36 protein-coding genes (2 of these 36 running past the window's edge) are annotated in these 57671 nt (G+C 62.5%); 10 read left to right on the top strand and 26 right to left on the bottom strand.

The annotated features are described in order from the left end of the window. The 4 genes from AC0J41_RS27600 to AC0J41_RS27585 all read right to left on the bottom strand — a co-directional run. Positions 1 to 1367, bottom strand: the 5' portion of a protein-coding gene (locus tag AC0J41_RS27600; RefSeq protein ID WP_473014112.1) for an FUSC family protein. It extends 697 nt beyond the left edge of the window; 1367 of the gene's 2064 nt are visible here — the first part of the coding sequence; it begins with the start codon at positions 1365 to 1367; its stop codon lies beyond the left edge, outside the window. Continuing rightward, a complete protein-coding gene (locus AC0J41_RS27595; protein WP_007961473.1) occupies positions 1364 to 1792 on the bottom strand; it encodes a MarR family winged helix-turn-helix transcriptional regulator in 429 nt (142 codons plus the stop codon). The genes AC0J41_RS27600 and AC0J41_RS27595 overlap by 4 nt, the downstream gene beginning before the upstream one ends. A gap of 130 nt (positions 1793 to 1922) precedes the next feature. Then, positions 1923 to 2168, bottom strand: a complete 246-nt coding sequence (locus AC0J41_RS27590; RefSeq protein WP_025113421.1) for a DUF2789 domain-containing protein — start codon at positions 2166 to 2168, stop codon at positions 1923 to 1925. Positions 2169 to 2292: 124 nt separating this feature from the next. Continuing rightward, positions 2293 to 2754 carry an aminoacyl-tRNA deacylase gene (locus tag AC0J41_RS27585; protein ID WP_025113422.1) on the bottom strand — a complete coding sequence of 154 codons (462 nt, stop codon included), beginning with the start codon at positions 2752 to 2754 and terminating at the stop codon, positions 2293 to 2295. Between the two features lie 174 nt (positions 2755 to 2928). Between AC0J41_RS27585 and AC0J41_RS27580 the strand changes: the two genes are divergently transcribed. Together AC0J41_RS27580 and AC0J41_RS27575 are read left to right on the top strand one after the other, a co-directional pair. Then, positions 2929 to 3459, top strand: a complete 531-nt coding sequence (locus AC0J41_RS27580; RefSeq protein ID WP_025113423.1) for an NfeD family protein — start codon at positions 2929 to 2931, stop codon at positions 3457 to 3459. 2 nt (positions 3460 to 3461) lie between these two features. Next, the gene (locus tag AC0J41_RS27575) at positions 3462 to 4220 is read left to right on the top strand and encodes a slipin family protein (protein WP_003220464.1); all 759 of its coding nucleotides are present in this window, start codon (positions 3462 to 3464) and stop codon (positions 4218 to 4220) included. On the opposite strand, the gene AC0J41_RS27570 is transcribed toward AC0J41_RS27575, so the two are convergent. The 7 genes from AC0J41_RS27570 to AC0J41_RS27540 all read right to left on the bottom strand — a co-directional run bounded on the left by AC0J41_RS27570 (position 4186) and on the right by AC0J41_RS27540 (position 18013). Continuing rightward, a complete protein-coding gene (locus AC0J41_RS27570) occupies positions 4186 to 5160 on the bottom strand; it encodes a sulfotransferase family protein (RefSeq protein WP_473014111.1) in 975 nt (324 codons plus the stop codon). The two genes, AC0J41_RS27575 and AC0J41_RS27570, sit on opposite strands and share 35 nt — an antisense overlap. Then, entirely contained in the window at positions 5148 to 5933 is a 786-nt protein-coding gene (locus AC0J41_RS27565) for an aspartyl/asparaginyl beta-hydroxylase domain-containing protein (RefSeq protein ID WP_473014110.1), read from the bottom strand. The genes AC0J41_RS27570 and AC0J41_RS27565 overlap by 13 nt, the downstream gene beginning before the upstream one ends. Continuing rightward, on the bottom strand, positions 5930 to 6535 hold the full coding sequence (gene cysC / locus AC0J41_RS27560; protein ID WP_473014109.1) for an adenylyl-sulfate kinase: 606 nt from the start codon (positions 6533 to 6535) through the stop codon (positions 5930 to 5932). Before cysC ends, AC0J41_RS27565 begins: the two co-directional genes overlap by 4 nt. Next, positions 6519 to 8036 carry a TolC family protein gene (locus tag AC0J41_RS27555; RefSeq protein ID WP_473014108.1) on the bottom strand — a complete coding sequence of 506 codons (1518 nt, stop codon included), beginning with the start codon at positions 8034 to 8036 and terminating at the stop codon, positions 6519 to 6521. The genes cysC and AC0J41_RS27555 overlap by 17 nt, the downstream gene beginning before the upstream one ends. Before the next feature lie 46 nt (positions 8037 to 8082). After that, positions 8083 to 15375 carry an Ig-like domain-containing protein gene (locus tag AC0J41_RS27550; RefSeq protein ID WP_473014107.1) on the bottom strand — a complete coding sequence of 2431 codons (7293 nt, stop codon included), beginning with the start codon at positions 15373 to 15375 and terminating at the stop codon, positions 8083 to 8085. Positions 15376 to 15430: 55 nt separating this feature from the next. Then, complete coding sequence (locus tag AC0J41_RS27545; protein ID WP_025113429.1) at positions 15431 to 16276, bottom strand: sulfotransferase family protein; 846 nt, start codon at positions 16274 to 16276, stop codon at positions 15431 to 15433. A 141-nt stretch (positions 16277 to 16417) separates the two neighbouring features. Next, positions 16418 to 18013 carry a glycosyltransferase family 39 protein gene (locus AC0J41_RS27540; RefSeq protein WP_473014106.1) on the bottom strand — a complete coding sequence of 532 codons (1596 nt, stop codon included), beginning with the start codon at positions 18011 to 18013 and terminating at the stop codon, positions 16418 to 16420. Between the two features lie 226 nt (positions 18014 to 18239). On the opposite strand from AC0J41_RS27540, the gene AC0J41_RS27535 reads away from it, so the two are divergent. The 7 genes from AC0J41_RS27535 (at position 18240) to AC0J41_RS27505 (ending at position 26100) form a co-directional block, all read left to right on the top strand. Then, the gene (locus AC0J41_RS27535; protein ID WP_025113431.1) at positions 18240 to 18827 is read left to right on the top strand and encodes a phage tail protein; all 588 of its coding nucleotides are present in this window, start codon (positions 18240 to 18242) and stop codon (positions 18825 to 18827) included. A gap of 53 nt (positions 18828 to 18880) precedes the next feature. Further along, on the top strand, positions 18881 to 19192 hold the full coding sequence (locus AC0J41_RS27530; RefSeq protein ID WP_025113432.1) for a hypothetical protein: 312 nt from the start codon (positions 18881 to 18883) through the stop codon (positions 19190 to 19192). Between the two features lie 202 nt (positions 19193 to 19394). Beyond that, positions 19395 to 21461 carry a type VI secretion system Vgr family protein gene (locus AC0J41_RS27525; RefSeq protein WP_473014105.1) on the top strand — a complete coding sequence of 689 codons (2067 nt, stop codon included), beginning with the start codon at positions 19395 to 19397 and terminating at the stop codon, positions 21459 to 21461. Continuing rightward, positions 21458 to 22309 carry a DUF4123 domain-containing protein gene (locus AC0J41_RS27520; RefSeq protein WP_473014104.1) on the top strand — a complete coding sequence of 284 codons (852 nt, stop codon included), beginning with the start codon at positions 21458 to 21460 and terminating at the stop codon, positions 22307 to 22309. Before AC0J41_RS27525 ends, AC0J41_RS27520 begins: the two co-directional genes overlap by 4 nt. A gap of 35 nt (positions 22310 to 22344) precedes the next feature. Then, the gene (locus AC0J41_RS27515; protein ID WP_473014103.1) at positions 22345 to 23079 is read left to right on the top strand and encodes a hypothetical protein; all 735 of its coding nucleotides are present in this window, start codon (positions 22345 to 22347) and stop codon (positions 23077 to 23079) included. Between the two features lie 99 nt (positions 23080 to 23178). After that, on the top strand, positions 23179 to 23904 hold the full coding sequence (locus AC0J41_RS27510) for a hypothetical protein (protein WP_473016040.1): 726 nt from the start codon (positions 23179 to 23181) through the stop codon (positions 23902 to 23904). A gap of 12 nt (positions 23905 to 23916) precedes the next feature. After that, positions 23917 to 26100: a lipase family protein gene (locus AC0J41_RS27505; RefSeq protein ID WP_473014102.1), complete on the top strand. Its 2184-nt coding sequence runs from the start codon at positions 23917 to 23919 to the stop codon at positions 26098 to 26100. Between the two features lie 140 nt (positions 26101 to 26240). Here AC0J41_RS27505 and AC0J41_RS27500 read toward each other — a convergent pair whose 3' ends face one another. From AC0J41_RS27500 to AC0J41_RS27430, 15 genes are all read right to left on the bottom strand, one after another. Further along, a complete protein-coding gene (locus AC0J41_RS27500; RefSeq protein ID WP_473014101.1) occupies positions 26241 to 26738 on the bottom strand; it encodes a GNAT family N-acetyltransferase in 498 nt (165 codons plus the stop codon). 11 nt (positions 26739 to 26749) lie between these two features. Beyond that, a complete protein-coding gene (locus tag AC0J41_RS27495) occupies positions 26750 to 28846 on the bottom strand; it encodes a site-2 protease family protein (protein ID WP_473014100.1) in 2097 nt (698 codons plus the stop codon). Beyond that, positions 28847 to 30166 (bottom strand): efflux RND transporter periplasmic adaptor subunit, encoded by a 1320-nt coding sequence (locus AC0J41_RS27490; protein ID WP_025113439.1) that lies wholly within the window; start codon positions 30164 to 30166, stop codon positions 28847 to 28849. Further along, a complete protein-coding gene (locus AC0J41_RS27485) occupies positions 30163 to 30942 on the bottom strand; it encodes an efflux RND transporter periplasmic adaptor subunit (protein ID WP_025113440.1) in 780 nt (259 codons plus the stop codon). The genes AC0J41_RS27490 and AC0J41_RS27485 overlap by 4 nt, the downstream gene beginning before the upstream one ends. 153 nt (positions 30943 to 31095) lie before the next feature. Next, positions 31096 to 32643, bottom strand: a complete 1548-nt coding sequence (locus AC0J41_RS27480) for an efflux transporter outer membrane subunit (RefSeq protein WP_473014099.1) — start codon at positions 32641 to 32643, stop codon at positions 31096 to 31098. Next, complete coding sequence (locus AC0J41_RS27475) at positions 32640 to 33710, bottom strand: HlyD family secretion protein (RefSeq protein ID WP_025113442.1); 1071 nt, start codon at positions 33708 to 33710, stop codon at positions 32640 to 32642. Before AC0J41_RS27475 ends, AC0J41_RS27480 begins: the two co-directional genes overlap by 4 nt. A gap of 26 nt (positions 33711 to 33736) precedes the next feature. Beyond that, positions 33737 to 35275, bottom strand: coding sequence for an MFS transporter (locus AC0J41_RS27470; RefSeq protein WP_473014098.1), 1539 nt, complete (start codon positions 35273 to 35275; stop codon positions 33737 to 33739). Between the two features lie 221 nt (positions 35276 to 35496). After that, positions 35497 to 36414 carry a LysR family transcriptional regulator gene (locus AC0J41_RS27465; protein ID WP_025113444.1) on the bottom strand — a complete coding sequence of 306 codons (918 nt, stop codon included), beginning with the start codon at positions 36412 to 36414 and terminating at the stop codon, positions 35497 to 35499. Between the two features lie 172 nt (positions 36415 to 36586). Beyond that, positions 36587 to 37453 (bottom strand): ABC transporter permease, encoded by an 867-nt coding sequence (locus tag AC0J41_RS27460; protein WP_473014097.1) that lies wholly within the window; start codon positions 37451 to 37453, stop codon positions 36587 to 36589. Between the two features lie 20 nt (positions 37454 to 37473). After that, on the bottom strand, positions 37474 to 38334 hold the full coding sequence (locus AC0J41_RS27455) for an ABC transporter ATP-binding protein (RefSeq protein ID WP_473014096.1): 861 nt from the start codon (positions 38332 to 38334) through the stop codon (positions 37474 to 37476). 5 nt (positions 38335 to 38339) lie between these two features. After that, a complete protein-coding gene (locus AC0J41_RS27450; protein ID WP_025113447.1) occupies positions 38340 to 39365 on the bottom strand; it encodes an ABC transporter substrate-binding protein in 1026 nt (341 codons plus the stop codon). 18 nt (positions 39366 to 39383) lie between these two features. Further along, the gene (locus tag AC0J41_RS27445) at positions 39384 to 40280 is read right to left on the bottom strand and encodes a TauD/TfdA dioxygenase family protein (protein WP_473014095.1); all 897 of its coding nucleotides are present in this window, start codon (positions 40278 to 40280) and stop codon (positions 39384 to 39386) included. Positions 40281 to 40653: 373 nt separating this feature from the next. Beyond that, positions 40654 to 42021, bottom strand: a complete 1368-nt coding sequence (locus tag AC0J41_RS27440) for an HlyD family type I secretion periplasmic adaptor subunit (RefSeq protein ID WP_207849332.1) — start codon at positions 42019 to 42021, stop codon at positions 40654 to 40656. Further along, entirely contained in the window at positions 42011 to 44167 is a 2157-nt protein-coding gene (locus AC0J41_RS27435; RefSeq protein WP_473014094.1) for a type I secretion system permease/ATPase, read from the bottom strand. The genes AC0J41_RS27440 and AC0J41_RS27435 overlap by 11 nt, the downstream gene beginning before the upstream one ends. Before the next feature lie 42 nt (positions 44168 to 44209). Beyond that, complete coding sequence (locus AC0J41_RS27430) at positions 44210 to 45562, bottom strand: TolC family outer membrane protein (protein ID WP_473014093.1); 1353 nt, start codon at positions 45560 to 45562, stop codon at positions 44210 to 44212. A 358-nt stretch (positions 45563 to 45920) separates the two neighbouring features. On the opposite strand from AC0J41_RS27430, the gene AC0J41_RS27425 reads away from it, so the two are divergent. Next, positions 45921 to 57671 carry the 5' portion of an immunoglobulin-like domain-containing protein gene (locus tag AC0J41_RS27425; RefSeq protein WP_473014092.1) on the top strand. The gene runs 2958 nt beyond the window's last position, so only the first 11751 of its 14709 coding nucleotides appear in the window; it begins with the start codon at positions 45921 to 45923; the stop codon falls past the right edge of the window.

The raw sequence follows: 57671 nt of genomic DNA, 5'->3' as shown, positions 1-57671 counted from the left end.
ATGAACGGAATCGCAAACGCCAGCACCAGCATCGGAAAGTCGTGCAGGTTCGGCAGAATCAGAAACAGATAGAGGCTGGCGAACAGCACCGACATCCCGGTCCAGAAAAAGAACCGGTAGATCTGCGGCGCCGGGTCGTCCATCGAGGCGAAGAAACTGCAGGCCACCGCCGCCAGAATCACCGCACTGCCACCGTCCGGCCAGCCGAGCAGAATCCACAACGTCGAGGCGACGATGATCGCCAGGATGGTCGAGGCCACCGAATACAGCATCATCCCGCGGTCGAGAAACGGCGTCAGCCGTCCGAGGCGCCAGTGCCGGTAGACCGCACGCCAGCTGTCCTGCCGTTCGCACAGAATTGCGTCCTGCAGGCTGCGGCAGTCCTGCCACAGATCGATGAATTCGCCGAGGCGATAAATCGAGTTGGAGAACAGCAATTGCTTGCGGTCTTCCAACGCTTCGCAGTTCGGTTGCAAGGCCTGAAGCTGATCCTTGAGGGCCTGCCAACGCGCCAGATCGGCGTCTTTATGAGCGAGCCATTCACGGGTTGCCGCCAGCAGCGGCGCGAATTTCTCCACCAGTTCCGGCGTGCGTCGTTCAAGGGCGTAGAGCGAGTCTTCAAGGGCGTCGATTACCGGTAACAGGTGAATCATCCGCCCACGCAGCTCCTTGGTGTTGCGCACGGTTTGCGGCCGGGAACCTTCGTGAGGCAACTGGCCGATCATCAATTCCAGGCTGTTGAAACTGGCGACCATGGCCATGCGCAGGGCCGTGACTTGCTCCGGCTGCACATCGCGGCTGAGAAATTTCAGGCTGTATGTCGTGGCATCGGCGAACCACTTGCTCACTGCGTCGTTGAACACCGGCGCCAGCCGGCGCGGCCAGAACATCGCGCCGATCACCGCCGCCACGGCGATGCCAAGGAAAATCTCTTCGGTCCGCGCCTCCGCCACGTCCCACACCGCCAGCGGGTTATCCACCGTCGGCAAGGCAATCAGCGGCAAGGTGTAGCCGGCCAGCATCAGCGCGTAGTTATTGGCGGTACGCAAGTGCAGCGACAGGAACAGCAAGATCCCCGTCCACAAGGCGATGACCACCACTAGCACGTAAGGGCTCTGCACGAACATCGGCACGAACAGCACCGCCGCTGCAGCCCCGAGAAAGGTGCCGATGGCGCGGTACAAAGCCTTGGAACTGGTCGGCCCGAGAAACGGACTGGAGACGATATACACCGTGGCCATCGCCCAGTACGGACGCGGCATTTGCATGAGCAAGGCGATGTACAGCGCGATCATCGACGCTGCAAAGGTACGGACCCCGTAGAACCAGTCCCGGGCCGGAGGAATGCCGGAGAAAAAACCGTTCAAGAATTGATCACCACAGGCGGATTGGCCGCCTCAAAAGCTCTCAGTACCCGAAGCGTAGCTTCCAGATCACTCTGGTCGATGCCTTCGAGCACTTCATGACGCAGACGTACCAGTTCGATTTCCACCGCTTGCACCAGCTCGCGGCCGGTGTCGGTCAGGCTCAGGCATTTGGCCCGGCGATCCTGCGCATCTTCGGTGCGACAGACATACCCGGCATGACACAACTGATCGAGCAGGCGCACCAGCGACGGACTCTCCATGCCCGCCGCCTGCGCCACCTGCACCTGCCGCACACCCTCACCCAACCGCCCGATCATCAACAACGGCACGGCGCAGGCTTCGGAGATGCCGTAGTTGACCAGCGTGGTCTGGCAGATCTTGCGCCAATGCCTGGCGGCCACCACCATGGCACTGCTGATGTTCATCTGGAGAGCGTCGAGGGAATTCGGCACGGGGAAATGCACACTGTTAGTTTGCTAACTATCAATATCGCATTGGCGGGGAATTTCAGTCAAGTTTTGAAACAAATCTTCACTCAGGCGTTTCAGCACCTCTTTACGCATCGCGCCCCTTACGCAGCAGCACATTCAACTGATCCACCACCTCCGCCCAATCTGCATCATCAAGAATCTCGCTGCGCAAAAAATCCGCCTGGCTTTGGGTCCAGAAGAACGCGTCCGCCAGGTGCAGTTCGGGTTTGAGTGGCGAGTGGGTGGCGATGAATTGCTCGATGCTGGTCGGGTCGCTGCTCAGGCCGAGTTGGTCGAACAGGGACGGCAGGCTATGGCTTGGCTGCTCCATTGGAGGACTCCTTCAAAAAATCGGTGCGAGGAAGATTCGCGAGTAAGCCCGCTCCCACAGGGGATTGCGGTGAACCTGTGGGAGCGGGCTTGCTCGCGAAGGCGTCAGTGACAACACCACACCCCTATTGACTCAACTCCCGCACCTGCGCATGCGGCACCATTCTCAGGAACTCGGGCATGCTCATGTGCAGTAGATAGTTGTGGTTGCCGGCTTCCAGATAGATGTCTTTCTGCCGTGTCAGCAGCGGGTCAATGACCATGTCCAGGCCGTAGGAATCACCCAGCGGCGGCACCGCGCCGCGTTCGCAGTCATCGAAGATGTGCGCCAGATTGCTTTCCCGGGTGACCTGCCATTCGCCGCTGTTGCGCACTTTACTCAAGTCCAGATGCCGGCTGGCCGGCAGCACGGCCATCAGGTAATGCCCGTGGTGGTCGTCGAGGATCACCGATTTGGCTACCCGTTCGGCGGGTACCCCGCTGACCCGTGCGGTTTCCAGGCTGCTGGCCGAGTGCCGGTGGGCCACGACGTCATATTCGCAGTGCGCCCGGTTCAGGCTGCTCTGTACCTTTTTTGCCATACGCATGATGCACCTCGGTGTCACGCTGAACGTTGTTGCTGTTCTGCTGAGTCTAGTTCGGCACGCCGCTGGCGACGGGAAATCCGCTCACTGGACGCATCCGCTCATTGATCAAGATTCATCCAGCGCCAGGCTCAACTAGACTTAAAGAACCACCCCAAGACTCTCCCGGAGGGTCACGTGAACAGCCGATGTTGTGCGTTTGCCTTGTTACTGCTGCTCAGCGGCTCGACCTTCGCGGCTGATGTCCCGCTGACCGCGGTCAATCCGGTCGGCCTGTGGCTGATCACGCTCGGCATTGCCTTTCTGATCGCCGAAGCCGCGCTGCCCAACTACGGGGTAATCGGCCTCGGCGGGATCATCATGTTCGTGATCGGCGCACTGATTCTGGGCAATGCCGAATTACCGGTGCCGATGATCATCGGCCTCGGCCTGATCAGCGCCTTGCTGCTGATCGCATTGATCCTGCGCGCCTTGAAGACCCGGCCACGCCATGCCGTCAGCGGCGATGCCGGGCTGGTCGGCAGCGTGACGGCAGTGACCACCGTGCAAGCGGAAAACGCCCACAACGGCTGGGTGCAATTGCAGGGTGAACACTGGCAAGTGCACAGCGCGACACCGCTGCACACCGGACAAGCAGTGCGCGTGGTCGGGCGTAATGGCTTATTGCTGAAAGTCGCCGCGACTGACGCGGTGCGACACGGAGAGTGATCATGGGTCTGCAAATCGGTTTTGTTGCACTGCTGCTGTTGGTCATCGCCCTGGCCGGGTCGACGTTCCGCATCCTGCGTGAGTACGAGCGCGGCGTGGTGTTCCAGCTCGGACGCTTCTGGCAGGTCAAGGGGCCGGGGCTGATCCTGCTGATTCCGGTGGTGCAGCAAATGGTCCGGGTCGACCTGCGCACCGTCGTCCTCGATGTGCCGCCGCAGGATGTGATCACCCGCGACAACGTCTCGGTGAAGGTCAACGCGGTGCTGTATTTCCGTGTACTCGACCCGCAGAAGGCGATCATTCAGGTCGAAGATTTTCTCTCGGCCACCAGCCAACTGGCACAGACCACCCTGCGCGCGGTGCTCGGCAAACATGAACTGGATGAACTGCTGGCCGAGCGTGAGCAGTTGAACATCGATATCCAGCAGGTGCTCGACGCCCAGACCGACGCGTGGGGCATCAAGGTCGCCAATGTCGAGATCAAGCACGTCGACCTCAACGAGTCGATGGTGCGTGCCATTGCCAAACAGGCTGAAGCCGAACGCGAGCGCCGGGCCAAGGTGATCCACGCCGAAGGCGAACTGCAGGCCTCGGAAAAACTCATGCAGGCTGCCGAAATGCTCGGCCGCCAGCCCGGTGCGATGCAACTGCGCTATATGCAGACCTTGAGTTCGATTGCCGGCGACAAGAGCTCGACCATTGTCTTTCCGCTGCCGATCGAGCTGCTTAAGGGGATGGCGGATCTGTCGGGCAAGTCTTGAGCGCGCGCCAGCGCTCCAGGGCCGCATAGGGCGCAGCCGCGCAGCTTCGCACCCGCGCCTGCAACTGCGGCGAAGCCTCGCGACGCTTGTCTTCGCCATCAGCGACAAAGCGTTGCGACGGCTGCTTGGCGTGCTGCGCAGTCGCCGCCAACACCTGCTGACGCTGCTCGACGTTCAACCGGAAAAATCCGGCCAGCCGCCCCGTCATGGCTCCGGGCAATTCGCTGTAGTTCACCGCCAGACCACCCCCCTCGCGGCAATGGATGCACCCGGCCTCAAGCAATCGTCCCAACCGTCGCGCGATGAAGTCTTCGCTGCCTGCAAACGGCAATCCATCTTCCAGCACACAATCACCGAGCATCCCCGGCACCATATGCATCCCCGGACGGCGCACGTGCGATACGGCGATTTCCAGCGGATCGCGATACACAAACAGCCATGGCGTGTCGGGAAAACATTCCCGCAACAGCGGCCATTCGCCGATGTTCCACGCATCGAGTTTGATCACCAGCCGCTGCTCGACACCACGTAGGCGTTGCCCATAGGCCGAGAGCAGACCGGCAATGGCTGCCTGGCGCTCAGCCGCCGGCAAATCACTGCGTAACAACGCATCCAGCGCCGGTGGCTCCGACACCACGATGTGATCTTCAAGTCGGGCGAGCATCTGGCTGATCAGCGTCGAACCGCAACGCGAGGCGTGCAGGATGAAGGCGCTCGGGATCAGACCGGGGCTTTGCACCTGCCACTCGGTCAACGTCGACAGCGGCGTCAGTCGCCGAAAAGCCTGATTGAAAGGCAGGCGCAGCGCCTCCTCGACCACATCGCGGAAAAACGGCTGATGCAAGGGCGTATCGCCGAACCAGCACCAATCGACCTGCCACAGCCCCGCCACCGACCAGACCCGAATCGGTAACCAGCCGTCGAAATTCAGCCGCGCCATTGCTCGTTCCATTGTCGACGACCGTGGCGCATCGCGGTGCGCAGTTCTTCGCGAGAGAACGGCAGGCCGTGCGCTGCGGCCAGCTCAAGCGTGCGGCTGATGAACACTTCAGGATCAGCCAAAGCCTTCAACGTCGCGGCCAACTCAGCATCGGTCGTCACTAGGTGCTGAAAACGCTGCAACGCCGTATCCGCCAACCCGGGTGCAGGCGTGCCCGGCAAGCCATCAGCGATCATCTGCATCAGCCAGCTGCCGGGGCGGCAATCGAGCACCAGATGCACCCGTGGCGACGTATCGAAGTTATCCACCCGATGCGCACGGGCAAGGTCGAGAAACCAGCACTCCCCCGCCGCCATCGGCATGCGCTGCCCCTCAAGCCAGAAGTCCACGGCGGGCGGACTGAGCAGCGGAATGTGCAGGCGCAGATCCGCGTCCGGGCCGTCGAGATCGTAATCACGGTGTTCATGAATCCGCCCGCCCGGCCCCAGCCGCAGCAACCGCGCGCTGACGATATCCAGCGACAGATCGCGCAACCCGCCCTGCCAGCGTGCGTCGCGCAGCCAAGGCAGACGAGGCAGCGGTTGCCCGCGCCCGGGTGACAACTCGGTCAACGCATCCGCGGCCGAAATCAGCGCCACGCCGCTCCAGTCCCCGGAAAAATACTCGCGATTGAAATGACCTTGCCAGGCGTCCTCGGCAATCGCCTCCAACGCCTGCAACAACAGCGGCAGATCGACCGTCACCGGCAGGCGCGAAGCAAGTGGCCGGCTCATGCCCTGGGCAACACCGAACACTCACCGAGCCAGGTCAGCAAGCGGTCCAGACACGCCTCGACCGATTGCCCGCCAGTGTCGAGCACCAGCGAAGCCTGCAGCGGCGGCTCGTAGGGCGCCGACACCCCGGTGAATGCAGCCAGTTCGCCACGCCGGGCGCGGGCGTAATGACCTTTCGGATCACGCTGCTCGCACACCGCCAGCGACGCGCTGCACCAGACCTCGCGATAGTCCTCGCCCAAGCGCCGGGCCAATACCTCACGCAACTCCACCAGCGGCGCGATCAGCGCCAGAATCACGATCTGCCCGTTTTCCACCAGCAACGCCGCCACCTCGCTGGCGCGGCGGATGTTCTCCAGCCGATCGGCGTCGGTAAAACCCAGGTCACGGTTGAGCCCGACCCGCAGGCCGTCACCATCAAGCACCACACTCTGCAGACCACGTGCGAACAACTCGGCGTGCAGCGCTTGCGCCAGGGTGGATTTGCCTGCCGCCGGCAGGCCGGTCAGCAAAATCGCCGCACCGCGATGGCCATTGCGGGCCTCGCGCTGCGTGCGGCTGATGCTGGCGACCGGCGCCAGCAGGTTATTTGGCAGTGGCATGCGCCACCACGGGTACCGAGATATCCCCCGAGGCCCACGCAGACTCGCGGTTGGCCAGTGCCGTGGCGATCGATTGCACCTCGGTTGACTGCACCTGATCCGGCAACGGATCGAGGCCGGCGCTGGCGAAGATCTGGCCGTAGGCGTTACGAAGATCGGCGTACGACAAGTCACGGCGCAAGTCCGCCTGGAGATTGTTCAGTTCGCCCTGAATCAATTCGAGTTCGCCAATGCCGGCGGCTTGATGCCGGTTGCGCAGCTGACCGACGATTTGCCCGTCGATGTCAGACAATTGCTGGTTGGTCTTGAACTGACGCAGCGCCTCTTGATAGTTGGCGTTGGCCACATACAGCTGCGCCAGCACCGCAATCGACATCGCCTGACGCCGCGCGGTGGCGACTTCTTCACCGGCCTTGGCGACATCGATCGCCGCCGGAGCAGAGATCACGTTGAACAGGTTCCAGGTGACTTTCACCCCGTAATCGGCCCAGCCCTGTTCGACGAGGAACGAGTTGCTGTCGTAATGCCCGCCGGCGGAAAACTCCAGGCCCGGCAGCAGGCGCAGCATGGCCTTGCGGGTTTCGGCGGCGCTGATGCGGCTCTGGTAGTCCTGCTCGCGCAGCTCCGGACGGCTGGTCAGCGCTTCCTGCTCAAGCCTGGCCATGGCGACCTTGAGCTCGGGAATCTGATAACCGTCGTCGGTTGCCAGGGTCAGGTTGGTGCCCAGCGGCAGGTTGATCAGCGTTGCCAGCTCGGTTTTCGCCAGCGACAAGGCGCGCCGCTGTTCTTCCAGTTGCCGGGTGGCTTCGATCAGCGAACGCTTGTAACCCAGCGCCTGCACCGGATCACCGATGCGCTGATCACTCAGGCTCTGACTGTCGCGCCGGGCGGTATCGACCCGCGCCATCAGGCTGTCGATCTGCTTGAGCAGCCGCTCGGCCGCCATCGCTCGCCAATAGGCCGACCGCACGTCCTGGACGATGGTGTTGATCACCTTGCGCCGGCGCTCCTGCACGATCAGGCGCTGGTCGCCCTGCTGCTTGGCGCTGATGTAGCTGACGCCGAAGTCGAGGACGTTCCAGACCATGGTCAGGTCGGCGACATCACGGTCACGGTCCTGCGAGGTCGACGGTTCCAGGGACTGGGTGCCGGTGCGTACGCTCTGGCTGCTGGAGGCGTTGACGTTGTTGCGCCCGACGTATCCGGCATCCAGCGCCATGCGCGGCAGCATGTCGAAACTGGCGAGGTCGAGCTGCCGCTTGGCCAGCGCTTCCTCCATGATCTTCAACCGGCCTTCGAGGTTGTACTTAACCGCGCGGGCCATGGCCTGATGCAGGGTCAGCGGGCCACGCAGCGGCTCCTGATCCTTGTACATGCTTTGCAGGTCGCTTTTGGCCCGCTGTTCACTGACGCTGCGCTCGATCGGTTCACTGGTTACTGCACATCCGCTGATCGCCAGCGCCAGCAGGCTGGCGCCGAACAACTTCTGACTTTTCTTCATCCCTGGATCGCCCCTAGATGCCGCACCGTATTGAGTAGTTGGGTGTTCAGGCCTGCATTTCGCTGACGCCGACCTGTCGCAAAGCCGCTGCCAGGTCGTCGACCCGGTGCTGCTCGCTGTCCTTGAGTTGTTGCAGTTGCTGCCCCAGGGTCGGCGCGCCAAATACCCCGCGCAGCCCCTGGGAAATGTCACCAGCCTTGAGCGAATGACTGCCGAAGGCATTCAGTGCATCCCGCTCGGCGCCGCTGTTCTGGTGGAACAGGCTCGACAGCGTGCTGCTGGCGAAGACCCCGCCGTCACCGCCACCAAAACCGAGGAAGCCATGGCCGGAACCATCGCCGCCGCTGTCGCTGCTGCCGAACACCTGAGCAATGAAGCTTGGGCTGAGGGCGCCGTGATTGATGAAAATGTCGCCCAGCGGCCGGATGCCGTCGCCGAGTACGCGCTGTTCGAACAGCGGCGCGAAGGTCAGCGGTGAACCGAGATTGCCGGTCGGCGCCGTGAAGACGAACGGCTGCAGCGGTACGGTTGGGGCCGAAGGCGGCACGACCGGATCGCTGCTGCGGAACAGCGGGTCCGGGATGACCGCGTTGGTCGGCGTGGTCGGCGTCACCGGCGGCGCGGTGTTGATCGCGTAATTGTTCGAACTGCTGATACCGCTGCCGCTGTTGCCGGACAGATCGTTGACCCCGGCACTGTTGACGCTGATCGCGTTGTTCGCACTATTGATATTGGCCCCCGGAGTCAGCGTCGCGGTCCAGGTCTTGCCGCCGTCGCTGCTGCTCAGGTTGGACAGGCTGCCATTGCCGACATTGATGTCACTGAGATCAAACCCGGTCACCGCTTCATTGAAGCTGATGGTCACCTGCGAGGTCTGGCCCACGCCCAGATTCGGATTGGCCACCACCACCGTCGCGGTTGGCCGTTCACTGTCGAGCGCATAGTTGTTCGACACCGCCACCGTGCTGCCGGTGTTGCCCGCCAGATCGGTAACGTTACCGGTGTCCAGCGCGATGAAGTTGCTCGGGTCGGTGACATTGGCCGTCGGGGTGAATGTCGCGGTCCAGGTCTTGCCGCCGTCGGCGCTGCTCAAGTGGCTCAAGTCACCGTTGGTGACGCTGAGGTCCGAGAGGTCGAAGTTGCTGACCGCCTCGCTGAAGGTAAACGTCACCTGGGTGGTCTGGCCGATGCCCAGATGCGGGTTGGCGACCACGATAGTGACCGTCGGCCGGGTCGCATCAAGCGCGTAGTTGTTGGAGATCGCAATGCTCGCGCCGGTGTTGCCCGCCAGGTCCTGCACGTTACCGGTGTCGAGTACGATCAGGTTGGTGGTGTCGTTGATCCCGGCCGTTGGCGTCAGGGTGGCGGTCCAGGTCTTGCCGCCATCGTTGCTGAGCAGGTTCGACAACGTGCCGTTGGCGACACTGAGGTCCGACAGATCGAAGCCGCTGACCTGCTCGCTGAAGGTGATGGTCACCGTGGTGGTTTCGCCGATGCCCAGACGATTGTCGGCGACCACAATGGTGGCGGTCGGCAACGCGGTGTCGATGGCGAAGTTGTTGGAGTCAGTGGTGCCGACCCCGCTGTTGCCCGAGGCGTTGGTCACGCCGGCGTTGTTGAGGACGATCAGGTTGCTGGTGTCGGTGACATTCGCCGTCGGGGTAAACGTCGCCGTCCAGGTGATGCCGCCATCGCTGCTGGCGACGTTGCTCAGCGTACCGTTGGCGATGCTCAGGTCGGCATTGTCAAAACCGCTGACCGCTTCGCTGAAGGTGATGGTCACCGTGGTGGTTTCACCGGCCTTGAGCGCGGTATCGGCGACGACAATGGTGGCGGTCGGCACGTCGGTCTGCACGGCGTAGTTGACCGAGGTGGTCGTGCCTGTGCCGGCGTTGCCGGCCAGATCGCTGATGCCATTGTTGTTCAGCACGATCAGGTTGGTGGCGTCGCTGACGCCGATGGTCGGGGTGAACGTGGCCGTCCAGGTGATCCCGCCGTCGCTCGACGAAACGTTGCTCAGCGTGCCGTTGGCGACGCTCAGGTCGGCGTTGTCAAAGCCTGTGACCGCTTCGCTGAAGGTGATGGTCACCTGCGCGGTTTCGCCGGGGCGCAGGTCCGTGTCGGACATGACAATGGTCGCCGTCGGGCGTTGGCTGTCGATCACATAGTTGTTGGAGTCCGTGCTGCCGCTACCGGTATTGCCCGCCAGGTCAGCGACCCCCGTGTTGTCCAGCGTAATGACATTGCTGGTGTCGGTGATACCTGCGGTCGGGGTAAACGTCGCCGTCCAGGTGATGCCGCCATCGACGCTGCTCACCGCCGTCAACGTACCGTTGGCAATGCTCAGATCGGCGTTGGTGAAACCGCTCACCGCCTCGCTGAACGTGATGGTCACCTGCGTGGTCTGCCCGACGCCCAGCGCCGGATCGGCGACGACAATGGTCGCGGTCGGACGCTGGGTGTCGATGGCAAAGTTGTTGGAATCGGTGGTGCCGCTGCCCGCGTTGCCGGCCGCATTCTGCACGCCGCTGTTATCGAGGGTAATCAGATTGGTCGCGTCGGTGATGTTGGCCGTCGGTGTGAACGTGGCCGTCCAGGTAATACCGCCGTCGCTGCTGCTCACGGCAGTCAACGTGCCGTTGGCGATGCTCAGATCGGCGTTGCTGAATCCGGTAACTGCCTCGGAGAACGTAATGGTCACCAGGGAAGTTTCACCCACACGAAGGCTCGGATCAGCCACCACGATGGTTGCCGTCGGCAATACGGTGTCGATGGTGAAATTGCCGGAGTTGGTCGTGCCGGTCCCCGTGTTGCCGGCAAGATCGGCGATGCCGGTGTTGTTCAGGGTGATCAGGTTGGTCGCGTCGTTGATCCCGGTGTTCGGCGTGAACGTCGCCGTCCAGGTGATGCCGCCATCGCTGCTGCTCACGGCAGTCAATGTGCCGTTGGGGATCGACAGGTCGCTGTTGTCGAAACCGGTAACGGCTTCGCTGAAGGTGATGGTCACCAGCGAGGTTTGCCCCGCGCTCAGGCTGGTGTCGGCCAGGACGATGGTCGCCGTCGGGCGCTGACTGTCGATGACGTAGTTGCCGGAACTGGTGGTCCCGCTGCCGGCGTTACCCGCCGTATCGACGATGCCGGTATTGTCCAGAACGATCAGGTTGCTGGTGTCGGTGATCCCGGCCGCCGGAGTGAAAGTCGCGGTGTAGGTGATGTTGTCCGAGGTGCTCAGCCCGGAGAGCGTGCCGTTGTCCACGGTCAGGTCAGCCAGAGTCAACCCGTTCACGGCCTCGCTGAAGGTGATGGTCACGGTGGTGGTCTGCCCGACGCCCAGCGCTGTATCGGCAAGCACAATGGTCGCGGTCGGACGCTGGGTATCGATCGCGTAGTTGTTCGAATTGGTAGTGCCACTGCCCGCGTTGCCGGCAGCGTTCTGTACACCGCTGTTGTCCAGGGTGATCAGGTTGGTCGCGTCGGCAAGATTGTTGGCCGGGGTGAAGGTCGCCGTCCAGGTGATGCCGCCATCACTGCTGCTCACCGCGCTCAGCGTACCGTTGGCAATCGTCAGGTCGGCATTGGTGAAGCCGGTGACCGCCTCGCTGAAGGTGATGGTGACCGTGGTGGTCTCGCCGATGTTCAGGGCGTTGTCGGCGACGATGATGGTCGCGGTCGGCAACACGGTGTTGATCACAAAGTTGCCGGAGTTGGTGACCCCGGTGCCGGCGTTGCCGGCCAGGTCGGAAACCCCGGCATTGCTCAGGGCGATCACATTGCTGGTGTCATTGATACCGACGCTCGGCGTGTACGTCGCCGTCCAGGTAATGCCCCCGTCGCTGCTGCTCACCGCGCTCAGCGTGCCGTTGGGAATGCTCAGGTCGGCGTTGGTAAAACCGCTCACGGCTTCCGAGAAAGTGATGGTCACCAGTGACGTTTCACCAGCGCTCAGGCTGGTGTCGGCCAGCACGATGGTTGCGGTCGGGCGCTGGGTGTCGATGGTGTAGTTGTTCGAGTCGGTGGTGCCACTGCCGGCGTTACCCGCGAGGTCGGCAATCCCGGTGTTGTTCAGGCTGACCACGTTGGTCGCGTCGGTGATGCTCGCGCTCGGGGTAAACGTCGCCGTCCAGGTGACGCCGCCGTCGCTGCTGCTCACCGCCGTGAGGGCGCCGTTGGCAATCGTCAGATCGGCGTTGGTGAAACCGGTCACTGCTTCGCTGAAGGTGATGGTCACCAGCGAGGTGTCGCCGATTTTCAGGGCGCTTTGGGCGAACACGATGGTTGCAGTCGGGCGTTGAGTGTCGATGGCGTAATTGTTCGAGTCGGTGGTGCCGGTGCCGGCGTTACCGGAAAGATCGGCGACACCGGTGTTGTCCAGGGTGATCAGGTTGGTGGTGTCGGTGATGTTGTTGGTCGGGGTGAACGTTGCCGTCCAGGTGATGCCGCCATCGGCACTGCTCACTGCCGTCAGCGTACCGTTGGCGATGGTCAGATCAGCGTTGGTGAAACCGCTCACCGCTTCGCTGAAGGTGATGGTCACCAGCGAGGTCTCACCGACTTTCAGCGCATTGTCGGCCACCACGATGGTCGCCGTCGGCCGCAACGTATCGATCACATAATTGTTGGAGTCGGTGGTGCCCGTACCGGCATTGCCGGCCAGGTCAGTCACCCCGGTGTTGTTCAGGGTGATCAGGTTGGTGGCGTCGTTGACGCTGCTGTTCGGGGTGAAGGTCGCCGTCCAGGTGATCCCGCCATCCGCACTGCTGACGGCGCTCAATGTGCCGTTGGCAATGCTCAGGTCGGCGTTGGTGAAACCGCTCACCGCTTCGCTGAAGGTGATCGTCACCAACGAGGTTTCGCCGATGGCCAGGTTATTGTCGGCAACCACAATGGTCGCGGTGGGACGCTGGGTATCGATGGCGTAATTGGTCGAATTGGTGGTGCCGGTGCCGGCGTTGCCAGCCAGGTCGGCAATACCACTGTTGTCCAGGGTGATCAGGTTGGTCGCGTCAGTGATATTGCTCGTCGGCGTAAAGGTCGCCGTCCAGGTGATGCCGCCATCGCTGCTGCTGACCGCCGTCAGTGTGCCGTTGGCAACGGTCAGGTCGGCGTTGGTAAACCCGCTCACTGCTTCGCTGAAGGTGATGGTCACCGTTGAGGTGTCACCGATCTTGAGCGCCGAGTCGGTCATCGCGATGGTCGCGGTCGGACGCTGGGTATCGATCGTGTAATTGTTCGAGTTTGTGGTGCCCACGCCGGCGGCGCCGTCCGAAACCGCCGTCACCCCGGTGTTGTCCAGGGTAATCAGGTTGGTGGTGTCGGTCAGGTTGTTGGTCGGGGTGAAGGTCGCCGTCCAGGTGATGCCGCCGTCGGCACTGGAAACGGCGGTCAACGTACCGTTGGCAATCGTCAGGTCAGCGTTGGTGAAGCCGCTCACGGCGCGGCTGAACGTGATGGTCACCAGCGACGTTTCGCCGATGCTCAGGGCCGGGTCAGCGACCACGATGGTGGCAGTGGGTGGCTCCACGTACGCCGTGTTGATCGTGCCGCCGTTGTTGTAGATTCCCACCAGCGCACTCGGTGTCGTGCCCGTCGAACCACCGCTGGAAAGACCGCCGGTGCCACTGGCGGCGGCGTTGCCGCTGATCGCCGCAAAGTTGCTCGCGGTCATCAGCACCACGCCGCCGTTGTTCCAGATCGCCCCGACGCCACGACCCGCGTCGCCACCATTGGCGCCGTTGCTGCCCACACCGCCGCCACCGCCACCGCCGCCACCGGCCGCGATGTTGTTGCTGATCACCGAGGTGCCGATGACTTTCAGCGTACCGGTCGAAGCGTTGTAGATACCGCCCGCCGCATTGCCGCCGACGCCGCCGACTTTGTCCCAGCCCGAACCACCCCCGCCGCCGCCAATCGACAGCGTGCCGTTGGTCGCCGAGCCTCCGTTGCCGCCATGGCTGTAACCGGCGGCGCCGTTGCCGCCCACGCCGCCGGTGCTGGTGCCGCCCCGGCCGCCCATGTCGGTTGCGCTGTAACCACCGCCATAGCCGCCAGCGTTGGCGCTGCCTGCCGAGCCGGCATAAGTGCCGGTGGCCGGGCCGGACGAACCACCATGACCGCCAACCTGGCCGCCGATACCGCCACCACCGCCGCCGCCACCGCCCACGTAACCGCCGGTTACACCACCGCCACCGCCGCCACCGGAGGCTGCGTTGGCCGTGACTGTCACGTTGTTCAGGGTAAGAATGCCGGCGTTGAAAATCCCGCCGCCCATGGCGCCCGCCGCTGCGGCGCCACCGTTACCGCCATTGCCGGCGACCAGCCCCCGGGTAATCACCAGACCATCGAGGGTGACGGTGCTGGTAGAGGTGATTTCCACCACACGCGTCTTGTATTGACCGTCGAGGGTCACGTCGGCGATGCCGTCGTTGTTCAGGTCGCCGTCAACGGTGATGTTCTTGTTGATCAGCAGTTCAGAGGTCAGTTGCACGGTCATGCCGGAACTGAAGGTGACAATGTCGCCGTTCTGCGCCGATGCCAGCGCCGCGCGCAACGAGCCGACGCCGGTGTTGAGGTTATTGGTCGCCGTCCAGGTGGCGAGGCCCCACTGGTACTCGCTCATGGCTTTGCTCGAGAGCACGTTGGCGCTTTCGATAGTGCCGGTGGCGATTTCCAGATTCCAGTCGCCGCCCACGCCGGTGCGGTTGCTGGAGGCGGCAATGTCGCGGCCGGTCATTTTGGCCAGCGAGTCGACGAAGCTCAGCCCGCGATCACCTTCGGCGGTGTAGCAGCCGTAGATCAGGATATCGCCGCCAATGTTCATGTCCTTGCCGATTTGCGCCAGCACCGCACTGCGGGCTGCGACGTTCTCGGCAGACAGATAACTGTCGCCCAGCCACAGGTCACCGGCATTGCCGTGGGCAATGATCTCCACGGTGCTGACGTTTGAATGTTGATTGAGGTAATCGGCGATCTGCTGCAAGCCATCCTTGCTCGCATCGAGCTTGACCACCTGGGTGCCGGGGGCGACGCCCTTGAGCAGGCTGTCGGCATCCTTGACCCGGGCATCGACGAACACCACGCTCTGCCCCGGCACCGCGACCGGGCTGGCAGCCGGCGTGGCATCGGCCTGACCGTGGGTGTCCTTGCTGGCGACCGGGTGATCGGCGTTCGGCGCCTTGGCGGCGTCGGCAACGGGGTGGCTGTCAGCCTGGGCGGCCGTGTCGGCCACGGTGGCAGCGACCGCGCCGTCGAACAGCATGCGCGGTTCCAGCGGCATGATCATGGGGGCGGCCAGCGACCGTGCACCGTCAGTTACCCGCGCTTGTTTCTTGCTCCACCACATGCTGCTCACCCGGAATCGAACACAGTTGTTGACGCATCAATGAAAAACGCCGCGATCAACTGATCGCGGCGTCGGACTTCATACGAATGACATTGGCGGCGCTGGCTGAGCCATCGAGCCAAAACGACAAATCGGCGTATTGCTTGAACAGATCCGGCGGCAAAATGGTGCGCCGCGACTGCAAGGCGACCTTGGGTTTGACCTTGTGCAGGCCGGCCACGCCAAGGCCTTGATCGAATTCCGGGGCGTCGTAGGCGAGGTGATCGAAGTCGTGCTCGAACCACGGTTCGCCGATAAAGTCGTAGACCAGCCGCAGCACCCGTTCCGGGGCCTGGGTCAGCAGGTCGTAGTCGACGATCAGCAGCGAATCGGCGTGTTCGCCGTAATAGGCTTCCTTGAGCGCCGCCCAGGCAAAACCCACCAGGCGGTTGCGCTGGGCCAGGGTTTCGCAGCGGCTGTAGACGGTGTTGCGCTCGACGGCATCGCCGAACAGCTTGGTGTTTTCATAAGGATTGGCGCGGTACAGCCGTTCAAGGCTGTCCATCACCCAGGCGACGTTGCGCACGCAGGCGATGACTCTGGCTTTGGGAAACAGGTCGCTGAGCGCCGGCAGCCGTGAGCTCCACTGCCGATTGGTGTCGAACACCACCGGCTTGTCGGCCTTGTCGGCATAGAAGGACTCAAACAGGCCGCGCAGCAGACGGCGGCGCATGTCGGTGTCGATCACCGCGCCGAACTCGCTGCCGGCACTGCATTGATCGAGGACACTGGAAAACAGCGAGCCGACCGGGCTGGTCATCCCGGCATGAAAACGCGGGTTCTGCAAAAGAATCGCAGAAAGCAGGGTCGAACCTGAGCGCGGCAAGCCGGAGATAAAGTGGAATTGCTGCAATCCCTTCACCGTAGTCGGAAGTCCTTTTGTCCAACAGAGCCTAGTCGAACAATGACCATCCGACTAGTGGTGTTTTGATATCAAATCGAAACTATTCAGGTGGAAAAATTCGGAATATCGAATGACTCGCCTGATGAATCGATTTAGCGCTCATCCCCCCGTTTTATCGGCGCCTGGCGCCACCCCATACCAGCGTGCAAAGGCGCCCCCCGCATGAACTTCGCCCTGCCGCTGCCAGCCCTCGGGCAACGCCGCGAAGTCATTCGGTTCATCCAGTGTGCCGATCAGCCATACCCGATGGCTGCCCTTGGGCAAATCGGCGAGCCGATCAAGGTAAACCTCCTCGCTGACCAGCGTGCCGAACCCGTAAGCGTTGGGGCGCGTGGAGTGCCCGTCCGCTGCAGGTGGCGTGTACAGGCGAATTTGCGCGTCGGTGCGGTTGTAGTAGATGTAACTCAGGTACCACATCATGTCGCTGGTGACGATCCGGTCACCCTCGGTGAAGTGGCGGTTGACGTAGTCGACCACCACGCTGAACTGATCATTGCTGTCGACCGTGGCGTTGTTCTTCACGCCCACCAGTTCGACACCGACAAACAACACCAGGATCGCCAGCGCCAGCACGCGAGAGCCTGTGTACAAGCGATCGACCGCCAGCGCCACCAGCATCGGCAGCCCCAACGCGTAGGCCGTGACATAACGCTCGATGAACACCGGCGAGATGAACGACACGCCAAACACCAGCAGAATCGGCACCACGCTGTAAGACAGCAGCAACAGACTGCCGCGAAACACACTGCGATCACAATGCAGGCCAACGGCGATCACTGCCACCAGCGCCAATGGCAACGGCCAGAACAGCCACGCCGGCAGGGTCAAACCGTCGTCCTGAATCAGCAACGACCAGACCATCGACGGCAACGAAACGAGGGTCACCGGATCTTCCCAACCGATATCGTTACTGGCCTTGAGTTCCGGGACGTGCTGCAGCAGATCAAGCAGATTGGGCACCCACGGCAGGTACAGCAGCGCGATGCTCAGGTTGGCCAGCCACCAGGCCGGGCGCTGGATATGCCGCAGCCGATACCCCGGCTGCACCCGCACCGCTGCCAGGTACAGCCAATGGCTGATCACGCAGAGCACAGTGAAGTAATGGGTGTAGAACGCCGCCGTCATCAGCAACGCATAGGCCACCAGGTAGCGATGCCGGCGCGGCTGGCGCACCCAGTAGACCAGCGCGATCGTCGCGCCGATCAGCCACATGCCGAGCAGCGAATACATGCGCACTTCCTGGCTGTAGCGCACGGCCGTGGGCAGCAGTGCCAGCAGCAGCCCGGCCAGCAGCGCGGCGCGGCGGGTGGCGAGCAGATCCACCAGCCACACACCGAGCCCGACGGTGATGATCCCCGGTAACGCACTCATCAGGCGAATGGACAGGATGCCGTCACCGAACAGGCCGATCCAGCCGTGCAGCAACAGGAAATACAGCGGCGGGTGCACGTCATGGGCCGCACGCCCCCAGATCTCAGTCAGCGAAAACTGGCTCAGCAGGACGCTGGAACCTTCATCGAACCAGATCGCCGCCGCCGTCAGGTCGTAAAAACGCACCACGGCTGCCAGCAGCATGATCGGCAACAGCCAATGCTCCCGGGCCCAGCGAATCAGGCGCAAGGCCACCAGCCATGCCCCCGGGACCGCGCGCGGATCCTGCGTGTCGCCAACCGGCGTTTCTCTGTGTGCCGCCATTGCATCCTCTTGCTGTACCGGAATATCGCGAACGGAGGGCCCCGAACCTGCCCGTCACTTTAGGTCAGCCACCGCAGAGCCGTCGATGCCGGTGTGCGGTTTCACGACATCCGGCAACCCGGTCAATCCGGGTCTACGCTCTGGCTTGGCGAGACCTGGCCGTAACGGGAAGAGACATCGCACCTTAATGGCCCGCCGACAACCAATCAGAAAGGATGAGGACTTTATGGACGTTTACATGGGTACGGTTCTGACGTTTGCCTTCAACTATGCGCCCAGCGGCTGGGCTTTGTGCAATGGTCAGATGATGAACCTTTCACAGTATCAGGCGCTGTTTTCATTGCTCGGCACCACCTATGGCGGCAATGGCGTCCAGACGTTCGGACTGCCCAATCTGCAGAGCCGCCTGCCGATCTGTCAGGGTAGCGGGCCGGGCCTGACAACCCGCGTCATGGGTGAAAACTCCGGCTCCGAACAAGTCACCGCCACCCTCAACAACCTGCCTAACCACACGCACACGCTGGCCGGCGTAACCGCCACCACCACCGTGCAACTGGCCAACCCGGCCAGCAACCCGGTGGGTGCCCCGACCGCCACCAATTCCTACCTCGGCGCCTCGGGCACCGGCCCCGGTCTGGCGAACATCTTTTCCGATGCCCAAGGCGCCTCGGCCGTACCCCTCAAAGGCGCAGCCACTACCATCAGCGGCACGATCAGCCCCACCGGCAACGGCTTGCCGATGGCGATCATGAACCCCTATCTGGTACTCAACTTCAGCATCGCCCTGCAGGGTTTGTATCCTTCGCGCAACTGAACAACCACCGGGGGAGCTCTCTCCCCCGGTCACCACCTGGCTGGAGTGTAACCATGCTGCAAGCGGTGAAAAGCCAACATTTCCAGGCACTTGAGGGCCGAATCGGCACCCTGCACCTGCCCGATGGCAGTGCCCTGCAAATCCACATCGGGGCGTTCGAAGAAAAACCCCTGGCGAAAATGCGCTACAGCGAGCGCATACCGTTCAGTGTCGAGTTGAGCAGTCTGGAGCCGACTGAATTCATCGACGGATTATGTGCACTGGAGCTGCCGGAGCTGGGACGAGTGGACGGTATCTTCGTATCGCGGGTACCACCGCTGGGTCGGGACCCGGCGCTGGCTTACTTTCACATTACCTTCAACTGAAAAAATCCTGCGTTTCCACGCCCCGGTTAATGTGTGACTGCAATTTGGGAAGCGTCTGACATCATTTCTTCGGCGGCCTTGTTAGCGTTGCACGAAACTGGCTCCGAGACGTTTGTTGCGCGCAAGACCAGGGAAGGTCTGCGCGCAAGCCGTGCATCGACGTCCGAGAGCCTGTGCCCCGTCACAGGACAAGGAATAAAGGATGTCGACCACCCGTGCCCGCTTCAGCCTTTCGCTCACCGACGTTAAACACGATCTGCAAGTCCTCTCCTTCACCGGCCACGAATCCATCAGCCAGCCCTACGCGTTCGAGGTTGAGCTGGTCAGCGAACGCGCGAACCTGCGCCTTGAAAGCCTCATGCACCAGCAGGCGTTCCTGGCCTTCGATCTCGACGGCCATGGCATCCACGGCGTGGTCGATCGCGTCGCCCGTGGCGATAGCGGCAAACGCCTGACGCGCTACAGCCTGACACTGGTCCCGCGCCTGTCGTATCTGCAGCATCGCTTCAATCAGCGGATTTTCCAGCAGATGAACGTGCCACAGATCATCACCCGGATTCTCTCGGACAACGGCATTCATCGTGACCTGCACCAGTTTCATCTCGGTGCCGACTATCCGCCGCGCGACTACTGCGTCCAGTCGGAGTCGGATCTGCACTTCATCCAGCGCCTGTGTCAGGAGGAAGGCATTCACTACCACTTCCAGCACAGCCGGGAAAAACACCTGCTGGTGCTGGGCGACAATCAGACGGTGTTCCCTCGTCTGGATCGCCCGACACCCTATCGACGAAACAGCGGCATGGTTGCCGAAACACCCACGATCCAACAATGGCAGGTACGGGTGGAAACCCGCCCCACCGCGACCGCGCGCCGCGATCACGACTTTCGCAAGACCCGCTTTCTGCTGGAGGCGACTCATCGGCCCAACAGCGACGCGGCCCGGCCGGCACTTGAGGATTATCGCTATCCGGGGCGCTTCACCGATGGCGCGCGGGGCAAGCAACTGACCCACCGCGCCCTCGAAAGTCATCGCGCCGACTACCTGCAGGCCCGCGGCCACAGCGATCAGCCAAGCCTGGTGGCCGGTCACTTCCTGTCGATCAGCGAGCATCCCTGCGAGGAAAACAACGGGCTGTGGCTGCTGACCGACGTCATCCACAGCGGCAAACAGCCCGCAGCACTGGAGGAGACGCTGGGCGGGATGAGCGCCGCCACTGACGACGGCTTCGTTGAAGGCTACCGGAACGAGTTTGTCGCCACGCCATGGGAGGTGATCTACCGCCCACCACACTCATTCGTGAAGCCGAGAATCTTCGGCAGCCAGAGCGCTGTGGTCACCGGTCCGGTCAACGAAGAGATTCATTGCGACGCGTTCGGTCGGGTCAAGGTCCAGTTCTACTGGGATCGCGAAGGCAACCACGACGACCACAGCAGTTGCTGGCTGCGACTGGCCTCGAACTGGGCCGGGAGCGCACATGGCAGCGTGACGCTGCCCCGGGTCGGCATGGAAGTGCTGGTCAGTTTTCTCGAGGGCGACCCGGACCAACCGGTCGTCAGCGGTTGCCTGATCAACAGCGCCAACCCGGCCCCCTATGAACTGCCGGAGCACAAGACCCGCAGCGTGTTTCGCTCACGCAGTTCACCGGACAACGGCGGCTTCAACGAATTGCACGTGGAAGATCGCGCCGGTCGCGAACTGATCTACCTGCGTGCCCAGCGCGACCTCGAACACAAGGTGGAAAACGACAGCCGCCTGGACGTCGGCAACCAGCGTCACGAAACCATCAAGGGCCACAGCATCAGCGTGTTGCAGGCAGAAGACCAGCGCACCGTGCACGGCGACCGCAAGACCCGGCTGCATGCCAGCGACCACTTGCACGTCAGCGGAGACAGCCATAGCCGTGTCGATCATCTGCAGGCGATCGAGGCCGGTCGGCAAATCCATCTCAACGCCGGCGATCATCTGGTACTCAACGCCGGCAACAGTATCAGCATCACGGCCGGCGGCGAGCACCTGGTGATCGGTCACGGCGGTATTTTCAGCAGCAGTGCCATCCAGGTCGGCGGCAATCCCAAAGCGGTTGCGTCAGCGCGGGCCGCGATGCCCGATGGCGTCGACGACCTGACCGCGCCAGCACCATTGCCCGCCGTGCTGGCGTCCACGCAACTCGCGCTGCTGGCGGACAACAACGCAATGGGAGCGACTTTCTGCGCGCTTTGCGAAGCCTGCCGCGATGGCGTCTGCCTGCCACGGGAGAACGCCGCATGAACGACGCATTCCCGCGCCACTGGATGAACCGCCAATTCGCTTCGGGGCATGACCTGTATCTGCTACTCGACTCGCAACAACAGGCAGTTCGCCGGCTGTTGCTGCAAACCAGCGACTTCGAGCATTACCGCATCCTCTACAAAGACACACCCGCCGCCGACCTGGCGGACAACGGGCCGTTTGTTTTTGCCCTTGAGCGGTATGACGACAAACGCATCGCGCCGTTGCTCGCCTGTCCGCAAGACAACTGGGGCTGGCTGTTCAGCCTGCCCCAAACCGCCCTGTCCGCGTGGGTCGAACACTGGCAGCAACGGCTGATCGTCGGCGCCCGTCCGCATCAGGCGCTGTACCGCTTTCACGACAACCGCGTGCTGACCCGGACACTCGCACATCTGCCCACCGAAGCCATACCGGGCTACCTCGGCCCGACGCTCAGCGTGTGTTACTGGCAGGGCTCGCAATGGGAAAGCAACGACAACCCCGCGCCCGGCAGCTATCGATTGCCGGAGTCGCCGCTGTGGCTGCAAACACCCGTGCCTGCTGAGCAAACCCGCGAGATTCGCCAGCTCAACGCTCACCGCTACCTGCTGGCCGAACACGAACAGGCCTACGCCGACCTCGCGCGAACACAGCCACCGGAAGTCTGGCTGCGTGAACGTCTCGAGCAGGCGGATGCGTGGGGTTGGCAGACAGCGCAGCAGCTGGAGTTTCTGCTGATCCACAGCTTGCGAACACCCGCTCATGGCATCGATGCGCACTGGCAAGTGCGTCCGGGTGAAACGCCGCAGGAACACTTCGAACGGGTGAGCCATTGGGTGAAAACGATGGGTGGAGACGCCGCGCAGTGAAGCGATTTTTTCGACAGGCCGCAGGGGTGGGCTGCATGGGGATGTTGTTGGGGTGTGTGGCGAGTCCGCCCGACAGTTTCACGTTCACTGCGGATCTGCCGCCGGGGTTTGCTTATGAAGCGGTCGCCAAATACGTGCCTGCAAAAGGAGAAACCTGCACCGTTCCGGACGGGCGAAATACTGCGGTTGGCTACAACTTCAAGTGGCGCGAACACTACGAGCCAGTTTCAGAAATTGCGATCCACCGAACGGTCAAGGGTTGCCCGTTGGTGATCTGGAAGATCGATATTGAAATCAGGGCTGCATATGGCAAGGGCTGGAGTGACGTCAACGGTGACAGCGCAGTGGTCGCAGTACGCGAGGAACTGGAAGCCCGATACAAGGGCACCTTTAACGATGAGGCTGAAAGCAAGTTTTACGGCCAGTGTCAGTGGCTGTTTCGCACTTCGGGCAAGCCACGCATCCTGCGAAAACTCCTCGACTGCAAAAAAACCGATGAGCTTGGCGCGCTAGCGCAAGGTCGCCCTTTTGCCGCCTACACCCTCGACCAACTGCCGGGAAAAACCGTGCGGATGAAGATCGATTTGGCAGCGGAAGAAAGGCCGGGTTGGGGAGACACCTGGGTCAAGGTACCCAACGGCTGGAAGCGCTGCATGGGTAACGGCTTTGAAGACCAGCGTGCCTACTGCAACGGCAATTACACCGATTTCAGCACTTTCCAAATGGTCGATGGGCGCATCTGCACCATCTACCCCGGCTGCACGGAATAAGGAGTGTTCCACATGACGTTACTTGAAAAGGGGTTGCACAGCGTCCTCACCGGGCCTCGTTTGCGATGCACGGCGGTGCTGGGGAGTTGCTTCGCCCTTATGGCTGGCTGCAAGAGCAGTCCGCCCAACAGCTTCACTTTTACGGCTGATCTGCCGCCGGGGTTCGCCTATGAAGCCATCGCCAAATACGTGCCCGCCAAAGGAGAAAGCTGCACTGTCCCGGACGGGCGAAATACTGCGGTTGGCTACAACTTGAAGTGGCGCGAACACTACGAGCCAGTTTCAGAAGTTGCGATCCACCGAACGGTTAAGGGTTGCCCATTAGTGATCTGGAAGATTGATATTGAGATTAGGGCTGCATACGGTAAAAGCCGAAGAGACTCCAGTGGTGACAGTGCCGTTATTGCCCTTCGCGATAACTTGGAGGCGAAGTACAAGGGTGTTTTTGACCGCTCTGGCGAAAGCACTTTCTATGGCCAATGCCAATGGCTGTTTCGCACCATTGGCAAGCCACGCATCCTGCGAAAACTCCTCGACTGCAAAAAAACCGATGAGCTTGGCGCGCTAGCGCAAGGTCGCCCTTTTGCCGCCTACACCCTCGACCAACTGCCGGGAAAAACCGTGCGGATGAAGATCGATTTGGCAGCGGAAGAAAGGCCTGCCATCGGCAAGACCTGGGTCAAAGTCCCTGACGGCTGGAAACGCTGCATGGGCGACAACTTCGAAGACCAGTACGCCTTCTGCTTCGGCAACCACACCGATTTCAGCACCTTCCAGATGGTTGATGGCCGCATCTGCACCATTTATCCCGGCTGCACGGAATAAGGAGTATTTCACATGACGTCACTTGAAAAGGACTTGCAATCACCGCTCAACAGCCGCCTGCTGAGCTGTCCGGTACAAGGTAACTGGAGCAGCTTTCAACTGGTCGACGAGTTTGGCTCAGGGGAGGCTTATGGGGGATTGGCCTATGTTTCAGTCGATTCAGAGGGGCAAGCATTCAGTGGGTATCTGGATATCAACGGGATTGGCAAAGTCGACAGCTATTGTGCCGGGCCGATTGCCTTATGTTTCGATCAAGCTTACGAAGGCCAAGACAAGTTCTATAACTATTTGCAGGCTAGAACCGACTACCCCCTGAAAATCACCGAACTCCAGGTTCGCGCCGAACATACCCGTTACCGCAATCCGGACGCCACCCGTAACCGCGAACAACCCGTTCCGGACGGCGACGAATACATCCAGGTGGAGGTGCGCCATCTGGTCAGGCATGTCGCCCATCTGCCACCCGAGGTCTATCGCCACTACCCCGCCAACAGCGGCCTGTCCGCGATCATGGGCAAGCATGCACAGGTCGGTGTCGCCCTGGCCTCACGCAAACACACGGTGCTGGAAGTGCGTGCGTTGCGGGCCTTGCGCCCGATGCTGTCGACGGCGCCGGAGTTCTGCGCACTCAACCTCTACCAGCTGGCATTGATGGCCACCCTGAGTTACTGCCCTTTTGGCCAGAAACCCGCCACCGCGCCGATCAGGGAAAACCGGGTGACCTTCCCCGAGCAACCCAGTGTGGGCAACTGGTTCGCCGATGCCTTGGCCAAATCAGAGGAGTTGTGGCGCGTCGACGCCGCGCAAAGCAAAGCCTATTACCCCTTGTATGAAGACGTGGCGTATTCCAGAAGGCTGGAAATCGTGCCGTTCGATCCGGCACTGTATGAGGTCAATAACCCGGCTCTGGGTGCGGAGCAGGAGCACCCTGAGAAAGTCCACTTTCTCGACGACAGACACCTCGGGAAAGACGCGACCGACACCCAGGCCTTTATCACCCACAATGACGAACTGATCCTGATCGCCGTGCGTGGCACCTTTGAGATTATTCCCGACGGATTACGGGATGCTGACGCTCTGCAAGTGCCGTTCGAGGAGGGAGAAGGCCAGGTTCATCGGGGATTTTATGACGCTGCAAAAAAAGCAGAAGCTTTTGTAGCGAGCTATCTGGACCGATTCTACGCAGGTCAAAAACTACTGATCTGTGGACACAGCTTGGGTGGAGCAATCACTTTGTTGCTTTCGGAAATGCTTCGTCGCAACCCCGAAGGCTACAACATCCAGCTCTACACCTACGGCGCCCCCCGCGCCGGCGACACGGTCTTCACCAAAGCCGCCGCCCCGCTGGTGCATTACCGCATGGTCAACCACAACGACCCGGTGCCCAGCGTGCCGGGTAGCTGGATGAACACCAAGATCGGGGTTTACGGGCCTGGCGCGGCGTTGATGTTTACCAATGTGCCGGTCGGGCTGTCGGTGTTCGTCGCGGGCATTACCAACTGGACGGGGGAAGCCTACGACCACCATGGCACCCTGCATCACGCCATGCCGGTGGAGTTCGGGCGTCAGCGGGTGTCTTCGATTCTATGGGAGCCGGGCTGCGACACCATCACCCAGCACGCCGCGTGCACCGTCGCGCTGCAGCAGAAAAATGGCCTGCCGGATCGTCCGGTCTTGTTGCGGCAGCTCTTCAATGTCGGGCATCACTCGGTGGTCGGCGGCTATGTCCCGGCATGCTGGGCAGCCCTGCGCCGTTGGCAGCAGGCCCATGAGACGAGTCGCACACGGGTCACTGACAGCGAGTTCGAATGGGTGGAGCAAGCGCTGGTGCGCATTACCCGGCAATTGCGCGCCGCCCGCCAGGACCTGCTGGCCCGGCCAGAGGCCTATGTGCGCACCCAGGAGCGCACGATCGAGGCAATCAACCACGAAGTCAGCGGCATCGAGACCACCCATGCGCGCCTGAGCGCTCTGCGGCATAAGCGGGTCCGGGCCTGCGACGTCTACGGCCTGCTCGCCGAACAGCCGGAGCTGCTCGCCGAAAGCCTGCAACGCTGGCGCGCGCACCCGGAAAACCTCAAGGAAGAACAACTGGCGCAGGCGCCGGACAACGCCAGCAACGATGCGTTGCTGGCCTCACTTTACGGGCACACGATCGGCGCGCCGCATACGCTCGATATCGACTCGATCATCTAGCGCAACCTCATCTTCAACTGCTGTACACCCGCCCTGTGGGAGCGAGCCTGCTCGCGAAAGCGTCCTGTCAGCCAACAACGATGCAGGATGAATCAACGCCTTCGCGAGCAGGCTCGCTGCCACAGGTTTTTTCTGCAGGGCTAACCCTGTGGATACCAGACCAGCCGCTCCGCCGCCGGATTGCTCTGCTCCACCGCAAACCCCAGCGCCAGATAATGCCGGCGCGCATGCGGGTTGCTGGTCCAGACCACCGTCGCCACCGGGCAGCGCACCTGTTGCGCGGCTTTTTGCACCCCTTGCAGCACCGCGCGGCCATAGCCCTGGCCGCGTGCCTGGGGAATGAACGCCAGGTACAGCAAGCGAATCTCGTTGGGGCCGAAATCAGTGCTCAGGGCGCCGATCGCCGTGCCGAGTTTCTCCACCACGTAGTGCATCGCATTGGGACAGTTATCGCCCATGCCCTGCTCCTGCACCTGAAACTGCTGGGCGACCACTTGCTGCACCTGTTCCTGCTCGCCATCGATCCATTGCAGATCCGGCCGCGCCGTCTGATACAGGCTTTGCAGGAACGGGCCGTCGGTGGCCCGCGAAGGTCGCACCACCAATCCGTCTGCTGCCATCGCTGCGCTGTCCGCCATTGTGCTCTCCCCTAGAAACCGCTTTCCCTGACCCCCAGCGCCGCCAACCGGCGCCAGGCCACACCGAGCACCGACTCACCGCTGCCCTGCACCACCACCACGCCGCGCAATGGCTGCACCGGCGTCGCCGCCGCATCGACCGTGCTCAGCCGCACGCCGTACTGTGCCTGCACCGGTTCTGCCCGTTGCTGTTGATCGCGGCGCACGGCGATCGGCCCGTGGTGATCGGAGGTCAGCGCCTCCTGATCGACATAAGCCACGCCGTTGCTGTCGATTTCGTTGAGTTGCACGGCGAGCGCCGGGTGCATCGGATCGTCCGCGATAAAGCGCCCACTGGCCCCCGGTTTGACTCGCCACAATTCGGACTCGGCCAGATACCCGCGCAACCGCGCGCCGTCCTCGACCACTCGCGCCAGCGCATCATGGGTCGACAGCCAGCGCCCGGGCGTCAGGTTCGGCAGCAGATCACGCACGCGACCGGCATGCGGGGCGCGCAACAACAGACGTTCACGCTGCGCGCTCAGGCCACGGTATTGCGCCACCGCTTCGGCCAGCTTCTGCTCGATGATACTGGCGTCGGCGGCGGTTTCGCTGCGTCCGGCCTGACGGCGCATGAGCAATTGCTGGATCTGGATTTCCCGACGGACGATGGCCAGTTTCGAGTCAAGATCCGGGGACTCCAGTTCGATCAGCACATCGCCTTGGGCAACCGTTTGCCCGTCGGTGACCTTCACCGTTTTCACCCGTGCTGACGCTGGCGCGTGCAGGGCGCTGGCGCGTCCGGCTTCGAGCATCGTCGGCAATTCCACCGCACTGCGCCACGGCACGATCAGCACCAGCAGCAGCCCGAGCACCGCGAGACTGCTCAGCAGCACGCGCGGACCGTGGGCCTGTTCGCGGCGGCTCCACCACTGGCGCCACTCATTCATGATCGGCAAAAAGATGAACCACACCAGCTCCACCAGCATCAGGAAAATCCCCAACACCTTGAAGAACAGGTGATAGACCGCTAACGCGATCCCGAAAAACAACGCCGCACGCCACAACCACGAGCCATACCCCCAGATCAGCAAACGCCGTTGCATCTTCGGCGACCACGGCTCCGGCGCCGGGGCGCCATAACCGAACAAAAATTCACGCAACCGCCAGCGGCACAAGGCAAAGGCCCGGCCCTGCAGGTTGTCGACCTCCCACAGATCGCTGAGCAGAAAATAGCCATCGAAACGCATGAACGGGTTGAGATTGACCACCAGCGTGGTGATCCACGTGGCGCTGGCGAGCATGAACGCCGCCGTGCGCCCCGGGCCGTCGGGCAACAGCGACCAGGCCAGCAGTGCGATGCACGCCAGCAGCAATTCCGCCAACACCCCGCCGGCGCCGATCAGCAGGCGCGCGCGACGATCATTGACCCGCCAGGCATCGCTGACATCGGTGTAGAACATCGGCAGCAGCACCATGAACGCTACACCCATGCTCTGCACCCGACACCCGGCCCGCTTGGCCATGAACGCATGGCCGAACTCGTGACAGAGCTTGGCGAAGAACAATGCCACGCCGAACGCCAGCGCGCCGCCGAGGCTGAACAGGTGCGGGAAGGTGCCGACAAAGCGCTGCCAGTCCCGCGACACCAGAAACACTCCGAGGCCCAGAGTCGCCGGCAAACCATAGCGCAGCACGCGTGGGCCGCAGCGTTCCAGCCACGGCCAGGCACGGTTGAGAAAGGCGTCCGGGCGCCACAATGGAATGCGGAAAAACAGGTATTGGTGCAGCAGGACTTTCCACAGGCTCTGCTTCTGCGCCAGAGCCTTGAGCCGGTAACTGGCGCGCTGTTGATCATCCATCGCGCTGATCAGATCATGACCGCGCAGAAACTCCAGCAACTGCTCAAGCTCGCGGCTGTCCAGCGCCAGACCCGGCTCGCGATTGGCGGCGCGCAACACCTGCTCGGCATCGCCCAGCGACCAGTGCCGCAACAGACGCATCGCCGCCGTTCCAAGCTTGAAATAGCGACCGCGCACCGGATCGGCCAAGGTCCAGCGCGGTGAACCGTCCAAAGCCGGCGCCGCGGGCGACAGTTGCAGGTCGGCACGCAGGCTCGGCAGGTTCATTTACAGGCCCACGCTCTGACGCAGGCCGGCCAGTGGCCGACGCAGCAGGTACAAGGCCAGCGGGGCGCGCTCACCAAAGATTTTTGCCGTGCCGCGCAGGCCGATGCGCGGCGGCGCCTCGCTGAAATTGGCGTCCAGCCGATACGCCAATTGCCCGCCCGCCGTCGGTTGCGCCTCGTAGGCCGAACGCTCCAGCGTGGCGAGGTGACGCTGCAACGGATCGCTGTCGAGAAACAACGCGACTTCGGCCCCCGGCGCCAGGGCAATCGCGTCGCCCACCGCCAGTTCGATGCGCAGTTCGGCCTGATTCGGGTCAGCGATTTCCATCAGCCGTTCACCGGTCTGCACCGGTTTGCCGGTCAGGCGCTCGGCGTCGGCGAACACCGCGATCCCGTCACGTTCGGCGCGCACTTCGCTGCGCGCCAGCAACTCACGGGCGTAATCGCGCTCGGCGCGTTTTTGCTCGGCACGGGCGGCGAGCAAATCGACCTTGGCGCTGGACTCGGCATCGGCAAACGAACGTTGCGAGTTGGATTTCAGTTCTGCTTCGGCCACACCCAAGGCGCGTTCGGCGACATCGGCCTGGGCCTTGAGCGTGGTGCTCTCAAAACGCAGCAGCAGGTCGCCGGTCTTCACCAACTGATTGGGTTTGACCAGAAACTCGGCGATCACCCCGTCCAGCGGCGCCGCCACCACGCGTCCGCCCTGGGGCACCACTTCCGCCGGCGCCAGCACCGATTGACGCACCGGGATCAACAGCCCGAGCAACAATACAGCGACCAGCGCCACCTGACGTTTGCGCGTCCAGCGCAGGCGCCACGGTTTGCGCGGTTGCAGCGCCAGCCAGGCGTGGCTGTAGGTGTCGCCCAGTTGCGCCAGCAGCACTTGTTCGGAAGGATTCCACGGGACGTCGCGGGCCAGCCACAGACCGCCGAACACCTCGCCCTTGCGATCAATCAACGGCAGCCAGAACACCTGCGCCGCCGACAGCGAGCGCCAGTCGGCCTGAATCGACTCGGCCAGCAGATCCGCGGTGATCACTCGCGCCTGCTTCAGCACATTCTGTTTGAACAACTGCGCCACGGCCTGCTCGACGAACGCCACGAACGGCGCATTCGGCTCCACCGCACTGACCCCGGTCACCGCCTGCACCTTGCCGGCGATCAACAGCGCCGCATGGCGAAAGCCGAACAGCGCCTGCCCGTCGTTGACCAGGCTGTAGGCCAGTTGCGAGGCATCGCGGGCGGCGCGGGTCTGGCGTTCGAGGTCAAGAAACCGCGCGAACACCTGCTCGGCGCCGCCGGCCACCGGGGCGTTCATTTGAGCTCCGCGAAATGCGCCGTACCGCTCATGCCCGCGAGCAAGCCTTTGGCTTCGGGAAGTGTGGCGACCAGCAACAGCGTCTGGCTGCCTTCATCAATACGCGCACCAAGCCGTTTGACCGTAGCGTCAATCGGCTGGCCGGTTTCATCGGGGATAAAGCTGAAGGTCTGCCCGGGTTTGAGCCTGGCCATCCAGCGCGACGGCACCAACAGATGGATTTCCAGGGTGCGGTTATCCACCACATCAAGCAGCGGCGCACCGGCCGCCACGCTTTCAAAGCGCTGCACCTTGCGCTCGACCACTTGCCCGTCGAACGGCGCGACCACGCTGCAGCGTTTGACCTGAACCTGATACACCTGGGATTGCGCCTGGGTTTCGCTGACCTTGGCCTCGGCCCGTGCCACTTCGAAACGCCCGACGGAATTGAGTGCCGCCAACTGCCTGTTGTGTGCCAGCTCCTCACCGGCACCGCGACTGGCGGCCTGCGCCGCATTGAGCTGAGCCTGATACGCCGAGCAATCGAACTTCGCCAGCACATCGCCCTTCTTGAACGACTCGCCCTCGCTGAACGGCAACTCGACAATGCGCCCCGACAACTCACTGGCCAGCACCGCCTGATCCCGCGCCCGCAACACCCCGCGCGCCTCACTGCTGGCGGTGGCTGCCGCAGGGGCTGCGTTATCCAGCAGCGGATCGTCTGGCCCGGGCGTTTGCGCCTGAACTGCACACGTTACAAAGGTCAATCCAATAACCCAACCACGAAAACGCTGCATAACCGCTACTCCCTGACGGATGAGCGGAGTCTACGACAGCGGGGGTTAGCGTCAAGCGAAAGGCCAGCATTGCTTCGCTGCCCGTTCTGTAATCCGACCGAAGCGCTATGGTCAACCCGTCGAATTCGCTGACTTGCTCACGTTCGCGCGGTTTCAGCGTTGCGCCATCTCCCCCACCGGATACACCGACTCCCATCCCCCACCCAGCGCCTTGTACAACCCGACCATCGCCAGTGACACCCCGGTCGAACTCTCCACCCACTGCTCCTGCGTAGAGAGCAGCGCGCTTTGCACGGTGAGGACGTTGACGAAATCGACCACACCTTCGACGTATTGCTGTTGCGCAGTGCGCAGGGCGATCTGGTTCTGGCGCACGGCTTCGGCGAGGCTGTCGCGGCGGCGTTGGCTGGCGTTGTAGGCCGTCAGTTGATCGTCGATTTCATGCCAGGCGCGCAGCACGGTTTGCTGGTAGGCGATGGCGGCTTCCTGTTGCTGGGCTTCGCGCAGTTGCAACATGCCGCGCAGGCGCCCGCCGTCGAACAACGGCAGGCTGAATTGCGGGCCGATGCCGAACGCGCGCGAACCCCAAGAGCCGAAATCACTCAGTTGCATCGCCTGCGAGCCGAGGCTGCCGGACAGGGTGATGCGCGGATAGAAATCGCCCTTGGCCACACCGATGTTCGCGGTGGCCGCGTGCAGCTGCGCCTCGGCCTGACGGATGTCCGGGCGGCGTTCAGCCAGTTGCGACGGCAATCCAATGGCGACTTGCAGCGGCGACTGCGGCACCGCGGCGTCTATGGATAACACTTTGGCCAAGGCTTGTGGCGGCTCGCCCAGCAACAGGCTGATCGCGTTGATCAGCTGCGACTGACGCTGCTCAAGCGCTGGCAGGCGCGATTCGATGGCGGCGACCTGCGCGGCGGCTTCGGCGACGTCCAGATCGGTCGCCACACCATCGTTGAGGCGCAGTTGCGACAGTTTGAGGCTGTGCCGGGCGACGTCGAGGTTCTGCTCGGTGACCGCACGCGTGTTTTGCACGCCGCGCAGCTGAATGTAGTTCTGCGCGGTGTCGGCAAGGACCGCCAACAACACCGCGCGACGATCATTTTCAGCGACTTCGAGGTTGGCGTCGGCAGCTTCGGTTTCCCGGCGCACGCGGCCCCAGAAATCCAGTTCCCAGGAGGCGGAGAAACCGCCGTCCCACAGGTTGAAGGCCGAATCGCCGTTGTGCCCGGACGGGTCGCTCAAGCCTTTGCCGCTATTGCGTTGGCGCGCGTAGCTGCCGGTCGCGGCGGTGTTCGGGTAGCGCTCCGCGCTGATCACCTGGCGTGCGGCGCGGCTTTGTTGCAAGCGGCTGCTGGCCAGTTGCAAATCGAGGTTGCTCTGCATGGCACGCTGGGTGAGCGTCGAGAGCGGGGCATCATGGAAAACCTCCCACCAGCGTTCGTTCAGCGGCTGACTGACCGCCTGGCTTGGGGCGGACCTGGCGGGTTTGGCCCAGTCGGCGATTTGCGTGGCCTGGGGTTTGTGGAAATCCGGGCCGACGGTGCAGGCGCTGAGGCCAAGGGCGAGCAAGGCACTGAGGGTGAGTTGCTGCCACTGGCCTCTTCGCGAGCAGGCTCGCTCCCACACGTTGGAATGCGTTCCTCCTGTGGGAGCGGGCTTGCTCGCGAAGGCGCCAGCCGATTCAACCTTGATCATCGCTGAGTCACCTCACGCACCGCCGGCGCCGAACGGCGGGTATCAATGCGCGCCTCAACCGACATACCGACGCGCAGCCGCTCGGCCAATGGCTGACCCGGCTCAAGCAGGATCTTCACCGGAATCCGCTGCACGACCTTGGTGAAGTTGCCGGTGGCGTTGTCCGGTTTCACGGCGGCAAAGGTCACCCCCGTCGCCGGCGCGATGCTTTCGACGCGACCGCTCAAGGCCTCGCCGCCGAGGCTGTCGACCCGCACTTCAACCTCCTGCCCCGGCTGCACATCGGTCAGTTGGGTTTCCTGAAAGTTGGCGACCACATACGCCTGGCGCAACGGCACCACCGCCAGCAGTTTGCTGCCCGGCGTGACATAGGCGCCGACGCGCACCGCACGCTCGCCGACCATGCCATCCTGCGGCGCGGTGATGCGCGTATAGGACAGCTCGAAACTGGCGATTTCCAGCGCCGCCTGCGCATGCTTCAAACTGCCTTCGGCGGCATCGCGCTGCGCCGTCAGAATCTCCACCTGCTTGCGCTCGGCCGCCAGTTTCGCACTGGCGGTATCCAGCCGTGCGCTCGCCTGATCAATGCGGGTACGCGCCTGCTGCGCGTTCTGCACAGTGCCGGCACCGACGCCGGCCAAATGGTTGTAGCGATTCAATTCCTGCTGGGCGAAGGCCATTTCCGCCTTGGCCGACACGACGGTAGCCTGGGCCTGAGCGATCACCGACGTCTGCCGCTCCAACGTCGCCCTGGCGTTTTGCAGCTGCGCGCGGGCGACCAGGGTTTGTGCATCGGCGGCTTGCGCCGCAGCGCGCAAGTCACGGTCATCGATCAATGCCAGCAACTGCCCGGCCTTCACTTGCTGGTTGTCTTCCACCAGCACCTCCTTGATGAACCCGGCCACGCGCGGCACCACCAAGGTGTAGTCGGCCGAGACGAACGCATCGTTGGTGGTTTGCTGAGTCCGTTTGCCGAACAGGCCGGGCATCGCCAGGTACACCAGCACACCGACCGCCAGTGCGGCGGCCACGGCCACCGCGAGTTTCTGCTTTGCTTGAGTCGTCATAAAAACCTTCTGTTTCAGTACAGCCATCAGGTCGGCGCGCGCGGCGGAAAGATCCGCGTCGGCAGCCAGAAAATCAGCAGGATCAGCGTTACCGCGACGCCGGCCATGCACACATAAAGATCGGAAGACGTCAGCACCACGGCCTGTTCGTGCAGGCGATGGGCGAGGCCCGGATCGCTGCGATCGGCCAACGGTGAATTACCAAGGTTGTCGATCAGCATGCTCGAATGGAAATGCAGGCGCGCGGTGGTCAGCGCTTCGATCACCCCGGTGGCGACCACCGCCGCCAGGCCTTTCACCGTGTTGAACCAGGCGGAGGCGAACGGCCCGTCCTGCGGCTGGATACTGCCGGTGGACAACATCAGCAGCGGCAGCACCGACATCGGCTGGCCGAAGATCTGCAGCCATTGCAGGACGTAGAAATTGTCGCGAATCCACTCCGAGGTCAGCAGCGAGCCGCCCAGGCAGGACAGCGTCAACATGCTCAAACCGATGCCCAGCACCCAGCGGCAATCGACCCAGCGCAAGTTGCACAGCGCCGCCACCAGCGGCAGCGCAATCAACTGCGGCAATGCGGCGATCAGCATGATCGGCGCGGTCTGTACCGGGCGATAACCCTGGACCTGCGCCAGATAGCTCGACGGAATCAACACCACTGCCTGCAACACCACTAGCACCCCGGCGAGGGTCATCAGCGCGAACGACAGGTTGCGGATGCCGAGCATCTGCAGCTTGAAAAACGGGATCGGCTGCGACCATTCGTTGATCAGGAACGCCAGCAGCAACAGCGAGCCGGCACCGAGCAGAGCGCAAATCAAGTCCGACTCGAACCAATCCAGCCGGTTGCCCTGCAGCAAACCGATCACCAGCATGCAGATCGCCGGAAAGCCCAGCAGCAGCCCCTTCCAGTTGAAGGTTTTGAGGCGTTCCAGGCGCAGCGGGTCCTGCGGAATGCCCCAGGCGACCATTGCCATGGCAATCAGGCACGGCACGATGATTTGCCAGAACGTCCATTGCCAGCCGACGTATTCACTCCACAAGCCGGCCAGTGGCGTGCCGAGGCCGGGGCCGAACGTCGCGGTCAGCGCGTAACCCGCCAGGCCATAGAGTTTGAAATTGGCCGGCAGAAAGCGCAGCGCAACGGTCATCAGCATCGGCGGCAACGCGCCGCCGGCCAGCCCTTGCAGGGTGCGCATCAGCAACAGGCTTTCGTAGTTCGGGGCAAACGGGCACAGCACCCCGAGCAGCGTGAACAGGCTGATCGCGCAGAGGGTGAAACGGCGCAGCGAGAAGGTCACCGAGCACCACGGCGCGAAAGCCATCGCCGCCACCGAGGTCGCGGCATAGCAGGCGACCAGCCAGGTGCCTTCGTCGTACCCGATGTTCAACGCGCCCCGGATGTCGGCAAGCGCGACCTTGGTCACCATCTCGTTGAGGCCCGAGACCAGCACCGCCAACAGCACACCGACCAGGCCGGTGATGATCCGCGCCCCGAATACCGGTGGCGTGACCGCCGTCGCCGGACTGGCCACAGCGATGGGCGCCGGAACCGTCAGGGATGTCATGAATGCACACTCCGGAGGGAAAAATACCGGAGCATCTTAGTCGGGCTTACTGCTGACGAAAATTGACTTATCGGCAGGTTATAAGTGCGCCAGACACAATTATTTCTCTTGTAGGAGTGAGCCTGCTCGCGATGGCGCCTTTTCAGTCGATATTTTCGGCGACTGACACACCGCCATCGCGAGCAGGCTCACTCCTACAGGGGTTTGTGTGGTTTGTGGAATCAGGGTTGCGCGGCCAACCACGTTTCGTCGCAACACGCCTTGAGCGTTTCACGCAGCCAGCGGTGCGCCGGGTCCTTGTCGAAGCGCGGGTGCCAGGCCTGGGTCAGCATCAGCGTCGGCAACGGGATGGGCAGGTCGAACGAGCGCAGTTTCAGACCCAGTCGGCGCACGCTGAGCAAGGCTTCCTTGGGCACCGGCAGAATCAGATCGGAATCGGGCAAGGCGAACATCGCCGCGTGGAAGCTCGGCGCGATCACCGCCACCCGCCGCTCCAGACCCAAGGCGTTCAACGCGGTGTCGATGGGGCCACGGGCAATGCCACGGCGCGACATGCTGATATGGGAGAACCCGGCGTAACGCTCGGCGGTGATTTCGCCGTCGAGCAACGGATGATCCTCACGCACCAGACCCACGAAATGCGTGGAAAACAGGTTTTGCACTTTGACTTCAGGGGTCACCGGGCGGGTGTTGCTGACGCTCAGATCGATGCGCCCTTCGCGCAACGCTTCATCGTCGCCATCGCCCTCCGGGACGAAGCGCAACTCGCAGTGCGGCGCCAGCTGGTCGAGGGTATCGAACAGCTTGCCGCCGTACACGCCGATGAAAAAGTCGTTGGCGCGGATGCTGAAACGCCGGCGCAAAGTGCCCAGTTCCACGGTGTCGGCCGACCGGAACAACAGCGCCGCTTGCTCAACCACATCACGCACTTGTTCGCGCAGCTCGAGGGCTTTGGGGGTGGGCACCAGGCCACGGCCGGCGCGCACCAGGATCGGATCGCCGATGGCTTCACGGATGCGCGTCAGGGTGCGACTCATGGCGGCGGGGCTGAGGTTCATGCGCCGCGCAGCACCGACCACACTGCCCTCGTCGAGCAAGGCGTCGAGGGCGACCAGAAGATTCATGTCCGGGAGTTGCATGTAGAGCACTCGTGGCTGATCTGGATTGATCCGGGTGCAATGCTAGCAAACATCCGTGAAATCGGTGGCGCATGAACTGACGTCTTCGCGAGCAAGCCCGCTCCCACAGGGAAATGCAGTTCAAATGTGGGAGCGGGCTTGCTCGCGAAGAGGCCGGTCGGAGCGCGACAAATCAGCGCTGCATGCCCCAGCGCTTCACCGTTACCCGCTCCAGCGTGTCGAACACCAGGTTCTCCACCAGCAAACCAATCAGGATCACCACCGCCAACCCGGCAAACACCTTGTCGGTGTACAGCTCATTACGGTTCTGGAAAATGTACCAACCCAGCCCGCCCTTGCCGCTGGTCGCACCAAACACCAACTCGGCGGCGATCAGCGTGCGCCAGGCAAACGCCCAGCCGATTTTCAGCCCGGCGAGAATCGACGGCAGCGCCGCCGGAATCAGGATGAACAGCACAAAACGCATGCCCTTCAGCCCATAGTTGCGCCCGGCCATGCGCAGGGTTTCCGAGACACCGAGAAAACCTGCGTAGGTATTCAGCGCCAGCGCCCACAGCACCGAATGCACCAGCACGAAGATCAGGCTGTTCTGCCCCAGCCCGAACCAGAGCAAGGCGAGTGGCAGCAAAGCAATTGCCGGCAACGGGTTGAACATCGAGGTCAGGGTGCTCAGCAGATCCCGGCCAAACTGGGTCGAGACCGCCAGCGTGGTCAGGGCAAACGCCAGCACGATACCGATCAGATAGCCCTTGATCAGCACCACCAGAGATATCCACACCTTGCCCAGCAGCTCGCCGCTGAGCAGACCGTCGTACAACGCATGACTGGTCTGCAGGAAGCCGGGCAGCAGCAAGTCGTTGTTCTGCACCCGGGCGATCACTTCCCAGAGGATCGCCAGCAGAATCAGGATCAGGCTTTTACGCAGCCAGCCCTGTTGCCACAGACGTTGGCCCAGCGGCAATTCGCGCTCGAGCGGCACGCTGGTCAGCGGTTCAAGGACGGTTTCAAACTCTTGTCGCAGGGACGATGGTTGGCTCATCGGGCAATCCTCCAGAACGCTCAATAAGCGATGCGAATGTCGTTGAAGTCATGGTCTCGCTCGGTTTCCGGCGACTGGCCTTCATCGAACAGCAAACGGTGAATGCGCCGCGCCGACTCTTGAAACGCCACGCCACCGAGGCTTTGCAGATCGTATTGATGGCTGTGCACTTCGGCGCGTACCCGCCCCGGGTGTGGCGACAACAGCAGGATGCGATTGCCGACCACCAGTGCCTCTTCGATCGAGTGCGTGACAAACAGCAGGGTGAAGCGCACTTCTTCCCAAAGCCGCAGCAACTCTTCCTGCATCTTGCGGCGGGTCAGCGCGTCCAGCGCAGCGAACGGCTCGTCCATCAGCAGGATTTTCGGCTGCATCGCCAGCGCCCGGGCAATCGCCACCCGCGCCTTCATGCCGCCGGACAAGGTGTGTGGATAAGCGTCGGCGAACGCTGCCAGCCCGACCTTTTCGAGATAGTGCAGCGCTCGCCCTTCGGCGTCTTTGTTGTTCAAGGTTCGCGAGGCGAGCAGCGGAAACATCACGTTCTGTTTGACGGTTTTCCACGGCGGCAGCTGATCGAACTCCTGAAACACCACGATCCGGTCCGGGCCCGGTCCGTCGACACGCTGACCCTGCAGGCGAATCTCGCCTTCGCTCGGTGCAATGAACCCGGCGGCCGCCTTGAGCAAGGTCGACTTGCCGCAGCCGGACGGGCCGAGCAGCACGAAGCGGTCCGCAGGATCGATTTCGAAACTGACCTGATGCGTGGCCCGCACCACCCGTTGCGGGGTGCGGTATTCGAGGCTGACGTTATCCACCGCCAGCAGCGCTTGCGTACGGGCGATCGGGTTGCTGGCCGCGTGGCCTTGCAAGGGGGCGTTCATCTCGATCAGCTCCCCTGCAGCGGTTTGGCGTCCTGGAAGAAGTAGTCCTTCCACGATTCAGGTTTGTTCTTGATCGCGCCGACGCGGTAGAGGAATTCGGCCAGTGGATAGGTATTTTTCGGCGTGACGCTGAATTCGAACTGTGGGTTGTCGATGATTTTCAGCAGCTCGGCGCGATCGATTTTGGCCTTGGTCACGCGAATGTAAGTGTCCGCCGCCGCGCCTTTATCGTTCTGGGCGAATTGCGCAGCTTCGGTCAGTGCTTCGACGAAGGCTTTGTAGGTCTTCGGATTCTCATTGCGGAATTTTTCGGTGGCGAACAGCACCGTCGGCGAGTTCGGGCCGAGGATGTCGTAGGAGTTGAGCACCACGTGCACGTTCGGATTCTGCAGCGCCTGATCCTGGAACGGCGGGTTGGAGAAGTGCCCGGTCAGCTCGGTGCCGCCGGCGAGCAACGCGGCGGTGGCGTCCGGGTGCGGTACGGCGATGGTGTATTTGTCGAGGCGATTGAATTCCTTGTCACCCCACTGCTTGGCCGCCGCGTATTGCAGGAAGCGCGACTGCACAGAAACGCCCACCGCTGGCACCGCAATGCGGTCCTTCTCGGTGAAGTCGGCGATGGTTTTGACCTTGGGATTGTTGCTCACCAGGTAGTACGGGAAGTTGCCCAGCGAGGCCACAGCCTTGACGTTCTGCTTGCCGTGGGTGCGATCCCAGATGGTCAGCAACGGGCCGACCCCGGCACCGGCAATGTCGATGGAACCGGACAGTAGCGCATCGTTGACCGCCGCGCCGCCCGAGAGCTGCGTCCAGTCGACCTTGATGTCGAGGCCTTCCTGCTTGCCGTATTTCTCGATCAGGCCCTGATCGCGCACCACGTTGAGCAATAAATAGACAATCCCGAACTGTTCGGCGATGCGGATTTCACCTTCGGCGTGGGCCACGGTCGGCGCCACCAGGCTGCCGGCAATCAGGCTGAAACCCAGACCGATGGCAGCGGCCAGCGGCGCGAATGGAAGACGTTTGGACATGATCGAATCTCCGGCAAATCAGAAAGGCGCGTCGCCCTGAATGGTTGTGCGATACAGCTTGCGGCGCAGGTGCGCGGGGCAGCCGGCGGCGAGGTGGATCAGCGACCGGTTGTCCCAGAACACCATGTCGTGGGGCTGCCACGGGTGGCGGTAGATGTTTTGCGGCAGCACGCTGTGGGCGTACAGTTCGGCGAGCAGTTGTTTGCTCTCGTCCTCCGGCAAACCGACGATGCGCGTGGTAAAGCCTTCGCTGACGAACAACGCCTGGCGGCCGTTTTCCGGGTGGGTACGGACGATCGGGTGCACCACTTCGACGACCTGCGCCAGTTGCTCCGGGGTCAGGGTCGGGCGCCAGTTGCCTTCGAACTTGGTTTCGCTATAGCGCGCTGTGTAGGAATGCGCGGCCGAGCGGCCTTCGACGGCTTTGCGCAACGCTTCGGGCAGGTTGTCCCACGCTTTGTGCATGTCGGCGAACAGCGTGTCGCCACCTTCGGACGGCAACTCCTGCGCATGCAGCATCGAGCCAAGGCTCGGTAGCTCTTTATAGGAGAGGTCGGAGTGCCAGAATTTGCCGGCATCGCCGAGGCCGATGTTCTGGCCGTTCTCGACGATGTTGGAAACGATGAGGATTTCCGGGTGATTGGCCAGCAGGAACTGCTTGAGCACGTGAATCTGCAACACGCCGAAGCGGCGGCTGAAATCGATCTGCTGTTGCGGGGTGATGCGCTGGTCGCGGAAGACCACGACGTGGTGATCCAGATGCGCGCGGTGGATGCGGGCGAAGTCCTGGTCGTTGACCGGGCGGGTCAGGTCCAGGCCAATGATTTCGGCGCCGACGGCACCGCTGAACGGGCGGATTTCAAAGGTTTGCGGCGCGGCAGTCGCGGCGCTTGGGGTGGCAGTAGCTGCGGACATCTTTCAATCTCCCACGCACGGCGCGCTCAAGGGCGCGCACGTCGATCAGAAACTCACGCTGGATTGCGTGTTGGTTCAGGTCGTGCGGCGCGCCGATTGGTCGGCAGGTACGCAGGGGAATGACTTTATCGCTATAAGAATCTGAAATTAAATACCGTTATTGAATAACGATATGGCGGATGGTGAGGAATGGACTGAGTGGTGAGTGACGATTTGTGTCACTTACTGACAGGGATGTGGTGATTTTGCTGGCCCCTTCGCGAGCAAGCCCGCTCCCACAGGAGATTTCGGTCGAACACAGAACTTGTGTCCACTGAAGATCCAATGTGGGAGCGGGCTTGCTCGCGAAGGGGCCATGTGCAGCGCCGAAGACCTACCGCTCGTGCAACGCCTCGGCCCGCGCCCGGATGATCGGCTTGAGCAGATAACTCAACACCGACTTCTTGCCGGTGATGATATCCACCGACGCGACCATCCCCGGAATGATCAGCAACGGCTTGTCATCGGTGCCCAGGTGGCTGCGCTCGGTGCGCACCTTGATGATGTAGTAGGTGGTTTTCTTGTCTTCGTCGGTGATGGTGTCGGCACCGATCTGCTCCAGCTTGGCTTTGAGCCCACCGTAAATGGTGTAGTCATACGCGGTGAACTTCACGATCGCTTCCTGCCCCGGATGCAGGAACGCAATGTCCTGGGGACGGATCTTGGCTTCGACCAGCAAGGTGTCATCCAGCGGCACGATTTCCACCATGTCGCTGCCGGGCTGGATCACCCCGCCAATGGTGTTGACCAGCAACTTGTTGACGATGCCGCGCACGGGCGAGGTGACCAGCGTACGGCTGACCCGGTCTTCCAGCGCCTTGCCGGTGGCCTGGGCCTTGTTCAGGTCGGTGCGGGCTTCGTTGAGCTGGGTCAGCGCATCGCTACGGAATTTGCCGCGAGTCTCGTCGATCTTGCGCTGCACTTCCTTGATTGCCGATTCGGCGCGCGGGATCGCCAGGGTGGTGGCGTCGAGCTGGCCGCGGGTTTCGACTTCGGCACGTTTAAGCCGCAGCACTTCCACCGGTGATACCGCGCCTTGGGCTACCAGCGGCTCGGACATGTTGATTTCCTGGCGCTGCAAGCCCAGTTGCTGGCGGTACTGCGCCTGCTTGGAGCTGAACTCGCGCAGCTCTTGCTGACGCTGGATCAACTGTTCCTGCAAACCACCGATCTCATCGTGCAGTTGCTGGCGGCGGCTGATGTACAGCGACTCTTCGCTTTTTGCCTGGCCCGGCACGGCTTTGAGCACGTCCTCAGGGAAGTTCAGCGGGCGGTCATCGACCTCGGCGCTCAGACGCTCGACGCGCAGCAGCATCGACAGTCGATCGGCCTCGGTTTCACCGACGTTGGAAGCAAATCGCGTGTCGTCCAGGCGGATCAACGGTGCGCCGGCCTCGACGATCTGGCCTTCCTTGACGAACAGTTCGGAGACGATCCCGCCCTCGAGGTTCTGGATTTTCTGGATCTTGGACGACGGAATCGCCTTGCCGTCGCCCTTGGTCACTTCGTCGATCACGGCGAAATGCGCCCACAGCATCAGGAACACGAAGAAACCGATGATCGCCCAGATGGTCAGGCGCACGACGCGCGGGGCGTCCTCGATCAGTGCCTTGTTGACCTCCGGCAGCGGCTGGCCCTGCAGCGACGCAGAACCCTTGAAGTAGCGACGGATCGACTCTTTGACACCCGACTTAAGCAACACTGATCTGCCCCTTCTTCAACGCTTCCATCACGGCGGCTTTCGGGCCATCGGCGAGAATCTGTCCACGGTCGACCACCAGCAGACGGTCGACCAGCGACAGCAGCGAGGCCCGGTGCGTCACCAGCACCACGGTCTTGTTTTCAACGACGGCGGCCAGACGTTGCTTGAGGCGTTCTTCGCCGGTGTTGTCCATGGCGCTGGTCGGTTCGTCGAGCAGCAGGATCGGCGGATTGAGCAACAGCGCCCGGGCCAGCGCGACGTTTTGCCGTTGGCCGCCGGACAGGTTCTGCCCACGCTCGCCGACTTGCAGCTCGTAGCCCTGCGGGTGCAGACGGGCGAATTCGTGGACGCCGGCCAGTTCCGCGGCTTGCAGCACCAACTCGTCTTCGACATAACGCGCGCCGGAGACCAGGTTGTCACGCAGGGTGCCGGCCAGCAGCTGGATGTCCTGCGGCACGTAGCCGATGTTGTAGCGCAGCTCGCTGACGTCGATCTGGCGGATATCCACACCGTCCACCAACAACGCGCCGTCGTCCGGCTGATACAGGCCCACCAGCAACTTCGCCAGCGAACTCTTGCCCGAACCGCTGCGGCCGATGATGCCGATCTTCTCGCCGGGACGGATCACCAGGTTGATGTTTTTCAGCGCCGGGTTCTGTTGTTCCGGGTAGGTGAAGTTCAGCTGACGGCATTCGATTGCGCCCTGCAGCACCTTGCGGCTCAGCGGACGCTCTTCGAAATTGCGCTCCTGCGGCAGCTCCATCATCTGGTCGACCGAGGTCATGGTCACCCGCGCCTGCTGGTAGCGGGTCAACAGACCCGAGAGCGAGGCCAGCGGGCTGAGCGCGCGGCCACTGAGCATGTAGCAGGCAATCAGGCCGCCCATGCTCAGGTTGCCGGCGATGATCTGGTACACGCCGAAGACGATCATGATCACCCCGGCGAGTTGCTGGATCAGCAGGGTGATGTTCATCGCCAGGCCGGAGAGCATTTTCACCCGCAGCTCGAGGCGGCTAAGGGTGCCGATGGTCTGTTCCCACTGGTATTGACGCTCACTTTCGGCGTTGTTGACCTTGACCGCATCGAGGCCGGCGAGGGTTTCGATCAGGCTCGACTGACGCTCGGCACCGAGGGCCATGGTGCGTTCCATGGTCGCTACCAGCGGCTTCTGCAGCGCATAGCCGATCAACAGCGCAATCGGGAATGCCAGCACCGGAATCCACACCAGATGCCCGCCGAGAATAGCTATGACGATGAAGATCAGGAGGGTGAACGGCAGGTCGATCAGGCTGGTCAGGGTCAGCGAGGCGAGGAAGTCGCGCAGACTCTGGAACTCATGGATGTTCTGCGCAAAGCTGCCGACCCGCGCGGGGCGGTACTTCATGGCCATGCCGACGATGCGCTCAAACAGCGTCGCCGAAATGATCAGATCGGTTTTCTTGCCGGCCAGATCCAGGCACAGGCTGCGCAGGCTCTTGAGGATCAGGTCGAACAGGTAAGCGCCAGTGATGCCCAGCGCCAGCACCCACAGGGTCGCTTCGGCCTGGTTCGGCACCACGCGGTCGTAGACGTTCATCACGAACAGCGGCGCGGCCATGGCGATGATGTTGATCAGAAAACTGGCGGCGATCGCATCGGCATACAGCCAGCGCGAACGCTTGAGGGTGTCGCGAAACCACGAGCGCGCACGCGGGATCAGCGTGCCGTGGTTGACGTCGAATTTGTGCTGCGGCTGGGCGAAGAACACTTTGCCGGTGTAGTCGTCGGCCAGCAGCTCACGGCTGACCACCGATTCGCCGCCGTCGCTTTCGCTGAGCAGCACCCGGGCTTCGTTCTCGCCTTGCCAGCCGAGCAGGACGGCACTGCGGCCTTCCTTGAGCAGCAACAGCGCCGGCATGGCAATCGCCGGAATCTCTTCCAGCTTGCGTTGCAACACCCGGCCCTGCAGCCCGGCGCGAGCCGCTGCGCGGGGCAGCAACTCGACACTCAGGCGTTGCTTGGGCAGCGGTAGACCGGTGGTCAGCATCGCCGCACTGGCGGGTTTCTGGTGCAGCATGCACAGAGCGAGCAGACCATCCAATAACGGATCATCGTGCATCGCGCGCGGATCATGAATGAGTTGAACTCGACTGACTTCTGATTCCACGCTCGGCACTCTTGGCTAACAATTGAACAATGAAGGTTCTGCTCAATTCATACCGGGCAGTTGGACCTTCGGCTTCACATCGTTCTGCACGACGGATGCCAATGGTGCGACCACTCCCTGGCTTCTGAGCAACTCGCCCATGGTCGCCTTGATTCGATACTGAGTAAATAACTGAATGTTCTTGATTTCAGCCAAACGGCGCGAAGCGGTGAACAACTCGTTTTCACTGTCGAGTAAATCGAGCAGGGTCCGCTCGCCAAGGCTGAACTGACGCTGATAAGCAGTACGCACCGCGGTGCTGTGATCAACATACTGCTGAGCGATCGGCACTTGGGCATTGGCGTTGTTCAAGGCGTTCCAGGCCAGGCCCAGTTCTTCGTTCAACTGACGCAGGGCGTTGTTGCGGATGTCCAGTGCCTGGTTCGACAGGTACGACTTGGATTCCAGATCGGCCTTGTTGCTGCCACCCGAATACAGGTTGAAGCGCATGCGCAACATGGCCTGCCATTCGTTGTTGTGACCGTTCTGGCCGTCCAGATCGTTATCGGCAGTGCGGCCCAGCTCGGCGTCGAAACGCGGGTAGAAGGTCGACTTGGCGGTCTCGTACTGCTTCTCGGCAGCGGCGATGTCGGACTCGGCCGAACGCAGGATCGGGCTGTTTTCCAGCATCTGCGTACGGGCTTCATTGAGGTTGGCCGGCATCATCGCCATGAACGGTGCCGGACGCTCCAGCTGGTCAGGCATCTGGCCGACGGCGCTGAGGAAGTTGGTCTCGGAGTCGGCGAGGTTGGTCTGCTCGGTGATCAGGTTGTTACGGGCCTGGGCCATCCGCGCTTCGGCCTGATCGAGGTCGGCACCGCTGCCGACGCCGCGCTGGGTGCGCAGCTGGATCTGGTCATAGATGCGCTGGTGGCTCTTGAGGTTTTCTTCGGCCAGACGCACGAATTCGCGGCGGGTCAGCACGTCCAGATAGACCTGAGCGACAGTCAGCGCGGTGCGCTCGGAAGTCCCCAGCAACGAGTAGGCGCGGGAGTTGACGGTGGCTTGTTGACGCCCGACCTCGCTGGACGTGGCAAAACCGTCAAAAACCATTTGCGAGAGACGTAAACTTGACTCGCCACGGTTCAGGGTTTCGTAGTGGTTGCTCCCACCACTGGCGCGGGTGGTCACGCTGTCGGTGCCTTCACGGCCATAACCGCCCAGCAGGTTGACCTTGGGCAGGTATCCACCTTTGGCAGCCTTTAACTGATAATCCGCCGCCAAACGACTGTTGACCCCTGCCTGGATTTCCGGATGGACATCCAATGCCTGTTGCATGGCTTCCGGCAAGGATTGTGCTTGGACGAAAGAGGCGGCGAGAGCGAACGGTAGAGCCTTGAACAGGTACAAACGCATGGTAAAGATTTCCCAGGACTTCTTGTCTTGAATCACAGCTAAACGTGCTGCTGCGTCGGATGATTGGCAACCGGAATGACCGTATGTCGGAAAGTTCAAAATAGGAACTGGATCACACGCTGAGGGACAGGTCGCCGCGGAAATATCAATGTGACATTAGTGGGGCGATTGTTTAGGATGGCACCCAGAAGGTCAATAGTTTGGCATAAAGTTAATAGCGAAAGAATCTAGCCAAATTATTGACGAAAGCAGCGTCAAACTTTGTTCAACCATTTTTAAAAGTACGTCCAGACTGAATAGGCGCTGATGCCGTCAGGTCTATGGAAGTCAACTGAACGTGACACCCGGAGAGTCTTCAATGAGCAGTGTTGTTGCCATCGTCAAAAGCATTGTCGGTCAGGTATTCGTGGTGTCCCCAGAGGGCGTACGTCGCGTACTCGTTGAAGGCGATCGCCTGTTCGTCGGCGACCAGATTGACACCGGCCTCTCGGGCGCCGTGTCGCTGGAACTGGCGGATGGCCGCACTCTGGACCTGGGCCGCGAAACCCAGTGGAGCGCCAACGCGCCCGACTCCAGCACTGACCTGGCCGAGGCCACCGCGCAGGCCGCACCGTCTGTAGCCGAGCTGCAGCAAGCCATCGCCGCCGGTGCCGACCCGACCACCGACCTTGAAGCCACCGCTGCCGGCGCCACCGCCGCAGGGACTGGCGGCGCGGCGGGTGGCGGCCACAGTTTCGTGATGCTCGACGCCACCGCTGGCCGCGTCGATCCGACCATCGGCTTCCCGACCGCAGGCATCAACTCCGGCGCACAAGCGGCGCAGAACATCACCGGCGGCCAGACCACCGACACCACCACCAATGCCCTGCGTGAGTCGACCCTGAGCCTCAGCGCCACGCCGACCATCACCGAAGCCGGCGGCGTGCTGGTGTACACCGCGACCCTGACCCAGGCGCCGCTGACTGACCTGACCATCACCCTGTCCAATGGCTCGGTGATCGTGATTCCGGCCGGCTCCACCACCGGCACTGTCAACGTGCCGCTGGCTCCGAACGACACCGTCTACAACGACCCGACCCAGATCGACGTGACCGTCACCGGTACCACCGGCGGCAACGGCATCACCGTGATCCCGCCGACCACGCCGGCGACGACCCAGGTCACCGACACCATCGACACCACCACCGTCACCCTGACCGCTGGCACCAGCGTCACCGAAGGTGGCCAGATCATCTACACCGCGACCCTGACCAACCCGGCCCAGACGCCGGTGACCGTCACCCTGTCCAATGGCTCGACCATCACCATCGAAGCCGGCCAGACCACGGGCACCGTCAACGTGCCGACCGCGCCGAATGACGTCTACAACAACGGCAGCACTGTCAGCACCACGATCACCGGTGCCACTGGCGGCAACTTCGAAAACCTGGTGCCGAACACGACGCCAGCCGTAACGAACATCGTCGATTCGCGCGACACCACCGGCCTGACCCTGACCGCCACCGGCACCGTGGTCGAAGGTGGCCAGATCACCTATACCGCGACCCTGACCAACCCGGCGCAGACGCCGGTGACCGTCACCCTGTCCAACGGCTCGACCATCACCATCGAAGCCGGCAAGACCAGCGGCAGCGTCAACGTGCCAACCGCGCCGAACGACGTCTACAACAACGGCGGTACCGTCAGCACCACGATTACCGGTGCAACCGGCGGCAACTTCGAGAACCTGGTGCCGAACACGACGCCAGCGACCACCACCGTCACCGACTCCATCGACACCACCAACCTGTCGCTGAGTGCCACCGGTACCGTGGCTGAAGGCGGCTCGATCGTTTACACCGCGACACTGACCAACCCGGCGGGCACCCCGGTGACCGTGACGTTGAGCAACGGCTCCGTCATCACCATCGAGGCGGGTAAAACCACCGGCACCGTGACTGTTCCGGCGCCTGCCGATGACGTCTATAAAGACGCCGGCAAAGTCGAAGTCAGCATCACCGGCACCACCGGCGGCAATTTCGAGAACCTGGTGCCGAGCACCGTGCCGGCCGTTACCCAAGTCACCGATACCATCGACACCTCGACCGTCAAACTGACCGCCGATACTTCGGTGGCAGAAGGCGGTACCGTCACTTACACCGCCACCGTCGGTGCACCGGTGACTGGCTCGCCAGTCACCGTCACATTGACCAACGGTCAGACGATCACCATCGAAGTCGGCAAAACCACCGGCACCGTCACCACCACGGCGCCGAACGATGCATTGACCGGCAATCCACCGCTGACCAACGCCATCACCAACGTCAGTGGCGGTAACTACGAGAACCTCGTTGCCGACAAAACACCGGTTTCCACAACTGTTACCGATACCGTCGACACCACCAACCTGTCGCTGAGTGCGACCGGCACCGTGGCCGAGGGTGGTTCGATCGTTTACACCGCAACCCTGACCAACGCGGCGGGCTCGCCTGTCACCGTGACCCTGAGCAATGGCGCGGTGATCACCATCGAGGCCGGCAAAACCACCGGCACCGTGACCGTTCCTGCCCCCGCTGACGACGTTTACAAGGACGCCGGCAAGGTCGAAGTCAGCATCACCGGCACCACCGGCGGCAATTTCGAGAACCTGGTGCCAAGCACCGTTCCAGCCGTGACCGACGTCACCGACACCATCGATACCTCGACTGTGAAGCTCAGCGCCGATACATCGGTGGCTGAAGGCGGCACTGTCACTTACACCGCCACTGTCGGCGCGCCTGTGACCGGTTCGCCTGTGGTCGTGACTCTGGCCAACGGCCAGACCATCACCATCGAAGTCGGCAAGACCACTGGCACCGTGACCACCACCGCACCGAACGATGCGTTGAACGGTCATGAGCCGCTGAGCAACTCGATCACCGGCGTGACCGGTGGCAACTACGAAAACCTCGTCGCCGACAAAACCCCGGTCAGCACCACCGTGACCGATACCGTCGACACCACCAACCTGTCGCTGACCGCGACCGGCACCGTCGCCGAGGGCGGTTCGATCGTCTACACCGCGACCCTGACCAATCCGGCCGGCACCCCGGTGACCGTGACCCTGAGCAACGGCTCGGTCATTACCATTGAAGCGGGCAAAACCACTGGCACCGTGACTGTCCCTGCGCCAGCCGATGACGTCTACAAAGATGCCGGCAAGGTTGAAGTCAGCATTACCAATACGGCGGGCGGCAACTTCGAGAACCTGGTGCCGAGCACCGCCCCTGCGGTCACCGAAGTGACTGACACCATCGACACCTCGACCGTCAAACTGACCGCTGATACCTCTGTCGCCGAAGGCGGTACTGTCACTTACACCGCCACTGTCGGCGCGCCTGTGACCGGTTCGCCTGTGGTCGTGACTCTGGCCAACGGCCAGACCATCACCATCGAAGTCGGCAAGACCACCGGCACCGTGACCACCACCGCACCGAACGATGCGTTGAACGGTCATGAGCCGCTGAGCAACTCGATCACCGGCGTGACCGGTGGCAACTACGAAAATCTGGTGGCCGACAAGACCCCGGTCAGCACCACCGTGACCGATACCGTCGACACCACCAACCTGTCGCTGACCGCGACCGGCACCGTCGCCGAGGGCGGTTCGATCGTCTACACCGCGACCCTGACCAATCCGGCCGGCACCCCGGTGACCGTGACCCTGAGCAACGGCTCGGTGATCACTATCGAGGCTGGCAAAACCACTGGCACCGTAACGGTTCCAGCGCCTGCCGATGACGTCTACAAGGATGCCGGCAAGGTTGAAGTGACCATCAAGGATGCTTCCGGCGGCAACTTCGAGAACCTGGTGCCGAGCACCGCCCCTGCGGTCACCGAAGTGACTGACACCATCGACACCTCGACCGTCAAACTGACCGCCGATACCTCGGTGGCCGAGGGCGGCACGGTTACGTACACCGCCACTGTGGGCGCGCCTGTGACCGGTTCGCCAGTGACCGTGACCTTGGCCAACGGCCAGACCATCACCATCGAGGTCGGCAAGACCACCGGCACCGTGACCACCACCGCACCGAACGATGCGTTGAACGGTCACGAACCGCTGAACAACTCGATCACCAACGTCAGCGGCGGCAACTACGAAAACCTCGTCGCCGACAAAACCCCGGTCAGCACCACCGTGACCGACACCGTCGACACCACCAACCTGTCGCTGACCGCGACCGGCACCGTGGCCGAAGGCGGTTCGATCGTCTACACCGCCACTCTGACCAACCCAGCCGGCACCCCGGTGACCGTGACCCTGAGCAACGGTTCGGTCATTACCATTGAAGCGGGCAAAACCACTGGCACCGTGACCGTCCCTGCGCCAGCCGATGACGTCTACAAGGACGCCGGCAAGGTTGAAGTGACCATCAAGGATGCGTCTGGCGGCAACTTCGAGAACCTCGTTCCGAGCACCGTCCCTGCGGTCACCGAAGTGACTGACACCATCGACACCTCGACCGTCAAACTGACCGCCGATACCTCGGTGGCCGAGGGCGGCACGGTTACGTACACCGCCACTGTGGGCGCGCCTGTGACCGGTTCGCCAGTGACCGTGACCTTGGCCAACGGCCAGACCATCACCATCGAAGTCGGCAAGACCACCGGCACCGTGACCACCACCGCACCGAACGATGCGCTGAACGGTCACGAACCACTGAACAACTCGATCACCAACGTCAGCGGCGGTAACTACGAAAACCTCGTGGCTGACAAAACCCCGGTCAGCACCACCGTGACCGACACCGTCGACACCACCAACCTGTCGCTGACCGCGACCGGCACCGTGGCCGAAGGCGGTTCGATCGTCTACACCGCCACTCTGACCAACCCAGCTGGCACCCCGGTGACCGTGACGTTGAGCAACGGCTCCGTCATCACCATTGAAGCAGGTAAAACCACCGGCACCGTTACTGTCCCGGCCCCGGCTGATGACGTTTACAAGGATGCCGGCAAAGTCGAAGTGACCATCAAGGACGCAGCGGGCGGCAATTTCGAGAACCTGGTGCCAAGCACCGTTCCGGCCGTGACTGACGTCACCGATACCATCGACACCACCTCGGTCAAACTGACTGCAACCGAAACCGCGGCTGAAGGCGGCACCGTCACCTACACCGCCACTGTGGGCGCACCCGTGACCGGTTCGCCTGTGGTCGTGACTCTGGCCAACGGCCAGACCATCACCATCGAAGTCGGCAAGACCACCGGCACCGTGACCACCACTGCACCGAACGATGCGTTGAACGGTCATGAGCCGCTGAGCAACTCGATCACCGGCGTGACCGGTGGCAACTACGAAAATCTGGTGGCCGACAAGACCCCGGTCAGCACCACCGTGACCGATACCGTCGACACCACCAACCTGTCGCTGACCGCGACCGGCACCGTCGCCGAGGGCGGTTCGATCGTCTACACCGCGACCCTGACCAATCCGGCCGGCACCCCGGTGACCGTGACCCTGAGCAACGGCTCGGTGATCACTATCGAGGCTGGCAAAACCACTGGCACCGTAACGGTTCCAGCGCCTGCCGATGACGTCTACAAGGATGCCGGCAAGGTTGAAGTGACCATCAAGGATGCTTCCGGCGGCAACTTCGAGAACCTGGTGCCGAGCACCGTTCCGGCCGTGACTGACGTCACCGACACCATCGACACCACCTCGGTCAAACTGACCGCAACCGAAACCGCGGCTGAAGGTGGCACCGTCACCTACACCGCCACTGTCGGCGCACCGGTCACCGGCTCGCCGGTCGTGATCACGCTGGCCAATGGTCAGAACATCACCATCGAAGTGGGCAAAACCACCGGTACCATCACCACCACCGCGCCAAACGACGCGTTGACGGGTCATGAACCACTGACCAACTCGATCACCGGTGTGACGGGCGGCAATTACGAAAACCTCGTGGCCGACAAGACGCCGGTCAGCACCACCGTCACGGACACCGTGGACACGACAAATCTGTCGCTCAGCGCCACCAACTCGGTCGCCGAGGGCGGTTCGATCACCTACACCGCGACATTGACCAACGCTGCTGGCTCGCCAGTCACCGTGACTCTGTCCAACGGTTCGGTGATCACCATCGAAGCCGGCAAGACCACCGGCACCGTGACTGTCCCAGCGCCTGCCGATGACGTCTACAAAGACGCCGGTAAAGTCGAAGTGACCATCAAGGACGCAGCCGGCGGCAACTTCGAGAACCTGGTGCCAAGCACTGTTCCGGCCGTCACCGAAGTCACCGACACAATCGACACCACCTCGGTCAAACTGACTGCAACCGAATCGGCCGCCGAGGGTGGCACCGTCACCTACACCGCGACCGTCGGTGCACCCGTGACCGGTTCGCCTGTGGTCGTGACCCTGGCCAACGGTCAGAACATAACCATTGAAGTCGGCAAGACCACCGGCACCGTCACCACCACCGCGCCGAACGACGCGTTGAACGGTCACGCGCCGCTGACTAACTCGATCACCGGCGTGACGGGCGGCAACTATGAGAATCTGGTGGCCGACAAAACCCCGGTCAGCACCACCGTAACCGACACCGTCGACACCACCAACCTGACGTTGAGCGCGACCGGCACCGTCGCCGAAGGCGGCTCGATCGTCTACACCGCGACCCTGACCAATCCGGCCGGTACCCCGGTGACCGTGACCCTGAGCAACGGCTCGGTGATCACTATCGAGGCTGGCAAAACCACTGGCACCGTAACGGTTCCAGCGCCTGCCGATGACGTCTACAAAGATGCCGCCAAGGTTGAAGTCACGATCAAGGATGCGGCGGGCGGCAATTTCGAGAACCTGGTGCCAAGCACCGTTCCGGCCGTGACCGACGTTACCGACACCATTGATACTTCGACGGTCAAACTGACTGCCGATACCTCGGTGGCCGAGGGCGGCACTGTCACCTACACCGCCACTGTGGGCGCGCCTGTGACCGGTTCGCCAGTGACCGTGACCCTGGCCAACGGCCAGACGATCACCATCGAAGTCGGCAAGACCACCGGCACCGTGACCACCACCGCACCGAACGATGCGTTGAACGGTCACGAACCGCTGAACAACTCGATCACCAACGTCAGCGGCGGCAACTACGAAAACCTCGTCGCCGACAAGACCCCGGTCAGCACCACCGTGACCGACACTGTCGACACCACCAACCTGTCGCTGAGCGCGACCCCGACGGTGAACGAAGGCGGCCAGATCACTTACACCGCTACCCTGACCAACGCGGCCGGCACCCCGGTGACCGTGACGTTGAGCAATGGCGCAGTGATCACCATCGAGGCCGGCAAGACCACCGGCACCGTGACCGTCGATGCACCGAAGGATGACGTCTACAAGGACGCCGGCACCGTTGAGGCGACCATCAAGGGCGCGACCGGTGGCGACTTCGAAAACCTGGTGCCGAACACGACACCGGCCGTGACCACCGTCAACGACACCATCGACACCTCCACTGTGTCACTGACTGCCACCGCCAACGTCGCCGAAGGCGAGACCGTGGTCTACACCGCGACCGTGACCGCGCCGGTAACCGGCGCGCCAGTCGTGGTTACCCTGTCCAACGGCCAGACCATCACCATCGCCGTCGGAGAAACCACCGGCAGCGTGAATTTCGTTGCACCGAACAGCCCGCTGGCGGGCGGCAGCTCGCTGAGCGTGACCATCGACAAGGCCACTGGCGGCAACTATGAAAACCTGGTGACCGACAGCAAACCGGCGAACACCTCGGTTTCTGACACCGTCGACACCACCAACCTGAACCTGACCGCCAGCGACTCGGTGGCTGAAGGTGGTTTGATTGTCTACACCGCGACCCTGACCAACCCGGCCGGCACCCCGGTGACCGTGACCCTGTCCAACGGCGCGGTGATCACCATCGAGGCCGGTAAAACCACCGGCACCGTGACTGTCCCGGCGCCTGCCGACGACGTCTACAAAGATGCCGGTAAAGTCGAAGCGACGATTTCCACCGCTACCGGTGGCAACTTCGAAAACCTGGTGCCGAGCACTGTGCCAGCCGTGACCAACGTCACCGACACCATCGATACCACCACGGTCAAACTGACCGCGACCGAGTCTGCTGCCGAAGGCGGCACTGTCACCTACACCGCGACCGTCGGCGCGCCAGTGACCGGTTCGCCTGTGGTCGTAACCCTGGCGAATGGTCAGAACATCACCATTGAAGTGGGCAAGACCACGGGCACCGTGACCACCACCGCGCCAAACGATGCGTTGAACGGCCATGAGCCACTGAGCAACTCGATCACCGGTGTAACCGGTGGCAATTACGAGAATCTGGTCGCTGACAAGACGCCGGTCTCGACCACCGTGACCGACACCGTCGACACCACCAACCTGTCGCTGTCCGCGACCGGCACCGTGGCCGAAGGTGGCTCGATCGTTTACACCGCGACGCTGACCAACGCCGCTGGCTCGCCAGTGACCGTGACTCTGAGCAACGGCGCCGTGATCACCATCGACGCCGGCAAAACCACCGGCACCGTGACTGTCCCAGCGCCTGCCGATGACGTGTACAAAGACGCGGGCAAAGTCGAAGCAACCATTTCGACCGCTACCGGTGGCAACTTCGAAAACCTGGTGCCAAGCACCACGCCGGCCGTGACCAACGTTACCGATACCATCGATACCACCACCGTCAAACTGACCGCGACCGAGTCTGCTGCCGAAGGTGGCACCGTCACCTACACCGCGACCGTCGGCGCGCCAGTGACCGGTTCGCCTGTGGTCGTGACCCTGGCGAATGGTCAGAACATCACCATCGAAGTCGGTAAAACCACCGGTACCGTGACCACCACCGCGCCGAACGATGCGTTGAACGGCCATGAGCCGCTGAGCAACTCGATCACCGGCGTGAGCGGTGGCAATTACGAGAATCTGGTCGCTGACAAGACGCCGGTTTCGACCAACGTCACTGACACTGTCGACACCACTAACCTGTCGCTGACTGCCACTGGCACCGTCGCTGAAGGTGGTGCGATCGTTTACACCGCCACTCTGACCAACCCAGCTGGCACACCAGTGACCGTGACCCTGTCCAACGGCGCGGTCATCACTATCGAAGCCGGTAAAACCAGCGGCACCGTGACCGTTCCGGCACCGGCCGATGACGTGTACAAAGACGCGGGCAAAGTCGAAGCAACCATATCGACCGCCACGGGTGGCAACTTCGAAAACCTGGTGCCAAGCACTGTTCCTGCGGTCACCAACGTTACCGATACCATCGATACCACCACCGTGAAGCTGACGGCTTCCGAAACAGCGGCCGAGGGTGGCACCGTCACCTACACCGCCACTGTTGGTGCACCGGTAACCGGTTCGCCAGTCACCGTGACCCTGGCCAACGGTCAGAACATCACCATCGAAGTGGGCAAGACCACGGGCACCGTGACCACCACCGCACCGAACGATGCGCTGACCGGTCATGCGCCGTTGACCAACGCCATCACCAACGTGAGCGGCGGCAACTACGAAAACCTCGTGGCTGACAAAACCCCGGTCAATACCACCGTGACCGACACCGTCGACACCACCAACCTGTCGCTGAGCGCTACCAACTCGGTCGCTGAGGGCGGTTCGATTGTTTACACCGCAACGCTGACCAACGCCGCTGGCTCGCCAGTGACCGTGACCCTCAGCAACGGCGCCGTGATCACCATCGAGGCCGGTAAAACCACCGGCACCGTGACTGTCCCAGCGCCTGCCGATGACGTGTACAAAGACGCAGGCAAAGTCGAAGCAACCATTTCGACTGCCACCGGTGGCAACTTCGAAAACCTGGTGCCAAGCACCACGCCGGCCGTGACCAACGTCACCGACACCATCGATACCACCACGGTCAAGCTCACCGCGACCGAGTCTGCTGCGGAAGGTGGCACCGTCACTTACACTGCGACCGTCGGTGCACCGGTAACCGGTTCGCCTGTGGTCGTGACCCTGGCGAATGGTCAGAACATCACCATCGAAGTCGGTAAAACCACCGGTACCGTGACCACCACCGCACCGAACGATGCGTTGAACGGTCACGAACCGCTGAACAACTCGATCACCAACGTCAGCGGCGGCAACTACGAAAACCTCGTGGCTGACAAAACCCCGGTCAATACCACTGTCACCGACACCGTCGACACCACGAATCTGTCGCTCAGCGCGACCGGCACCGTGGCCGAGGGCGGTTCGATCATCTACACCGCGACGCTGACCAACGCAGCGGGTTCGCCAGTGACCGTGACTCTGTCCAACGGCGCCGTGATCACTATCGACGCCGGCAAAACCACCGGCACCGTGACTGTCCCGGCGCCAGCCGACGACGTCTACAAAGATGCCGGTAAAGTCGAAGCAACCATTTCCACCGCTACCGGTGGCAACTTCGAAAACCTGGTGCCAAGCACCGTGCCGGCCGTGACCAACGTCACCGATACCATCGACACCACCACCGTGAAGCTGACGGCTTCCGAAACAGCGGCCGAGGGTGGCACCGTCACCTACACCGCCACTGTCGGTGCGCCTGTGACCGGCTCACCGGTCACCGTGACCCTGGCCAACGGTCAGAACATCACCATCGAAGTGGGCAAGACCACGGGCACCGTGACCACCACCGCACCGAACGATGCGTTGAACGGCCATGAGCCGCTGAGCAACTCGATCACCAATGTCAGCGGAGGCAACTACGAGAATCTGGTTGCCGACAAAACTCCGGTCAGCACCACCGTGACCGACACAATCGACACCACCAACCTGTCGCTGAGCGCTACCAACTCGGTCGCTGAGGGCGGTTCGATTATCTACACCGCAACGCTGACCAACGCCGCTGGCTCGCCAGTGACCGTGACCCTCAGCAACGGCGCCGTGATCACCATCGACGCCGGCAAAACCACCGGCACCGTGACCGTTCCTGCACCCGCCGATGACGTGTACAAAGACGCCGGTAAAGTCGAAGCAACCATTTCGACCGCTACCGGTGGCAACTTCGAAAACCTGGTGCCGAGCACTGTGCCGGCGGTGACCAACGTTACCGATACCATCGATACCACCACGGTCAAGCTCACCGCGACCGAGTCTGCTGCGGAAGGTGGCACCGTCACTTACACTGCGACCGTCGGTGCACCGGTAACCGGTTCGCCAGTCACCGTGACCCTGGCCAACGGCCAGAACATCACCATCGAAGTCGGCAAAACCACCGGCACCGTGACCACCACTGCACCGAACGATGCGCTGACCGGTCATGCGCCACTGACCAACGCAATCACCAATGTCAGCGGCGGCAACTACGAGAACCTCGTGGCCGACAAGACACCGGTCAGCACCACCGTGACCGACACTGTCGATACGACCAACTTGTCCCTGAGCGCCACCAACACGGTCGCCGAGGGCGGTTCGATCATCTACACCGCGACATTGACCAACGCCGCTGGCTCGCCAGTCACCGTGACCCTGAGCAACGGTGCCGTGATCACCATCGATGCCGGCAAAACCACCGGCACCGTGACCGTTCCTGCGCCAGCCGACGACGTCTACAAGGACGCCGGCAAAGTCGAAGCAACCATTTCGACCGCAACGGGTGGCAACTTCGAAAACCTGGTGCCGAGCACTGTGCCGGCGGTGACCAACGTTACCGATACCATCGATACCACCACGGTCAAACTGACCGCGACCGAGTCCGCCGCTGAAGGTGGCACCGTCACCTACACCGCGACTGTCGGCGCACCAGTGACCGGCTCGCCGGTCGTGGTGACTTTGGCCAACGGCCAGAACATCACCATCGAAGTGGGCAAGACCACGGGCACCGTGACCACCACTGCGCCGAACGACGCGCTGACCGGTCATGCGCCACTGACCAACTCGATCAGCAACGTGACCGGCGGCAACTACGAAAACCTCGTCGCCGACAAGACCCCGGTCAGCACCACCGTCACCGACACCATCGACACCACCAACCTGTCGCTGTCCGCGACCGGCACCGTGGCCGAAGGTGGCTCTATCGTTTACACCGCGACGCTGACCAACGCCGCTGGTTCGCCAGTGACCGTTACTCTGTCGAACGGCGCCGTGATCACCATC

The organism is Pseudomonas sp. Arb-4-2C (genome assembly GCF_055755015.1).
Note: the sequence above shows the minus strand (reverse complement) of the source record. Positions and strands in the feature narration are given on the sequence as shown.

What these genes read in the sequence shown, in the direction of transcription:
- AC0J41_RS27595 (WP_007961473.1), bottom strand. Translation starts at nt 1,792, where the DNA reads ATGAACATCAGCAGTGCCATGGTGGTGGCCGCCAGGCATTGGCGCAAG.
- AC0J41_RS27590 (WP_025113421.1), bottom strand. Translation starts at nt 2,168, where the DNA reads ATGGAGCAGCCAAGCCATAGCCTGCCGTCCCTGTTCGACCAACTCGGC.
- AC0J41_RS27585 (WP_025113422.1), bottom strand. Translation starts at nt 2,754, where the DNA reads ATGCGTATGGCAAAAAAGGTACAGAGCAGCCTGAACCGGGCGCACTGC.
- AC0J41_RS27575 (WP_003220464.1), top strand. Translation starts at nt 3,462, where the DNA reads ATGGGTCTGCAAATCGGTTTTGTTGCACTGCTGCTGTTGGTCATCGCC.
- AC0J41_RS27570 (WP_473014111.1), bottom strand. Translation starts at nt 5,160, where the DNA reads ATGGCGCGGCTGAATTTCGACGGCTGGTTACCGATTCGGGTCTGGTCG.
- AC0J41_RS27565 (WP_473014110.1), bottom strand. Translation starts at nt 5,933, where the DNA reads ATGAGCCGGCCACTTGCTTCGCGCCTGCCGGTGACGGTCGATCTGCCG.
- cysC (WP_473014109.1), bottom strand. Translation starts at nt 6,535, where the DNA reads ATGCCACTGCCAAATAACCTGCTGGCGCCGGTCGCCAGCATCAGCCGC.
- AC0J41_RS27555 (WP_473014108.1), bottom strand. Translation starts at nt 8,036, where the DNA reads ATGAAGAAAAGTCAGAAGTTGTTCGGCGCCAGCCTGCTGGCGCTGGCG.
- AC0J41_RS27550 (WP_473014107.1), bottom strand. Translation starts at nt 15,375, where the DNA reads ATGTGGTGGAGCAAGAAACAAGCGCGGGTAACTGACGGTGCACGGTCG.
- AC0J41_RS27540 (WP_473014106.1), bottom strand. Translation starts at nt 18,013, where the DNA reads ATGGCGGCACACAGAGAAACGCCGGTTGGCGACACGCAGGATCCGCGC.
- AC0J41_RS27535 (WP_025113431.1), top strand. Translation starts at nt 18,240, where the DNA reads ATGGACGTTTACATGGGTACGGTTCTGACGTTTGCCTTCAACTATGCG.
- AC0J41_RS27530 (WP_025113432.1), top strand. Translation starts at nt 18,881, where the DNA reads ATGCTGCAAGCGGTGAAAAGCCAACATTTCCAGGCACTTGAGGGCCGA.
- AC0J41_RS27525 (WP_473014105.1), top strand. Translation starts at nt 19,395, where the DNA reads ATGTCGACCACCCGTGCCCGCTTCAGCCTTTCGCTCACCGACGTTAAA.
- AC0J41_RS27520 (WP_473014104.1), top strand. Translation starts at nt 21,458, where the DNA reads ATGAACGACGCATTCCCGCGCCACTGGATGAACCGCCAATTCGCTTCG.
- AC0J41_RS27515 (WP_473014103.1), top strand. Translation starts at nt 22,345, where the DNA reads ATGGGGATGTTGTTGGGGTGTGTGGCGAGTCCGCCCGACAGTTTCACG.
- AC0J41_RS27510 (WP_473016040.1), top strand. Translation starts at nt 23,179, where the DNA reads ATGGCTGGCTGCAAGAGCAGTCCGCCCAACAGCTTCACTTTTACGGCT.
- AC0J41_RS27505 (WP_473014102.1), top strand. Translation starts at nt 23,917, where the DNA reads ATGACGTCACTTGAAAAGGACTTGCAATCACCGCTCAACAGCCGCCTG.
- AC0J41_RS27500 (WP_473014101.1), bottom strand. Translation starts at nt 26,738, where the DNA reads ATGGCGGACAGCGCAGCGATGGCAGCAGACGGATTGGTGGTGCGACCT.
- AC0J41_RS27495 (WP_473014100.1), bottom strand. Translation starts at nt 28,846, where the DNA reads ATGAACCTGCCGAGCCTGCGTGCCGACCTGCAACTGTCGCCCGCGGCG.
- AC0J41_RS27490 (WP_025113439.1), bottom strand. Translation starts at nt 30,166, where the DNA reads ATGAACGCCCCGGTGGCCGGCGGCGCCGAGCAGGTGTTCGCGCGGTTT.
- AC0J41_RS27485 (WP_025113440.1), bottom strand. Translation starts at nt 30,942, where the DNA reads ATGCAGCGTTTTCGTGGTTGGGTTATTGGATTGACCTTTGTAACGTGT.
- AC0J41_RS27480 (WP_473014099.1), bottom strand. Translation starts at nt 32,643, where the DNA reads ATGATCAAGGTTGAATCGGCTGGCGCCTTCGCGAGCAAGCCCGCTCCC.
- AC0J41_RS27475 (WP_025113442.1), bottom strand. Translation starts at nt 33,710, where the DNA reads ATGACGACTCAAGCAAAGCAGAAACTCGCGGTGGCCGTGGCCGCCGCA.
- AC0J41_RS27470 (WP_473014098.1), bottom strand. Translation starts at nt 35,275, where the DNA reads ATGACATCCCTGACGGTTCCGGCGCCCATCGCTGTGGCCAGTCCGGCG.
- AC0J41_RS27465 (WP_025113444.1), bottom strand. Translation starts at nt 36,414, where the DNA reads ATGCAACTCCCGGACATGAATCTTCTGGTCGCCCTCGACGCCTTGCTC.
- AC0J41_RS27460 (WP_473014097.1), bottom strand. Translation starts at nt 37,453, where the DNA reads ATGAGCCAACCATCGTCCCTGCGACAAGAGTTTGAAACCGTCCTTGAA.
- AC0J41_RS27455 (WP_473014096.1), bottom strand. Translation starts at nt 38,334, where the DNA reads ATGAACGCCCCCTTGCAAGGCCACGCGGCCAGCAACCCGATCGCCCGT.
- AC0J41_RS27450 (WP_025113447.1), bottom strand. Translation starts at nt 39,365, where the DNA reads ATGTCCAAACGTCTTCCATTCGCGCCGCTGGCCGCTGCCATCGGTCTG.
- AC0J41_RS27445 (WP_473014095.1), bottom strand. Translation starts at nt 40,280, where the DNA reads ATGTCCGCAGCTACTGCCACCCCAAGCGCCGCGACTGCCGCGCCGCAA.
- AC0J41_RS27430 (WP_473014093.1), bottom strand. Translation starts at nt 45,562, where the DNA reads ATGCGTTTGTACCTGTTCAAGGCTCTACCGTTCGCTCTCGCCGCCTCT.